This window comes from Pseudomonas sp. Fl4BN1 (assembly GCF_009908285.1).
Lineage (GTDB): Bacteria > Pseudomonadota > Gammaproteobacteria > Pseudomonadales > Pseudomonadaceae > Aquipseudomonas.
Window position 1 is genome coordinate 112,630 of sequence record NZ_JAAARM010000002.1, and the last position, 56,086, is coordinate 168,715.

Annotated in this window: 52 protein-coding genes (2 of these 52 running past the window's edge); 17 read left to right on the top strand and 35 right to left on the bottom strand. The window is 62.4% G+C overall.

Features of this window, described 5'->3' with window-relative positions; all coding sequences use genetic code 11:
• Positions 1 to 344 carry the 5' portion of a TetR/AcrR family transcriptional regulator gene (locus tag GV818_RS02745; RefSeq protein WP_161758648.1) on the bottom strand. The gene continues 328 nt to the left of window position 1, outside the view, so the window shows 344 of its 672 coding nt (coding positions 1-344); its start codon is at positions 342 to 344; the stop codon falls past the left edge of the window.
• 144 nt (positions 345 to 488) lie between these two features.
• Between GV818_RS02745 and GV818_RS02750 the strand changes: the two genes are divergently transcribed.
• From GV818_RS02750 to GV818_RS02770, 5 genes are all read left to right on the top strand, one after another.
• On the top strand, positions 489 to 1,919 hold the full coding sequence (locus tag GV818_RS02750; protein ID WP_161758649.1) for a coniferyl aldehyde dehydrogenase: 1,431 nt from the start codon (positions 489 to 491) through the stop codon (positions 1,917 to 1,919).
• A 27-nt stretch (positions 1,920 to 1,946) separates the two neighbouring features.
• The gene (locus GV818_RS02755; RefSeq protein WP_161758650.1) at positions 1,947 to 2,492 is read left to right on the top strand and encodes a twin-arginine translocation pathway signal protein; all 546 of its coding nucleotides are present in this window, start codon (positions 1,947 to 1,949) and stop codon (positions 2,490 to 2,492) included.
• 123 nt (positions 2,493 to 2,615) lie between these two features.
• A complete protein-coding gene (locus GV818_RS02760; RefSeq protein WP_161775768.1) occupies positions 2,616 to 4,211 on the top strand; it encodes a GMC family oxidoreductase in 1,596 nt (531 codons plus the stop codon).
• A 115-nt stretch (positions 4,212 to 4,326) separates the two neighbouring features.
• A complete protein-coding gene (gene coaD, locus GV818_RS02765) occupies positions 4,327 to 4,806 on the top strand; it encodes a pantetheine-phosphate adenylyltransferase (protein ID WP_003176711.1) in 480 nt (159 codons plus the stop codon).
• Between the two features lie 134 nt (positions 4,807 to 4,940).
• On the top strand, positions 4,941 to 5,192 hold the full coding sequence (locus GV818_RS02770) for a YfhL family 4Fe-4S dicluster ferredoxin (RefSeq protein WP_011064042.1): 252 nt from the start codon (positions 4,941 to 4,943) through the stop codon (positions 5,190 to 5,192).
• 106 nt (positions 5,193 to 5,298) lie between these two features.
• On the opposite strand, the gene mutM is transcribed toward GV818_RS02770, so the two are convergent.
• Positions 5,299 to 6,111: a bifunctional DNA-formamidopyrimidine glycosylase/DNA-(apurinic or apyrimidinic site) lyase gene (gene mutM, locus GV818_RS02775; RefSeq protein ID WP_161758652.1), complete on the bottom strand. Its 813-nt coding sequence runs from the start codon at positions 6,109 to 6,111 to the stop codon at positions 5,299 to 5,301.
• 33 nt (positions 6,112 to 6,144) lie between these two features.
• Positions 6,145 to 6,957, bottom strand: coding sequence for an HDOD domain-containing protein (locus tag GV818_RS02780; RefSeq protein ID WP_368668935.1), 813 nt, complete (start codon positions 6,955 to 6,957; stop codon positions 6,145 to 6,147).
• A 214-nt stretch (positions 6,958 to 7,171) separates the two neighbouring features.
• On the opposite strand from GV818_RS02780, the gene GV818_RS02785 reads away from it, so the two are divergent.
• Entirely contained in the window at positions 7,172 to 8,368 is a 1,197-nt protein-coding gene (locus tag GV818_RS02785) for a class I SAM-dependent rRNA methyltransferase (RefSeq protein WP_161758654.1), read from the top strand.
• A 53-nt stretch (positions 8,369 to 8,421) separates the two neighbouring features.
• On the opposite strand, the gene GV818_RS02790 is transcribed toward GV818_RS02785, so the two are convergent.
• Both GV818_RS02790 and GV818_RS02795 read right to left on the bottom strand, forming a co-directional pair.
• Positions 8,422 to 10,104 (bottom strand): DUF4153 domain-containing protein, encoded by a 1,683-nt coding sequence (locus GV818_RS02790; protein WP_161775769.1) that lies wholly within the window; start codon positions 10,102 to 10,104, stop codon positions 8,422 to 8,424.
• A gap of 58 nt (positions 10,105 to 10,162) precedes the next feature.
• Positions 10,163 to 10,738 (bottom strand): hypothetical protein, encoded by a 576-nt coding sequence (locus tag GV818_RS02795; protein ID WP_161775770.1) that lies wholly within the window; start codon positions 10,736 to 10,738, stop codon positions 10,163 to 10,165.
• A 311-nt stretch (positions 10,739 to 11,049) separates the two neighbouring features.
• Here GV818_RS02795 and ilvD point away from each other — a divergent pair, with 311 nt between their 5' ends.
• The gene (ilvD, locus tag GV818_RS02800) at positions 11,050 to 12,891 is read left to right on the top strand and encodes a dihydroxy-acid dehydratase (protein WP_161758657.1); all 1,842 of its coding nucleotides are present in this window, start codon (positions 11,050 to 11,052) and stop codon (positions 12,889 to 12,891) included.
• Between the two features lie 541 nt (positions 12,892 to 13,432).
• Here ilvD and GV818_RS02805 read toward each other — a convergent pair.
• The 4 genes from GV818_RS02805 to GV818_RS02820 all read right to left on the bottom strand — a co-directional run bounded on the left by GV818_RS02805 (position 13,433) and on the right by GV818_RS02820 (position 18,871).
• On the bottom strand, positions 13,433 to 14,656 hold the full coding sequence (locus GV818_RS02805; RefSeq protein ID WP_161775771.1) for an SGNH/GDSL hydrolase family protein: 1,224 nt from the start codon (positions 14,654 to 14,656) through the stop codon (positions 13,433 to 13,435).
• A gap of 1 nt (position 14,657) precedes the next feature.
• Positions 14,658 to 15,809, bottom strand: coding sequence for an SGNH/GDSL hydrolase family protein (locus GV818_RS02810; protein ID WP_161758659.1), 1,152 nt, complete (start codon positions 15,807 to 15,809; stop codon positions 14,658 to 14,660).
• Positions 15,796 to 17,196 (bottom strand): MBOAT family O-acyltransferase, encoded by a 1,401-nt coding sequence (locus GV818_RS02815; protein WP_368668932.1) that lies wholly within the window; start codon positions 17,194 to 17,196, stop codon positions 15,796 to 15,798. The genes GV818_RS02810 and GV818_RS02815 overlap by 14 nt, the downstream gene beginning before the upstream one ends.
• Positions 17,197 to 17,815: 619 nt before the next feature.
• The gene (locus GV818_RS02820) at positions 17,816 to 18,871 is read right to left on the bottom strand and encodes a haloacid dehalogenase-like hydrolase (protein WP_161775772.1); all 1,056 of its coding nucleotides are present in this window, start codon (positions 18,869 to 18,871) and stop codon (positions 17,816 to 17,818) included.
• Positions 18,872 to 19,112: 241 nt separating this feature from the next.
• Here GV818_RS02820 and GV818_RS02825 point away from each other — a divergent pair, with 241 nt between their 5' ends.
• Positions 19,113 to 20,504: an L-cystine transporter gene (locus tag GV818_RS02825; RefSeq protein WP_161758662.1), complete on the top strand. Its 1,392-nt coding sequence runs from the start codon at positions 19,113 to 19,115 to the stop codon at positions 20,502 to 20,504.
• A gap of 66 nt (positions 20,505 to 20,570) precedes the next feature.
• Here the strand turns inward: GV818_RS02825 and GV818_RS02830 are convergent, their stop codons facing one another.
• Positions 20,571 to 21,083 carry a dihydrofolate reductase gene (locus GV818_RS02830; RefSeq protein ID WP_161758663.1) on the bottom strand — a complete coding sequence of 171 codons (513 nt, stop codon included), beginning with the start codon at positions 21,081 to 21,083 and terminating at the stop codon, positions 20,571 to 20,573.
• A gap of 96 nt (positions 21,084 to 21,179) precedes the next feature.
• On the opposite strand from GV818_RS02830, the gene GV818_RS02835 reads away from it, so the two are divergent.
• Positions 21,180 to 22,559 (top strand): DUF2868 domain-containing protein, encoded by a 1,380-nt coding sequence (locus GV818_RS02835; RefSeq protein ID WP_161758664.1) that lies wholly within the window; start codon positions 21,180 to 21,182, stop codon positions 22,557 to 22,559.
• On the top strand, positions 22,552 to 23,937 hold the full coding sequence (locus tag GV818_RS02840) for a GTPase/DUF3482 domain-containing protein (RefSeq protein ID WP_161775773.1): 1,386 nt from the start codon (positions 22,552 to 22,554) through the stop codon (positions 23,935 to 23,937). The genes GV818_RS02835 and GV818_RS02840 overlap by 8 nt, the downstream gene beginning before the upstream one ends.
• Before the next feature lie 67 nt (positions 23,938 to 24,004).
• On the opposite strand, the gene GV818_RS02845 is transcribed toward GV818_RS02840, so the two are convergent.
• The 7 genes from GV818_RS02845 to GV818_RS02875 form a co-directional block, all read right to left on the bottom strand.
• Positions 24,005 to 24,559, bottom strand: a complete 555-nt coding sequence (locus tag GV818_RS02845; RefSeq protein WP_161775774.1) for a phosphonate degradation HD-domain oxygenase — start codon at positions 24,557 to 24,559, stop codon at positions 24,005 to 24,007.
• Positions 24,559 to 25,692: a TIGR03364 family FAD-dependent oxidoreductase gene (locus GV818_RS02850; protein ID WP_161775775.1), complete on the bottom strand. Its 1,134-nt coding sequence runs from the start codon at positions 25,690 to 25,692 to the stop codon at positions 24,559 to 24,561. Before GV818_RS02850 ends, GV818_RS02845 begins: the two co-directional genes overlap by 1 nt.
• A 92-nt stretch (positions 25,693 to 25,784) precedes the next feature.
• On the bottom strand, positions 25,785 to 26,810 hold the full coding sequence (locus GV818_RS02855) for a putative 2-aminoethylphosphonate ABC transporter substrate-binding protein (RefSeq protein ID WP_161758668.1): 1,026 nt from the start codon (positions 26,808 to 26,810) through the stop codon (positions 25,785 to 25,787).
• Positions 26,811 to 26,858: 48 nt separating this feature from the next.
• Entirely contained in the window at positions 26,859 to 28,583 is a 1,725-nt protein-coding gene (locus GV818_RS02860) for a putative 2-aminoethylphosphonate ABC transporter permease subunit (protein ID WP_161758669.1), read from the bottom strand.
• 1 nt (position 28,584) lies between these two features.
• Complete coding sequence (locus GV818_RS02865; protein ID WP_161758670.1) at positions 28,585 to 29,661, bottom strand: putative 2-aminoethylphosphonate ABC transporter ATP-binding protein; 1,077 nt, start codon at positions 29,659 to 29,661, stop codon at positions 28,585 to 28,587.
• 150 nt (positions 29,662 to 29,811) lie between these two features.
• Positions 29,812 to 30,675 (bottom strand): LysR family transcriptional regulator, encoded by an 864-nt coding sequence (locus tag GV818_RS02870; protein WP_161758671.1) that lies wholly within the window; start codon positions 30,673 to 30,675, stop codon positions 29,812 to 29,814.
• A gap of 16 nt (positions 30,676 to 30,691) precedes the next feature.
• Complete coding sequence (locus GV818_RS02875) at positions 30,692 to 33,010, bottom strand: heavy metal translocating P-type ATPase (RefSeq protein WP_161775776.1); 2,319 nt, start codon at positions 33,008 to 33,010, stop codon at positions 30,692 to 30,694.
• An 88-nt stretch (positions 33,011 to 33,098) separates the two neighbouring features.
• Between GV818_RS02875 and cadR the strand changes: the two genes are divergently transcribed.
• Entirely contained in the window at positions 33,099 to 33,548 is a 450-nt protein-coding gene (gene cadR, locus GV818_RS02880) for a Cd(II)/Pb(II)-responsive transcriptional regulator (RefSeq protein WP_161758673.1), read from the top strand.
• Positions 33,549 to 33,571: 23 nt separating this feature from the next.
• Here cadR and GV818_RS02885 read toward each other — a convergent pair whose 3' ends face one another.
• From GV818_RS02885 to GV818_RS02900, 4 genes are all read right to left on the bottom strand, one after another.
• On the bottom strand, positions 33,572 to 34,159 hold the full coding sequence (locus GV818_RS02885) for an undecaprenyl-diphosphatase (RefSeq protein ID WP_161758674.1): 588 nt from the start codon (positions 34,157 to 34,159) through the stop codon (positions 33,572 to 33,574).
• 196 nt (positions 34,160 to 34,355) lie between these two features.
• Entirely contained in the window at positions 34,356 to 35,327 is a 972-nt protein-coding gene (locus GV818_RS02890) for a thymidylate synthase (protein ID WP_161758675.1), read from the bottom strand.
• A gap of 48 nt (positions 35,328 to 35,375) precedes the next feature.
• Complete coding sequence (lgt, locus tag GV818_RS02895) at positions 35,376 to 36,185, bottom strand: prolipoprotein diacylglyceryl transferase (RefSeq protein WP_161758676.1); 810 nt, start codon at positions 36,183 to 36,185, stop codon at positions 35,376 to 35,378.
• Between the two features lie 81 nt (positions 36,186 to 36,266).
• A complete protein-coding gene (locus GV818_RS02900) occupies positions 36,267 to 37,049 on the bottom strand; it encodes a sulfite exporter TauE/SafE family protein (RefSeq protein ID WP_161775777.1) in 783 nt (260 codons plus the stop codon).
• A 123-nt stretch (positions 37,050 to 37,172) separates the two neighbouring features.
• On the opposite strand from GV818_RS02900, the gene GV818_RS02905 reads away from it, so the two are divergent.
• On the top strand, positions 37,173 to 37,919 hold the full coding sequence (locus tag GV818_RS02905) for an NRDE family protein (protein WP_161758678.1): 747 nt from the start codon (positions 37,173 to 37,175) through the stop codon (positions 37,917 to 37,919).
• 73 nt (positions 37,920 to 37,992) lie between these two features.
• Here GV818_RS02905 and ptsP read toward each other — a convergent pair whose 3' ends face one another.
• Together ptsP and GV818_RS02915 are read right to left on the bottom strand one after the other, a co-directional pair.
• Positions 37,993 to 40,272 carry a phosphoenolpyruvate--protein phosphotransferase gene (ptsP, locus tag GV818_RS02910; RefSeq protein WP_161758679.1) on the bottom strand — a complete coding sequence of 760 codons (2,280 nt, stop codon included), beginning with the start codon at positions 40,270 to 40,272 and terminating at the stop codon, positions 37,993 to 37,995.
• Positions 40,273 to 40,294: 22 nt separating this feature from the next.
• Entirely contained in the window at positions 40,295 to 40,774 is a 480-nt protein-coding gene (locus GV818_RS02915) for an RNA pyrophosphohydrolase (protein ID WP_011064073.1), read from the bottom strand.
• 144 nt (positions 40,775 to 40,918) lie between these two features.
• Here GV818_RS02915 and GV818_RS02920 point away from each other — a divergent pair, with 144 nt between their 5' ends.
• Positions 40,919 to 41,575 carry an HAD family hydrolase gene (locus GV818_RS02920; protein ID WP_161758680.1) on the top strand — a complete coding sequence of 219 codons (657 nt, stop codon included), beginning with the start codon at positions 40,919 to 40,921 and terminating at the stop codon, positions 41,573 to 41,575.
• 73 nt (positions 41,576 to 41,648) lie between these two features.
• Here the strand turns inward: GV818_RS02920 and GV818_RS02925 are convergent, their stop codons facing one another.
• From GV818_RS02925 to ilvA, 4 genes are read right to left on the bottom strand one after another with little or no spacing between them, the layout of a single operon-like run.
• Positions 41,649 to 42,116 (bottom strand): DUF2269 family protein, encoded by a 468-nt coding sequence (locus GV818_RS02925; RefSeq protein WP_161758681.1) that lies wholly within the window; start codon positions 42,114 to 42,116, stop codon positions 41,649 to 41,651.
• Complete coding sequence (locus GV818_RS02930) at positions 42,113 to 43,369, bottom strand: SDR family oxidoreductase (protein ID WP_161758682.1); 1,257 nt, start codon at positions 43,367 to 43,369, stop codon at positions 42,113 to 42,115. The genes GV818_RS02925 and GV818_RS02930 overlap by 4 nt, the downstream gene beginning before the upstream one ends.
• Before the next feature lie 25 nt (positions 43,370 to 43,394).
• Positions 43,395 to 43,823, bottom strand: a complete 429-nt coding sequence (locus tag GV818_RS02935; protein WP_161758683.1) for a DUF2269 family protein — start codon at positions 43,821 to 43,823, stop codon at positions 43,395 to 43,397.
• Positions 43,824 to 43,863: 40 nt separating this feature from the next.
• Positions 43,864 to 45,378, bottom strand: a complete 1,515-nt coding sequence (gene ilvA, locus GV818_RS02940) for a threonine ammonia-lyase, biosynthetic (RefSeq protein WP_161758684.1) — start codon at positions 45,376 to 45,378, stop codon at positions 43,864 to 43,866.
• 368 nt (positions 45,379 to 45,746) lie between these two features.
• On the opposite strand from ilvA, the gene rpiA reads away from it, so the two are divergent.
• A complete protein-coding gene (rpiA, locus tag GV818_RS02945) occupies positions 45,747 to 46,418 on the top strand; it encodes a ribose-5-phosphate isomerase RpiA (protein ID WP_161775778.1) in 672 nt (223 codons plus the stop codon).
• 31 nt (positions 46,419 to 46,449) lie between these two features.
• Here rpiA and GV818_RS02950 read toward each other — a convergent pair whose 3' ends face one another.
• From GV818_RS02950 to GV818_RS02965, 4 genes are all read right to left on the bottom strand, one after another.
• A complete protein-coding gene (locus GV818_RS02950) occupies positions 46,450 to 47,358 on the bottom strand; it encodes an SdiA-regulated domain-containing protein (RefSeq protein ID WP_161775779.1) in 909 nt (302 codons plus the stop codon).
• A gap of 97 nt (positions 47,359 to 47,455) precedes the next feature.
• Positions 47,456 to 48,382 (bottom strand): SdiA-regulated domain-containing protein, encoded by a 927-nt coding sequence (locus GV818_RS02955; protein ID WP_161775780.1) that lies wholly within the window; start codon positions 48,380 to 48,382, stop codon positions 47,456 to 47,458.
• A 164-nt stretch (positions 48,383 to 48,546) separates the two neighbouring features.
• Positions 48,547 to 49,212, bottom strand: a complete 666-nt coding sequence (locus GV818_RS02960) for a fumarylacetoacetate hydrolase family protein (protein WP_161753104.1) — start codon at positions 49,210 to 49,212, stop codon at positions 48,547 to 48,549.
• A gap of 43 nt (positions 49,213 to 49,255) precedes the next feature.
• The gene (locus GV818_RS02965; protein ID WP_161775781.1) at positions 49,256 to 50,650 is read right to left on the bottom strand and encodes an FAD-binding oxidoreductase; all 1,395 of its coding nucleotides are present in this window, start codon (positions 50,648 to 50,650) and stop codon (positions 49,256 to 49,258) included.
• A gap of 204 nt (positions 50,651 to 50,854) precedes the next feature.
• On the opposite strand from GV818_RS02965, the gene serA reads away from it, so the two are divergent.
• Positions 50,855 to 52,084: a phosphoglycerate dehydrogenase gene (gene serA / locus GV818_RS02970; RefSeq protein ID WP_161753100.1), complete on the top strand. Its 1,230-nt coding sequence runs from the start codon at positions 50,855 to 50,857 to the stop codon at positions 52,082 to 52,084.
• Between the two features lie 96 nt (positions 52,085 to 52,180).
• On the opposite strand, the gene GV818_RS02975 is transcribed toward serA, so the two are convergent.
• Positions 52,181 to 52,618, bottom strand: coding sequence for a DUF4399 domain-containing protein (locus tag GV818_RS02975; protein ID WP_161753098.1), 438 nt, complete (start codon positions 52,616 to 52,618; stop codon positions 52,181 to 52,183).
• Positions 52,619 to 52,750: 132 nt separating this feature from the next.
• On the opposite strand from GV818_RS02975, the gene GV818_RS02980 reads away from it, so the two are divergent.
• Positions 52,751 to 53,536: a transporter substrate-binding domain-containing protein gene (locus GV818_RS02980; protein ID WP_161753096.1), complete on the top strand. Its 786-nt coding sequence runs from the start codon at positions 52,751 to 52,753 to the stop codon at positions 53,534 to 53,536.
• 16 nt (positions 53,537 to 53,552) lie between these two features.
• Here the strand turns inward: GV818_RS02980 and GV818_RS02985 are convergent, their stop codons facing one another.
• Together GV818_RS02985 and GV818_RS02990 are read right to left on the bottom strand one after the other, a co-directional pair.
• On the bottom strand, positions 53,553 to 54,044 hold the full coding sequence (locus tag GV818_RS02985; protein ID WP_161775824.1) for a DUF523 domain-containing protein: 492 nt from the start codon (positions 54,042 to 54,044) through the stop codon (positions 53,553 to 53,555).
• 2 nt (positions 54,045 to 54,046) lie between these two features.
• Positions 54,047 to 54,682 carry a 2OG-Fe(II) oxygenase gene (locus GV818_RS02990; protein ID WP_161775825.1) on the bottom strand — a complete coding sequence of 212 codons (636 nt, stop codon included), beginning with the start codon at positions 54,680 to 54,682 and terminating at the stop codon, positions 54,047 to 54,049.
• 161 nt (positions 54,683 to 54,843) lie between these two features.
• Here GV818_RS02990 and GV818_RS02995 point away from each other — a divergent pair, with 161 nt between their 5' ends.
• Positions 54,844 to 55,596 (top strand): DUF2059 domain-containing protein, encoded by a 753-nt coding sequence (locus GV818_RS02995; RefSeq protein ID WP_161753094.1) that lies wholly within the window; start codon positions 54,844 to 54,846, stop codon positions 55,594 to 55,596.
• A 50-nt stretch (positions 55,597 to 55,646) separates the two neighbouring features.
• Here GV818_RS02995 and GV818_RS03000 read toward each other — a convergent pair whose 3' ends face one another.
• Positions 55,647 to 56,086, bottom strand: partial view of an alpha/beta hydrolase gene (locus tag GV818_RS03000; protein WP_161775782.1) — the end only. The gene runs 499 nt beyond the window's last position; the window shows 440 of its 939 coding nt (coding positions 500-939); its start codon lies off the right edge, out of view — the gene reads right to left on this strand; its stop codon occupies positions 55,647 to 55,649.

A 56,086-nucleotide genomic window follows, 5' to 3' on the forward strand; every position in this document is an offset into this window, starting at 1 on the left:
GCCGCCAGTTCGGCGTCACTGTCCAGCAGGTGTTCCAGGTCGCGGTGCAGGAAACGGTAGCGCCACATGGCCGCCAGCAGCGCCTGCAGGTAGTAGCGCTTGTCTTCGACGGTGACCGCGCGCCCGGGTGGCGGACGCAGGAAGCTGTCCACCAGGCTTTCATATTCGGCAAACAGCACGGCGATAATCGCCTGCTTGTTGGGGAAGTGGTAATACAGGTTGCCCGGAGAAATCTCCATGTGCGCCGCAATATGGTTGGTGCTGACGTTGCGTTCACCCTGCTGGTTGAAGAGCTCGAGGCTGAACTGAACGATGCGTTCGCGGGTTTTTATGCGTGGGGCCATGGGCTTGGGCTTTAATCAGAAGGCTGGCGTGCATCTTACGGTCTATCCCCCTGGGGATAAATCACGAGCGGCACAGGATGGCAATTGACAATTTAGAGCATAAGCTCTAAAAACTAGCCAGCCAATAAAAACCGGAGCCCGTCCATGTCTGCCGACATCGCTTACCTGCAGGATTCCCTTCAGCAACAGGACGCGCTACTGGAGCTGTTCGAAGCTCAACGCCGGGCCTTTGCCGCCCATCCGATGCCGCCTGCCGCGCAACGCCTGCAATGGCTCAAGTCATTGCAGGACTTGCTGAACAGCGAACGCCAGGCGCTGATCGACGCCATCAGCCAGGACTTCAGCAACCGCAGCGCCGACGAAACCCTGCTGGCAGAACTGATGCCGAGCCTGCATGGCATCCACTACGCGCGCAAACACCTGAAGGGCTGGATGAAGCCGTCGCGCCGCGCCGTGGGCCTGGCCTTCCAGCCGGCCTCGGCCAAGGTGGTCTATCAACCGCTGGGGGTGGTGGGCGTCATCGTGCCGTGGAACTACCCGCTGTACCTGTGCATGGGCCCGCTGGTGGGTGCGCTTGCCGCTGGTAATCGGGTGATGCTCAAGCTCAGCGAATCGACCCCGGCCACCGGCCAACTGCTGAAGCAGCTGCTGGCCCGGGTGTTCCCCGAGGACCTGGTGTGCGTGGTGCTCGGCGAGGCCGAAGTCGGCATGGCCTTCTCCAAGCTGCGCTTCGATCACCTGCTGTTCACCGGCGCCACCAGCATCGGCAAGCACGTGATGCGCGCCGCGGCAGAGAACCTGACCCCGGTGACCCTGGAGTTGGGCGGCAAGTCCCCGGCCATTGTCTCCAACACCGTGCCCCTGAAGGACGCCGCCGAACGCATCGCCTTCGGCAAGACCATGAATGCCGGGCAAACCTGCGTTGCTCCGGACTACGTACTGGTGCCGGAAGAGCGCGTCGGTTCATTTGTCGAAGCCTATCGCCAGGCCGTGCGCAGCTTCTTCCCGACCCTGGCCGACAACCCCGACTACACCGCGATCATCAACCAGCGCCAGTTGGTACGACTCAACAGCTACCTGAGCGACGCCACCAGCAAGGGTGCGCTGCTGGTACCGCTGTTCGAGCAGAGCCAGGAACGGCGCCTGGGCCATAGCCTGCTGCTGAATGTCAGCGACGATATGACCGTGATGCAGGACGAGATCTTCGGCCCGATCCTGCCCATCGTGCCCTACAAGACCCTGGACCAGGCCTTTGCCTACATCACCCAGCGACCGCGGCCGCTGGCGCTGTACTACTTCGGTTATGACAAGGCCGAGCAACAAAGGGTGCTCGACGAAACCCACTCCGGCGGCGTGTGCCTCAACGACACCCTGCTGCACGTAGCCCAGGACGACCTGCCGTTTGGCGGGATCGGCCCTTCCGGCATGGGTCACTACCATGGTCACGAAGGTTTCCTGACCTTCAGCAAGGCCAAAGGGGTATTCATCAAGCAGCGCTTCAACGCCGCCCGCCTGATCTACCCGCCTTATGGAAAATCGATCCAGAAACTCATCCAGAAGCTGTTCATTCGTTAACCAGTACATCGCCGGGTAATAACAATAATGACCCCTAGCCTGTCTGAAACACCTGCGCTGTCACGGCGCGGCCTGCTGAAAATCGGCCTCTGCGCCAGCGCTTTCCTGGCTACCGCCGGGCTCGGCGCGAGCCTCAGCGGTTGCTCCGCCAGTACTCCTGCCAGCGGTTTTGCCCTGCTGCGCAGCAATGACCTGCCGTTCCTGAGGGCGCTGATCCCGGTGATGCTCGAAGGGTCGGTGGCCGCGGGCAAGATGCCCGCTGCCGTCGCCGGTACCCTGGCCAACCTCGACAACGCGCTCAATCACCTGTCGCCGGAAATGTTCAAGCTCACTCAGCAGTTGTTCGATGTGCTCGGCATGGCGGTGACTCGCGGCCCGCTGACGGGGATCTGGGGCAGTTGGGAAAACGCCAGCGCGGACGACATCCGCAACTTCCTCAGCCGCTGGGAAAACAGCTACCTGTCCCTGCTGCGCATGGGCCATGCCTCATTGCTGCAACTGGTGATGATGGCCTGGTACACCCGCGCCGAATCCTGGGCCCATTGCGGCTATCCCGGGCCACCCAAGGTCTGATCCGTATAGCCACTGGCGCAGGTTCCAAGGACTGCAAGAGCCCTGCTCCTTCGCAGGCCATCGCAGCCTGCGGCGGCTACAGTGCATTTGCGCCATGCCATCAATAACAAGAGAGCACCGAATATGCCCGTACCTGATCTGTTCCGCGAAGGCCTGAACCGTGGCTGGAAAACCTACAACGGCTCGCAGCTGGAGCAGGACCTGACCCTGGAAGCCGATGTCGCCATCATCGGCAGCGGTGCCGGGGGTGGCACTACCGCCGAGATCCTCAGCGCCGCGGGCTACAAGGTGCTGCTGATCGAGGAAGGCCCGCTGAAGACCAGCGACGACTTCAAGATGCTCGAGGACCAGGCCTACACCAGCCTCTATCAGGAAGGCATCGGGCGCATGAGCAAGGACGGCGCCATCACCATCCTCCAAGGCCGCGCCGTGGGCGGCACCACCTTGATCAACTGGACCTCGAGCTTTCGTACCCCCGACCCGACGCTGCAACACTGGGCCCGGGAACACGGAGTGGTGGGTCACAGCTCGACCGAGATGGCACCCTGGTTCGAGAAAATGGAGCAACGCCTGGGGGTCGCACCTTGGGCCATGCCACCCAACGCCAACAACGATGTGATCCGCAAGGGCTGTGAAACCCTGGGCTACAGCTGGCACGTGATTCCACGCAATGTGCGCGGCTGCTGGAACCTGGGCTACTGCGGCCTGGGCTGCCCGACCAACGCCAAGCAGTCGATGCTGGTGACCACCATCCCGGCGACCCTGGAGAAAGGCGGCGAGCTGCTGTACCTGGCCCGGGCCGATCGCCTGCAGTTCAAGGACGACAAGATCACCAGCCTGCAATGCGTGGCCATGGACGCCCGTTGCGTAGCCCCTACCGGACGCACGATCACGGTCAAGGCCAAGCATTACGTGCTGGCAGGTGGCGGTATCAACAGCCCCGCCCTGCTATTGCGCTCCGATGCCCCGGACCCGCACTCGCGCCTGGGCAAGCGCACCTTCCTGCACTTGGTGAACTTCTCTGCCGGGCAGTTCGATGAGGTGATCAACCCCTTCTACGGCGCGCCGCAGTCGATCTACTCCGACCATTTCCAATGGCAGGACGGCACCACCGGCAAGATGTCCTACAAACTCGAAGTACCGCCGTTGCAACCGGCCCTGGCCAGCACCCTGCTGGGTGGTTTCGGGCCGCAGAGCGGGTTGTCCATGGAACAACTGCCCCATACCCACGCCATGATCGCCCTGCTGCGGGACGGTTTTCATCCCGACAGCATCGGCGGCAGCGTCGAGCTGCGCGGCGACGGTACGCCGGTACTCGACTATCAGGTCTCGCCCTACGCCTGGGATGGCCTGCGCCGGGCGTTCCACAGCATGGCGGAGATCCAGTTCGCCGGCGGTGCCAAGGCAGTCAAGCCGCTGCACAGCGACTCCCGTTTCGCCAAGACCCTCAGCGAGGCCCGCGCGCAGATCGACGGCCTGGACCTGGCGCTGTACCGCACCCGCCTGGGCAGCGCCCACGTGATGGGCGGCTGTGCCATGGGCGAAGATCCGAAAAACGCGGTGACCGACAGCCTCGGGCGCCATCATCAACTGCACAATCTGTCGATTCACGACGGCTCGCTGTTCCCCACCAGCATCGGCGCCAACCCGCAGCTGTCGGTGTACGGCTTGACGGCACAGCTGGCCACAGCCCTGGCAGAGCGCTTGAAAACGGTGTGAAAAAGCGGGGTATTTTCGTCGTCTATCGTGCTTTCTTCCCTAAAAGTCGACTTGGCCGACCGGGATGGCTGCGATACCATCCGACTCCCCAACGGATTCCCGCCAGGACGACGCGATGAACCGAGTGTTGTACCCAGGTACCTTCGACCCTATTACCAAGGGCCACGGCGATCTGGTCGAGCGCGCCTCGCGGCTGTTCGACCACGTGATCATCGCCGTTGCCGCCAGCCCCAAGAAAAACCCGCTGTTCCCCCTGGAGCAGCGCGTGGAACTGGCGCGCGAGGTGACCAAGCACCTGCCCAACGTTGAAGTCGTCGGCTTCTCCACGCTGCTGGCGCATTTTGCCAAGGAGCAGAACGCCAACGTCTTCCTGCGGGGTCTGCGAGCCGTTTCTGACTTCGAATACGAATTCCAGCTGGCCAACATGAACCGCCAACTGGCGCCGGACGTGGAAAGCCTGTTCCTCACCCCGTCGGAGCGCTACTCGTTCATTTCCTCGACGCTGGTCCGTGAAATTGCTGCCCTGGGCGGTGATATCACCAAGTTCGTGCACCCGGCGGTCGCCGACGCACTGACCCTGCGCTTCAAGAAATAAGCCCGCTGGCCCCGTTCAGGGGCCATTGCCCGGCGTCAGCCATCGCGCCCGCGTGCACTGCGGGCGTCAATACGGCACAATTGCGCGCATTCGTTTTTACATGCCCGGGCCTGCCGCCCAGGCCGGAGTACCCCATGTCCCTGATCATCACCGACGATTGCATCAACTGCGACGTCTGCGAACCCGAGTGCCCCAACGCGGCCATTTCCCAAGGCGAAGAGATCTACGTCATCGATCCGAACCTGTGCACCCAGTGCGTCGGCCACTACGACGAACCGCAGTGCCAGCAGGTGTGTCCGGTGGATTGCATCCCTCTGGACGAAGCGCGTCCAGAGACGGAAGAAGAATTGATGGCCAAGTACCGGAAGATTACCGGTAAGGCTTGAGTAGAGAGGGAGCGCCTATTCCGGCGCTTTCGCCCGCAAGCCGGCTCCTATGGGGCAATCCGTTATAGGAGCGACCGGGCGGCGTGCTGCTTGCCGGCGAAGCTTTTCAGCTCTGGCAACGTGGGCAGAAGACACTGGCACGCTGACCCAGCTTGACCTCGCGCAGTTCCGTGCCGCAGACCTTGCAATGCTCATAGCCGCGGCCGTAGACGAACAGTTCCTGCTGGAAATAGCCTGGCTGACCATCACCCCCGATAAAATCGCGCAAAGTGGTGCCGCCGCGCTCGATGGCGGCGGCCAGAATCCGTTTGATCTCGATCGCCAGCTTCAGATAACGCGCCCGGGAAATGCCCTTGGCTTCGCGGCGCGGGTCGATGCCCGCAGCGAACAGCGCTTCGGTCGCATAGATGTTGCCCACCCCCACCACCACCGCGTTGTCCATGATGAACGGCTTGACCGCCATGGAGCGCCCCCGGGACAGCTGGAACAGGCGCTCGCCATCGAATAGGTCGGTCAGCGGTTCCGGCCCCAGGCGTATCAACAGCTCATGATTCAGTGGGTCGTGGCTCCAGAGCATGGCGCCAAAGCGGCGCGGGTCCGTGTAGCGCAGGGCCAGCCCCGACTCCAGTTCGATGTCCACATGTTCGTGCTTGGCCGCCGGCAGGCCGGCCTCCACCAGGCGCAGATTGCCCGACATGCCCAAGTGGCTGATCAAGGTGCCAACTTCAGCGTTGATCAACAGGTACTTGGCCCGCCGGTCTACCTTCACGATGCGCTGCCCGGACAGGCGCACATCCAGGTCCTCGGGGATCGGCCAGCGCAGGCGCCGCTCGCGGACGATGACCCGACTGACCTTCTGGCCTTCCAGGTGCGGCGCGATCCCGCGCCGGGTGGTTTCGACTTCCGGTAACTCAGGCATCTTCGCCCCTGGCACTCATCGCGACATGAACAATCAGTGTGCGCCCAATTCGCGCACGGTTTCCTTGAGGCTCTCGAAGTCGTAATCCGACAGGCCGACATAGTCGAGAATCAGATGGCCAATGCTGTTCCATTCATGGTCTTCGACCTGGTTGCCCAGCACCCGGTAGGAAGCACAGATGTGCTCGGCCATCTTCAGGATCGCCAGCAGGTTCTTCAACTGGCTGTTGCGCGACGACTCGTCGCTGAAGATCGCCAAGGCATTGTGGTGATTGGCAATGGCGTTGGTCACGTGCTCCGGCAAACGCCAGGACTTGGCCGTGTAGTAACCGACCACCGCATGGTTGGTATTGAACGCATGGTTTTCCGTGTCCACCACCCGCCGCTCCGGCCCCGCGTCGCCGTAGGCCTCCTCCAGTACTGCCATGTAGTTGGGGAAGCGCTTGAGCATCAGCGGCACCCCACAATCGTGGAACAGCCCCAGCGCATAGGCTTCATCGACCGCCTGGGAGCCGGTGCGCTTGGCCAGAGTCAGACAGGTCATGGCCACGTCCTGGGCGGTGTCCCAGAAGCGGTTGAGGGTGACGATGGTTTCGTCGCTCATCTCGCCCTTGATCGACTGCGCGTTGATCAGGTTGATGATCGAACGGCTGCCCAGCAGGTTCACCGCACGCTGGATCGAGGCGATCTTGTTGCTCAGGCCGTAATACGGCGAGTTGACGATCTTCAGCAGTGCGCCGGACAGGCCCGGGTCCTGGGATATCAGCTTGGCAATCACTTCCAGGTCGGGGTCGGGCATGTACTGCTCCATCTGCAAATCCACCATGATTTGCGGTTGGGGCGGCACGCTGATGCCTTGCAAGGCCTGTTGAATCTGTTCGGCTGATAGCTCTTGGGACATAAGTACACACTCTGGGTCAGGCGGCGATTCTAACCTTTAATGCGCCGATGTTGGCCAAACGGACAGGAACTTTACCCTGCACTGCTGGCCGCAGGTCCATTGGCCATCGCTGAAGTCTCGCGACGGGGTATAATCGCGCCCTTTTTTCCGGAGCGACGTCATGTCCCTGCCAAGCCTGCGCCTCAAAGCCAACGCCGATCGCCGCCTGCGCGCCGGCCACCTGTGGGTCTACAGCAACGAAATCGATGTAGCCGCCACCCCTCTGCACGGCTTCAAGGCAGGCGACCAGGCGGTACTGGAAGCCGCCGGCGGCAAGCCCCTGGGCATCGTCGCGATGAGCCCGAACAACCTGATCTGCGCGCGCCTGCTGTCTCGCGACATCAAGCTGCCCCTGGACAAGTCACTGCTGGTGCACCGCCTGAACGTCGCCCTGTCCCTGCGCGAGCGCCTGTTCGACAAGCCGTTCTACCGCTTGGTGTACGGCGACTCCGACCTGCTGCCAGGCCTGGTTGTCGACCGTTTCGGTGACATCCTGGTGGTGCAGATCGCCTCGGCGACCATGGAAGCTCATAAAGAAGACGTGATCGCGGCCCTGACCCAGGTGCTCAAGCCCAGCGGCATCCTGTTCAAGAACGACTCCGCGGCGCGCGATGCCGAAGGCCTCAACCGCTACGTGGAAACCGTGTTCGGCCTGGTGCCGGAGTGGGTTGCCCTGGAAGAAAACGGCGTGAAGTTCGAAGCCCCGGTGATCCAAGGCCAGAAAACCGGCTGGTTCTACGACCACCGCATGAACCGCGCCCGCCTGGCCCCTTATGCCAAGGGCAAGCGCGTACTCGACCTGTACAGCTACATCGGCGGCTGGGGCGTACAAGCCGCGGCCTTCGGCGCCAGTGAAGTGTTCTGCGTCGATGCCTCGGCCTTCGCCCTCGATGGCGTAGAGCGTAACGCCGCGCTGAACGGCTTCGCGGAAAAAATGACCTGCATCGAAGGCGACGTCTTCGAAGCGCTGAAAGAGCTGAAGGCCAGCGAAGAGCGCTTCGACGTGATCGTTGCCGATCCACCGGCCTTCATCAAACGCAAAAAAGACATGAAGAACGGCGAAGGCGCCTACCGCCGCCTGAACGAGCAAGCCATGCGCCTGCTGAGCAAGGACGGGATCCTGGTCAGTGCTTCGTGCTCCATGCACCTGCCGGAAGACGACCTGCAGAACATCCTGCTGACCAGCGCCCGCCATCTGGACCGCAATATCCAGATGCTCGAGCGTGGCGGCCAGGGCCCGGACCACCCGGTGCACCCGGCCATCGCGGAAACCCGCTACATCAAGAGCATCACCTGCCGCCTGCTGCCGAACAGCTGAGTGCAGTGAACAGAAAAATCCCGGCCATGTGCCGGGATTTTTGTTTCAGCCAATCATGGGTGCCGGTAGGCCCGCTGGAAGTCCAGCTCCACACCGTCGACCTTGAACGTCTTGTAGTGCTGGCGCACTGGCTTGATCTTGCCCTCGCGGATCTGCGCGATCAGCCCCGCAGCATCGTTGATACCGTTGAACTTGCCCGTGTAACGCCAGAGGATCTCGCCTTGCCCATCACGGGCAAAGAGCATCGCCGAAGACTCCCAGGCGTGCTTGCCGATCAGCAGCACTTCGTTGACACCGTCGTCATTCAGGTCCACCGCCCAGGCGAAACAACCGGGCGGCGTGCAGTCACTTCTGGACGTCAGCACCTCGACCAATTGCGCGCTGTCATCCACCTCCGGGCCTAGCCATTGCACCTTGGCGGTCAGGTAATCGACGGACTGGCCATCCCGGGAAACCGATTCCAGCAGCTCGCGCAAGGTGGTCCGGTCCGGCTCCTGCAGAACCTGCCCCTGGCGCACCTGTTCGAGCAACGCATTGAACTGCGCCCGACCGGGCTCGCCCAAATGCCGGCGCAGGGTCCTGGCATCGAAGTCGGCCACTGGCGTACGCCCGCTCAGCAGGCGCTGTACCTGGTTGCTGGCACTCAGGGCCTGCGGGTCCAGCACCGGGGTGAAGAGCAACAACAGCGCGACGAAACTCAACAGGGCCAGCCACGGGTTGCTGCGGCTCAGGCTGGCGAGCCACACCGAGCGCCTGGCCAACACCGCCCAAAGCGCCGCCAGGCTATAGACCAGGGCCAGGACCATCAGGAACAGCGCCAGGAAGCGTGACGGCGTCAGGCCGTATTGATCAATCCGCAGCCAGCTCGAATAACCCGCCATCAGCACCAGCAACGGTAGGCAGCAGAGGCTGGCGTTGACCAGCAGCTTGAGCAACCTGGCATAACCGACATCGTGCTGGCCGTCCTGGAATACGCCGTTGAGCAGGAACAGATTGCTCGCCGTCAGGCACAACAGGATCTGCGACGAGTAACCGGTACTCCAGATCGGCTGCAACCCGGTGAACATCAACGCCAAGGTGAAGATCAGGGTAATCAGCGCGCAGAGCGGAAGCAGGTAGCGGCACACCGTCAACAGGACACCGCGCAGCAGGCCGATGACCTTTTCGTTTTCCCGGCCCATGCGCATGCCCAGGGAGAAGAACAGCGGCTGGCTGAAGCAGAGGAAGTAGGAAGACGTGAACAGATCGCCCAGCAGGGGCATGCCGAGCATGCTGAACAACTTGCCGCACAGCCACAGCAACAGGCTGAAGGCCAGGGTCACCAACAGCGCCAGGAGTACGATGAAGGCGTTGTTCCAGGCATGCCGGAACAGGTCCTGGTAGCGCGGGCGGTTACCCTCGCGAGTTGGCCAGCTCATGACAAATGCGGTACCGATATACGCCAGCACTACCGCCACGAACGGCCAGAACTTCCACAACCAGTCGTAGGTATCACGCATGAACACCCAGATGGAAAACCCCGCCAGCAGCACACTCAGGCCCAGGACCAGGGCCCAGGTGCCACGCTCGCGCACCGCACTGCCGAGCAATTGCAGGTTGATGCCCGCCACCAGGGCCAGAGTGCAGGAACCGGCGGCCAGCGCCGGCTGGGGATAGATCAGGCCACTGACCAGCAACACCCCTTGTACCAAGGCGATGACGATATAGAACAACAGCGAGCGACTCAGCGCAGGCATGGCAAATCCTTTTATGAAAGTGCGGGGGCAAGATGACGCGGGCAAGCCGGCATGAGGATCAACCCGACACCGGGCTTCTGCGCCGCTGTAGCGCAACCAGGCACAGGCTGATCAGGAACAGGCCGATGGACAATGCCAGGGTCGGCCCGGCAAAAAACACCAGGGACAGCCAGCCATCCTTGAACGGATCGAGATGCTGGCTGGACGTCCAATGCTTGAACGCCGCCTGAGCGATCCACGGCATAGGCAGCGCCAGCAGCACCCACAGCACGTAGGCGCAGAAACGCCGTCCAAGGTCGGCGCACCCGTGCAGCGCGGCAGCGCAAAGGACCGTCAGCAGGATCAAGCCTGTCGCCACCCCACCCAGCACCTGGGAGGTCAACGGCAGCCCTCGACAGGCCATGACCAGCCCAGCGGTGACCAGGGCCAGGATCATCAGCGCCCACCAGGTGCGCCATTCACTCCGCCGCTCGGGCACCAACTGCAGCATGCCGCCGCCCATCAGCACCGCCGCACAGGCAGCGCCGACGGCAAGGTCCGACAACGCGCCGGAAAGCACCACACCCAGCAGCAGCGCGCCCTGCACCAGGCCCACGCAGAGGTAAAACCTCAAGGTTCGAAGTGTCGTGGCCATTCCAGTTCCATTGGCGAGCGTTCGAAGGGCGCGCAGTCTACCTCAGCCCCCCGAGTCCGGGCAGCGGGTACCGGGTAAAGACACTCTTCACGCCGTAGAGCGGCCCCGGCATTCCTTCCTGACGCCAGCGGTGTAGAATCGGCAGATTCATCGCCAGTCATCCCCCGGCGGGTTTATGAGCTCAGGCTGAGTCTCGCGGCGATCCCGCGGGGTCATCGGCAGCTTCGGACACACGGCCATTTCTGAGTGTTCCCGAGGTCAGTAGAAGCTCACTCCCCATTTGTCACCTGATTAGCCGCCCGGAGTGCTTCATGCCTGATTACCGTTCGAAAACGTCCACCCATGGCCGCAACATGGCCGGCGCCCGTGCCCTGTGGCGCGCCACGGGGATGAAAGATGACGACTTCAAGAAGCCGATCATCGCCATTGCCAACTCCTTCACCCAGTTCGTCCCGGGCCACGTGCACCTGAAGGACCTGGGCCAACTGGTCGCCCGCGAGATCGAACGCGCCGGTGGCGTAGCCAAAGAGTTCAATACCATCGCCGTGGATGACGGCATCGCCATGGGCCATGACGGCATGCTGTATTCCCTGCCGAGCCGCGAGATCATCGCCGACTCCGTGGAGTACATGGTCAACGCCCACTGCGCCGACGCCATCGTCTGCATCTCCAACTGCGACAAGATCACCCCCGGCATGCTGATGGCCGCCCTGCGCCTGAACATCCCGGTGATCTTCGTCTCCGGCGGCCCGATGGAAGCCGGCAAGACCAAGCTCGCCGCTCACGGCCTGGACCTGGTAGACGCCATGGTCATCGCCGCCGACTCCAGCGCTTCTGACGAGAAGGTTGCCGAGTACGAGCGCAGCGCCTGCCCGACCTGCGGCTCGTGCTCCGGCATGTTCACCGCCAACTCGATGAACTGCCTGGTCGAAGCCCTGGGCCTGGCCCTGCCGGGCAACGGTTCGACCCTGGCCACCCACAGCGACCGCGAACAGCTGTTCCTGCAGGCCGGCCGCACCATCGTCGATCTGTGCAAGCGCTACTACGGCGACAACGACGAGTCGGTACTGCCGCGCAACATCGCCAACTTCAAGGCGTTCGAGAACGCCATGATGCTCGACATCGCCATGGGCGGTTCGACCAACACCATCCTGCACCTGCTGGCGGCCGCCCAGGAAGCCGAGATCGATTTCGACCTGCGCGATATCGATCGGCTGTCCCGCAGCGTTCCACAGCTGTGCAAAGTGGCGCCGAACATCCAGAAGTACCACATGGAAGACGTGCACCGCGCCGGCGGCATCTTCAGCATCCTCGGCTCGCTGGCTCGCGGTGGCCTGTTGCACACCGACCTGCCGACCGTGCACAGCCGTTCCATGAGCGATGCCATCGCCAAGTGGGACATCACCCAGACCAGCGACGAAGCAGTGCACCACTTCTTCAAGGCTGGCCCGGCGGGCATCCCGACCCAGACCGCCTTCAGCCAGTCGACCCGCTGGGACACCCTGGACGACGACCGTGAAAATGGCTGCATCCGCAGCTTCGAACACGCCTACTCGAAAGAAGGCGGCCTGGCCGTGCTGTACGGCAACATCGCCCAGGACGGCTGCGTGGTGAAGACCGCCGGCGTCGACGAGTCGATCCATGTCTTCGAAGGCAATGCAAAAATCTTTGAAAGCCAGGACAGCGCCGTGCGCGGCATCCTTGCCGACGAAGTGAAGGCCGGTGACATCGTGATCATTCGCTACGAAGGTCCGAAAGGCGGCCCGGGCATGCAGGAAATGCTCTACCCAACTTCGTACCTGAAGTCCAAGGGCTTGGGCAAAGCCTGTGCCCTGCTGACCGACGGCCGCTTCTCCGGCGGCACCTCGGGCCTGTCCATCGGCCACGCTTCGCCGGAAGCGGCGGCGGGTGGTGCGATTGGCCTGGTGCAGGATGGCGACAAGGTCTTGATCGACATTCCGAACCGCTCGATCAACCTGCTGGTCAGCGATGAAGAGCTGGCGGCCCGCCGCGTCGCACAGGACCAGAAAGGCTGGAAGCCCGTAGAGAAACGCCCACGCAAAGTGACTACTGCGCTGAAGGCTTATGCCCTACTGGCGACCAGTGCCGACAAGGGTGCCGTGCGCAACAAGGCGATGCTCGACGGCCTGTGATTGCCCTGACCCTGAAATGAAAATGCCCCGCCAAGTGCGGGGCATTTTTTTGACCTTGGGTTGCCCTTGAGGGCCTCTTCGCTGGCAAGCCAGTTCCAACAGCTTGTAGGAGCCGGCTTGCCGGCGAATGGACCTTCAGACCCTGCATCGCCCTTAAGGACGCCTTCGCTGGCAAGCCAGCTCCAACAGCTTGTAGGAGCCGGCTTGCCGGCGAATCGGCCTTCAGACCCTGCATCGCCCTTAAGGACGCCTTCGCTGGCAAGCCAGCTCCAACAGCTTGTAGGAGCCGGCTTGCCGGCGAATCGGCCTTCAGACCCTGCATCGCCCTTAAGGACGCCTTCGCTGGCAAGCCAGCTCCAACAGCTTGTAGGAGCCGGCTTGCCGGCGAATCGGCCTTCAGACCCTGCATCGCCCTTAAGGACGCCTTCGCTGGCAAGCCAGCTCCAACAGCTTGTAGGGGCCGGCTTGCCGGCGAATGGGCCTTCAGACCCTGCATCGCCCTTAAGGACGCCTTCGCTGGCAAGCCAGCTCCTACGGAGGCTCAAGGCATGCGTTCGCCCAGCTGCCCGCGCAAGAAGCGATACAGCCCATCGGCGCTCTTGCGATAGCCATCGGCGGTCAGGTGGACCAGATCATTGCGCGCCAGGTCATTGCCCTGCCACTGCCTGATCGAGCAATCGCCCCCCATGAAAGCCTGCCAGTCCCAGAACAGCGTGCGGCTGTTCTTCGCCACGTCCTTCTGGATCTGGATGATCTGCCGCAACGGCTGTGGCTGAGAGGCCGCACAACTCCCGGCATTGCGCCGTTTGATCGAATCAGGAGCCCCCACCAGCAGGATCACGGTCTTGGGCAGGTTCTTGCGCAGCAGCGCGACCTTCTCCTGCAACTGGCTGCGGTACAGCTGCAGGTCCAGATCGTCATCGAAGGCTTCGTTGGTGCCATAGGCCAGCACCACCATGTCCGGGCGCAGGGCCTTGAGGGTTTCCAGCCAGCCGGGCTGCCACTTGTCCAGCACATCCAGGCGCGCGCCATTGATGCCCAGGGAGGAGTAGATCACCCCGGCGCTCTTCTGCCCGAGGATGTTCCAACCGCCCAGGGCCAGCCCCTGGTTGTTGGCGAAGCTCAAGTCCAGAGGCATGGTCAGGTTGTTGAACGGCGGGCTGAAGCGCCATTGCCCACCCGTGGCCGCGAGCATGCGGCTGCTCTTGTTGAGGTTGTCCCGGGCCGTCACGGTGTTGTTAGTGGCTGCCTGGTACAACGCCGAAATGCGGTACTGCTGATTGCTCGGCTGGCGCTCGGCGATATGCACCCTGGCACCCGGGGTCATCGGCAGCGACAGGTAACCGCCCAAGGGAAACTGGTTACTCTGTTGGTTACGTGCCGATACCAGCGACCACTGACGCTTGGCGACACTGAGGATCACGCGCTCGTAACGGGTACCGGGCACCGGCGTCGCAGCCACGAAACCAATGCCGCCGTCACCATATTGCGCCTGCAACAGGCGGCGCACTTCACCGCTGAACAGGTCGGCGGCGGTGTGCGAATCCCCCAGTTGCACAATGCTGATGGGCGTACGGTTGGAGGTACTGAACTTGCGCGCCAACAACGCCAGGTTCGGGTCGGTGCCGGTAGTCACGACCTTTTTCGTGCCGTTCCCGGCCTTGGCCAGGGCCGAGGCAGGAGTGGCCTGAACCTCGGTGGTCGGGCTGCAACTGCTCAGCAAGGAGATGCCCAGCAATAGCGCAATGCCTTGCAGTCGCCCCATATCAGTGCTGCTCCGTCAATTGTTCACTGGGAAAGCTGATCAGCGAGATCACACGCTCAGCGATCAGTCTCTGTCCAGTGGGGGTGAAATGAATACCGTCGTCGACCCGGGTCTTGACCTTCTTGCCATCCCCGGTGGTGCGGTAATAGGAAAACTCGTCGTTCTGGTAACCGAGAATCTCGTTGGCCGAGACAAAATGCTGGTGGTACAGCTCGATCTGGCTCTTGTACAGCTCGCTCAGGTAGGCCATTGCCGTAGACAGCTTGGCCTTCTCCATGTTCGGCGGACCGACCCAGATCACTTGCACATTATGCGCCTGGGCGGTTTCGAGAATCGAATCGATGCGCCGGCGGTAGGCTTCCTCCCAGTCCGGCTTCTTGAAGCGCAGGAACGGCTTGCCCTTGACCTCAGGCATGTCCCACGGGTCGTTGGGGCCGAGGAAGATCACCATCAGGCGAATATTCGGATTGCCGGCCAGGGTGCTTTCAACGGTCTTGGGCCAGTTGAAGAAGCTTGGATAGGCCAGCCCGGTGCTCTGTTTGCTGAGGTTGAGGCTCTTGACGTTGTAGCGTTTGCGCAAGGTGTTGGCCATGTGCGGCGCCACGCCCTGCATCAAGGAGTCACCGACGAAGAACACCTCATCTCCGGCCGCCAGGCTGGCCATCAACGGCGTGCCAGTCCCCTGCTCGACCATCGGCGGGTGGTTGATCACAGGAGCCACCACCACAGGTTGCGGGTGGACCACAGCGGGATCCGGCGCGACTACCACTGCCGGATGAGACGCCGGTACAGCCGGTGGCTGCTCGGCCTGGACGGTGGGAGCCGAAACAACCTTCGGCAACGGCTCCGGCTCTTCATCTGCGGCCGCGTCAGACTGGGCCACCAAGTTCACGTCGGCCTGGTCGGTAAAATTGCCGACAAAAGCCACCCGGGCACTCTCAAGGTTCTGATTGAGTTGCGCGCCAAAGCGCCACTGCGGGTTCTGCGACAACCCTGGAATCTCGCAGCCTTCGTGGTATTTCTGCTGGCAGTAGAGGCTGATCGATTGCTGGTTGAACCACACCAGCAACAGGCTCGTCACCACCAGGGCATAGAGCACCTTGGCCGCACTACCGAGACTGGCCGACAACGGCGAACGGTTAGAAACTGGCATAGATGAACCCCGGCACGCCCGACGGTGAGGCGAAGATGACCAGACAGATAAACAGCCCCAGCGGCACTGGATACAGCAGCCACGGCAAGCCGGTGGCGGCGTCGAACACCCGGCGCAGCAGTGCCACGATCCGCGGGTAAAGAGCGACGAACAACAGGCAGCCCAGCAACGACGCGGCACTGCTGGCCAGCCCGGCGAAGGACAAGCCACCCAGGCCCGCGAGCATGTCCAGGGCATCGGGCAGGGTCGCGCAACGGAAGAAGATCCAGGCGAACGCCACATAGTGGAAGGTCAGCAAGCGGGCCGTAAGGTCCGCGCCGATCCAGCTGGGCCCCCGGGCCAGCAACGGACTGCACAGTTTGTACAGTGCCAGGCCGACGCCATGCAGCGCGCCCCAGATGATGAAGTTGGCGCTAGCACCGTGCCACAGCCCGGAAATCAGCATGGCCAGCAGCATGTTCAGATTGCCGCGCCAGACCGGACCCCGGTTGCCCCCCAGGGGGATGTACACGTAGTCGCGAATGAAGGTCGACAGACTGATATGCCAGCGCCCCCAGAACTCCTTGAGGTTGCGCGCCGCATAGGGGTAGTTGAAGTTCAAGGGCAGGCGAAAGCCCAGCAGCAAGGCGATGCCGGTCACCAGATCGGTATAGCCGCTGAAGTTGAAGTAGATCAGGAACGAATAGCCGTAGACCGCCCGCAGGATCTGCTCGGCGGAAAACGCCACCGGGCTATCGAACACCGGATCGACCCACTCGTTGGCCAGCCACGAGCTGAGGAAGAACAGCTTGACCACCGCCACTGCGATCAAACCCAGCGCCCGTTGCGGCTCCAGCACCTGGCGCAACTGCGGCGGGTTGATCTGCGCCAGCATCGGTATCGCCCGGTTTACCGGACCAGCAATCAGGCTGGGGAAAAACGCCAGGTACAGCGCCAGGTCGAACGGCGAGCCGGGCGTCAGTTCACGGCGATTGATCGACACCAGGTAGCTGACCGAGTGGAAGGCGTAGAACGACAGCCCCACCGGCAGTAGCACTTCCAGCAGCGGCAGCGACACTTCCACTCCAAACTGAGCGAAGGCGTTCTGCACCGTGCTGGTGAAGAAGTCCTGGTACTTGAACAGGTAGAAGGCCCCCAGCACCAACAGCAACATCAGGCCGTTGACCCAGCCTCGCCCGGGGTAACGCTGGCTCAACAGGCCGAGCAGGTACACCAGGGCCGTGTAGCCCAGCAGGATGTAGAGGAAGTTCAGGCTGAAACTGGCGAGGATCGCGTAGCTGGCGGCCAGCAACAGGCCATTCTGCAACCGCAGGCTGAAGCCCAGGCCCCAGTACAGAACGAAGAACAAGATGAAGCAGAGGCCGAATTCAATCGAGAGATAGCTCACAACGTAGTCCATTACGTGCAATCGGGGATGAACCCGGCACAGGGAGAGCAGGCGAGGGAAGAGAAACGGGCGCGATTATGGCAGAGGGGGTTTGCGAGTCACAAGTTGAAACATTCTCGGCATATTGCCGGTGCCTACACAGGGTGACAGACGTCCTGTAGGAGCTGGCTTGCCAGCGAAGACGTCCGTGAATGCGCCTCAAGGAACAAGGGCCTCTTCGCCGGCAAGCCGGCTCCTACAAAGGGGGGCAGGCACTCTGTAGGAGCTGGCTTGCCAGCGAAGGCGTCCGTAAGTGCACCTCAAGGACCAAGGGCCTCTTCGCCGACAAGCCGGCTCCTACAAAGGGGGCAGACATCCTGTAGGAGCTGGCTTGCCAGCGAAGGCGTCCGTAAGTGCACCTCCAGGACCAAGGGCCTCTTCGCCGGCAAGCCGGCTCCTACAAAGGGGGCAGGCGTTCTGTAGGAGCTGGCTTGCCAGCGAAGGCGTCCGTAAGTGCACCTCCAGGACCAAGGGCCTCTTCGCCGGCAAGCCGGCTCCTACAAAGGGGGGCAGGCGTCCTGTAGGAGCTGGCTTGCCAGCGAAGGCGTCCGTAAGTGCACCTCCAGGCCCAAGGGGTGGGCTACTGAATGTCCTCCGGCTTGACGATCACCCAGTTCTTGTCCGCAGTCACCGGCAGCCCTTCCTTGGCCTGGGCGGCGGCGTGCTTGGCAATCATGCCGTTGAGCTGGGTCATGTACTTGTCCTTGCGGTTGACCCACAGGTGTATGCCGCCCTTGGCCACGTCGACGCTGTGGAACAGCATGTAGCCGTCGCTGGTCGGAGTATCGCCGCCCACCAGTACCGGTTTCTTCCATTCATCGATGTAGGTCAGGATCGCCGCGTGCTTGCCCGCCATCCAGGTGGCCGGGGTCCACAGGTAGGGGGTCAGCTCCAGGCCGAGGTTGGCTTTCTCGTCATACTTGCCATCAGTGATCTGTTTGCGCGCGGTGGTCAGGGCGCCGGTCTTGCGGTCCTTGAGCAGCGTGCTCACGCCGATCACGTTCTGCGGCTTGACGTTGTAGCCGTACTTGGGATCGGCAGCGACCATGCGCACCAGCTCTTCGGAGGCGGCGGTCATCACATAGACCTCGATGCCGTTCTCCATCAGCTTGTTGTACAGCTCGGCCTGGCCGGTGAAGACCTTGGGCGGGTTGACCTCGATGGTCTTGACCACGTCACCGTCGTAATAGGTGCTCGGCACCGGCTTGCCGGACGCCATCAGTTCATCAACGTAGCCCTTGAGCTCCTTGAGGGTGAAACCCGAGAACACCTGGGCCACCCAGGGGTAGCAGACCATGTCGTCGACTTCGCAGAGGCGGTAGTAGTAGCTGAACAGGCTTTCCTTGTGGTCCGCGGTGTCCTTGAACGGAATCAGCTTCAACGACGGATCGAGGGTCTCGCGGGTGATCAGGCCCTTGTTCTCCATGTAGGGCAGCAGGGATTCTTCCAGGTCGTAGCGGTAACTGGTGTTGTCCATGTCGAACACCGCGTAGTTACCCTTGTTGGCGTTGGCCGCGATCATTGCGTCCAACTGCTTGGCCTGGTCTTGCGGCCAGTGCTTCAACTCGGTGGCAAAGGCCTGGCCGGCGAGGCCCAGGCAGAGTGCAACAGCTAGGAATTTCGGCGCGAACTTCATCTGCGGTTTCTCCCTGAGTGAAAGCCATCGACGCTAACAAATCCCTGTGACAGTTCTCGTCTCTACACGACCGCCTGCGTCCCGTCAGCGCCAGTCACATACGCCAGAGCGTCAGCTGCTTATTCCAAAAACGACAGTTGCCATGCGATATCGTTATTAATTCAATAGATTTCAAGCTGTTAGGCTTGCCGGTTCGCAATCGCCCTGAGCCGCGATTGGCACTCGTCTTATCGGAGCCTCAATGAATCTGCCGCTGACCCTCAATCTGCTGGTGTTCCTGGCCTTGCTGTTCGGCCTGGCACAAACCCGCCACACCACCTGGAGCCTGGCCAAAAAAGTCCTCCTGGCCCTGGTGCTGGGCGTGGTCTTCGGCATCGCCCTGCACAGCATCTACGGCGCCGGCAACCCGGTGCTCAAGGCTTCCATCAGCTGGTTCGACCTGGTCGGCAACGGTTACGTGCAGTTGCTGCAGATGATCGTGATCCCGCTGGTGTTCGCCTCGATCCTCAGCGCCGTGGCACGCCTGCACAACGCCTCGTCCCTGGGCAAGATCAGCTTCCTGACCATCGGCACCCTGCTGTTCACCACCGCCATTGCGGCGCTGCTGGGCATCGGCCTGACCAACCTATTCGGCCTGACTGCCGAAGGGCTGGTGGCCGGCACCCAGGAATTGGCCCGCCTGCAAGTGATCCAGAGCGATTACGCAGGCAAGGTCGCCGACCTCAACGTGCCGCAACTGCTGCTGTCGTTCATCCCGCAGAACCCCTTCGCCGACCTGGCCCGGGCCAAGCCGACCTCGATCATCAGCGTGGTGATCTTCGCCGCCTTCCTCGGCGTCGCGGCGCTGCAATTGCTCAAGGATGATGCCGACAAGGGCCAGAAAGTGCTCAACGCCATCGACACCCTGCAAGCCTGGGTGATGCGCCTGGTGCGCCTGGTGATGAAGCTGACCCCGTACGGCGTGCTGGCCCTGATGACCAAGGTGGTGGCCGGCTCCAACCTGCAGGACATCATCAAGCTCGGCAGTTTCGTGGTGGTGTCGTACATCGGCCTGGGGCTGATGTTCGTGGTCCACGGCCTGCTGGTTGCCCTGGCCGGGATCAACCCGCTGCGCTTCTTCCGCAAGGTCTGGCCGGTGCTGACCTTCGCCTTCACCAGCCGCTCCAGCGCCGCCAGCATTCCCCTGAGCATCGAGGCCCAGACCCGGCGCCTGGGCATTCCCCAGTCCATCGCCAGCTTCGCGGCCTCGTTCGGCGCCACCATCGGCCAGAACGGCTGCGCCGGCCTGTACCCGGCCATGCTGGCGGTGATGGTGGCCCCGACCGTGGGCATCAACCCGCTGGACCCGCTGTGGATCGCCACCCTGGTGGCCATCGTGACCTTGAGTTCGGCCGGTGTCGCCGGCGTTGGCGGCGGCGCGACCTTCGCCGCGCTGATCGTGCTGCCGGCCATGGGCTTGCCGGTGTCGCTGGTGGCGCTGCTGATTTCCGTGGAGCCGCTGATCGACATGGGCCGCACGGCGCTGAACGTCAGCGGTTCGATGACTGCCGGCGCAATCACCAGCCAGGTGATGCAGCAGACCGACAAGGCGTTGCTCGATGCCGATGAGCATTCAGAGTTGGAACACGCGTAAAACAACAGCTGCACGCTGCAAGCAAGAGCCAGTCGGCTTTTACTTGCAGCTTGTGGCTTGAAGCGTTCAGCTTCTCTCCCACACCTCGAAGCTGTACGCCGGCTTGTCCCCTTCCGGCGGGTTCGGCACCTCTGACACCAGCGTCCACTGCTGCTCATCGAATTCCGGAAACCAGGCATCGCCTTGCGGATTCAACGCCACCCGCGTCAGGTACAGACGATCCGCCTGCTCCAAGCCTTGGCTATAGAGCTGTGCGCCGCCAATCAGCATCAGCTCGCTGGCGCCCTGCTCCAGGGCCCATTCCTCGGCCCGGGCCACCGCAGCTTCCAGCGACGGATAGACCTCGGCACCTTCCAGCACCAGATCGGTCTGACGACTGACCACGATATTCAACCGCCCCGGCAAGGGCCGGCCGAGAGAATCCCAGGTCTTGCGCCCCATGATGATCGGCTTGCCCAGGGTGGTGGCCTTGAAAAATTTGAAATCCCCCGGCAAATGCCAGGGCATGCTGTTGTCGACGCCGATCACGCGGTTTTGTGCGAGGGCCGCGATCAGGCTGAGAGGGAGAGATTTTTTCATGCCGGCGAGGATACCAGAGGACCAGGACCTGGCAACGTACCCCGACCCGCGCTGCAGCAGTTATGCTCAGCGCACTTTTGAGCGATGGAATGACGCGTGACTGCACTGACTCCCCTGCAACGCCTATGGCTGACCGAAACCGTGCGCCTGCGCGAGGAACACGCCGGCCCGCTGGAGGATCAGGAAGCCAATCGCCTGGCCCGCAACCAGGGCGGCGACCTGGCGACCCGGATCCAGAACCGTGCCCTGTGGCTGGCCCAGCGTGATGGCCTGCACAGCGCCCTGCTGCACTGGCACCAGGGCGCACGCCTGGCACTGCTGGCGCTCTCGGTACTGGCGGTGATCAGCGGCGCCGGCTTGGCCTTCAGCGCCCTGGGCAGCACCCAGCAACCGGTGAACGTGTTCTGGGCCCTGGGCAGCCTGCTGGGCATCAACCTGATCCTGCTGCTGAGCTGGCTGGCCGGCCTGCTGTTCGCCGGCGAACACGGCGCCAGCCTGGGCCGCCTGTGGCTGTGGCTCAGCGAGAAATTCTCCCGGGATGCCAAGGCCGCGCAATTGCCGCCGGCCCTGCTGCTGTTGCTGCAACGGCGCAAACTCAACCGCTGGGCCCTGGGCAGCCTGATCAACGGTCTGTGGTGCCTGGCCCTGTTCAGCGCCGTGGTCATGCTGCTGTTGTTACTGACCACCCACCGCTACAGCTTTGTCTGGGAAAGCACCCTGCTGGGCAGCGATGCCTTCGTGGCCATTACCAACGTCCTCAGTGCCCTGCCGCGAGGCCTGGGCCTCGGCGCCCCCAGCGTGGCGACCATCCAGGCCAGCACCCGGGATGTCTACAACACCGAACTGATCCGTCAGTCCTGGGCCATCTGGCTGGTGGTCCTGGTGGTGATCTACGGCGTGCTGCCGCGCCTGCTGCTGATGCTGTTCTGTCGCTGGCGCTGGAAACACGGGCAGGCCCGCCTGCAACTGGACCTCAACCTGCCGGGCTACGCCCAACTGCGGGAGCGCCTGATGCCCAGCAGCGAGCGCCTAGGGGTCAACGATGCGGCGCCGGAGCAATTGCACCGCGTCGAAGGCGGCGTCAGTGCCCAGGACAGCAGCGGCGCCGTGCTGGTGGCCATCGAACTGGACAACCAGCGCCCCTGGCCGCCGCAGCTGCCGGACAGCATCAAGGACGCCGGCATCCTCGACAGCCGCGAATCGCGCAACCGCCTGCTGGAACAGATGAGCCGCTTCCCCCCGGCGCGCCTGGTGATCGCCTGCGACCCCCGGCGCTCACCGGATCGCGGCAGCCTGGGGCTGATCGCCGAACTGGCGCGCAATGCCACCGCGACCCGGGTCTGGCTGCTCCAGGCACCGCCCGGCCAGGCCCTGGATGCTGACCGCCTGGGAGACTGGCACGCTGCCCTGCAACAGTTGGAACTGCCGTTCGCCGATTGCATCCCCCTCAACTGGTTGGAGACCGGTCATGACTGATGCCCGCCAGAAACCACTGAAACTGGCGGTGGTCGGCCACACCAACGTCGGCAAGACCTCCCTACTGCGCACCCTGACCCGGGACGTAGGCTTTGGCGAAGTCTCCCATCGCCCCAGCACCACCCGGCATGTGGAAGGTGCCCGCCTTTCGGTGGATGGCCAGCCGTTGCTGGAGCTGTACGACACCCCCGGTCTGGAGGACGCGATTGCCCTGTTGGACTATCTGGAACGCCTGGAGCGCCCCGGTGAACGCCTGGACGGCCCGGCACGACTGGTACGCTTTCTCGACAGCAGCGAGGCCCGGCAACGTTTCGAACAGGAAGCCAAGGTCCTGCGCCAGCTCCTGGCCTCGGACGCCGGACTCTATGTGATCGATGCCCGGGAACCGGTGCTGGCCAAATATCGCGATGAACTGCAAGTGCTGACCGGCTGCGGCAAGCCGCTACTGCCGGTACTGAATTTCGTCAGCAGCGCCGAGCAGCGCACAGACGACTGGCGCGAGGCCCTGGCCCGCCTGGGCCTGCACGCCCTGGTGCGCTTCGACAGCGTGGCCCCGCCGGAAGACGGCGAGCGTCGCCTGTATGAAAGCCTGGCCCTGCTGCTGGAGCACGCCCGCCCGGCCCTGCAACGGCTGATCGACGACCAGCAGGCCCAGCGCCTGGTGCGCCAGCAAGGCGCCGCGCGACTGATTGCCGAGTTGCTGGTGGACTGCGCCGCCTGCCGCCGCAGCGTGGCCAGCGACAAACAACAGGAACAACAGGCCATCGGCGAGTTGCGCCAGGCCATTCGCCAACGTGAACAACGCTGTGTCGAAGCCCTGCTCAAGCTTTACGCCTTCCGCCCCGAAGATGCCTCGGCCAGCGACCTGCCGTTGCTGGATGGGCGCTGGGGCGATGACCTGTTCAACCCGGAAACCCTCAAGCAGCTGGGGGTGCGGGTGGGCAGCGGCATTGCCGCCGGAGCCGCGGCCGGCGCGGGGGTGGACTTGCTGGTGGGCGGTTTGACCCTGGGGGCCGCTGCCCTGGCCGGGGCCATCGCCGGCGGCGCACTGCAGACCGCCCGCAGCTACGGCAGCCGCTTGCTGGGCAAGCTCAAGGGCCAGCGTGAGCTGACGGTGGACGACAGCGTGCTGCGTCTGCTGGCCCTGCGTCAGCGCCAACTGGTGCAGGCCCTGAACCTGCGCGGGCATGCAGCCATGGACAGCATCCGGTTGGCCACGCCGGAGGACAAAAGCTGGCGCGAAGGCAAGTTGCCGGAGGCCCTGAACAAGGCCCGGGCGCACCCGCAGTGGTCGTCGCTCAACCCCCATGCGCGCCTGAACCAGGCCGAGCGCCAGGAGCAGATCGAGGCGCTGGCTGAGACGTTGCTGGTGTCTTAGATCGCCTTCGCCGGCAAGCCGGCTCCTACACGGCCCTGTAGGAGCGGGCTTGCCCGCGAAAGGGCCCTCAAGCCAACACAGCCAAGGCCTTGTCCTTGAGCACCTGCAGATCCATCACCGGCACCCACATGTCCTTGGCCTGCTCGTCCCAGTGGCGCATGCGCAGGCTTACTGCGCATAAGGGATCGAGCTCGAAGGCCGCCGCTTCCGCCGCGCTCATCACCCCGCCCTGGTACTCCAGGGTGCGCCGGCTGGCTTCACTCAGGCGCTGGTAATACCCCGGCTCCTTGAAGGTCAGGTAACGCTTGGCCTGAACGTGGTATTCCACCAGCCGCGCCAGGCGTTCGCTGAATCCGGCCCGGCGCAGATAGTCGGCCCCCAGGCGCTCATGGCTGACCACGCCAAAACCGCCCATGTTCTCGGCATCCTGCGCGCAGATATGCCCGATATCGTGAAAGAACGCCGCCAACACCACTTCGTCGTCATAACCCTCATCCAGAGCCAGCTGCGCCGCCTGAGACATGTGCTCGATCTGCGAAATCGGCTCGCCGATGTAGTCGCTGTCGCCGAAACGTTCGTACAAGCCGAAAACTTCGTCGATCACCTGCTGCTTTGGACTCATCACACCTCCTCCAGCAACCGGGCGATGTTGTTCTCGGCCATGGCCGGACCGACGCTCATGCCCACCCCGGTGTGCATCAGGGCCACGTTGACCCCAGGGGCCGCTTCCAGGAAGGAGAACGGCGCGGGGCCACGAGCACCATAGACGCCCTGCCAGCGCTCCAGTACCTGGACCTTGCAGCCCAGGGTCTGCTGCGCCAGCTCGATCAACCAGTTATCCACCTGCTCAGCGTTGAACGGTGAGGGATCGCTGCCGTAATCGTGGGAATCGCCGATGATCAGCTCGCCCGAGGGTGTCGGGCTGATCAGCAGGTGAATCCCGTGCTCATGCAGGTGTGGTGCCTCACGAAGGATCTGCGCCTGCACGGCGGCGGCCTCGGGCAGGTCGGCAAAGGCCCCGTAATGCACACAGCTCAGACCGGTGAGCACGGCGTGTTGTAGATCCAGATTGGCCTCGGGCCGGGCACGGAGCATCTGCAGACGGCAGATCTGTGGCTGCAACAGCGCAATCTGCTCGGCCAGCAGAGTCTGGTAGTCGTGTCCGGAGCACAGCAGGATGCGCGCGCCACGAAAGGTCCCGGCGGTGCTCTGCAGTTGGCCCGGTTCGATGTCCCGCACCAGGGTCGAAAAGTGAAACTCGACCCCCAGGTCCCGGCGCAGGTAGTCGATCAGCATCGGGATCGCCTCGCGGGAATACAGTTGCTGGTCGTCCAGGCCGTGCAGCGCGGCTCGGTGATGGCGGAATTGGCCGCCATACAGATCATTCAGGGCCGCGCCCTGAAGCAGTTCGACCCGGTAGCCATGCTCCCGCGCACGCCCGCTGCAGAAGGCTTCCAACAGGTGTTCTTCGGCCTCGCTGCGGGCGAACAGGTAGGAACCGTTGCGCTTGAGTTGCAGGCCGGCCAGTTGTTGCCAGTCGACCCAGATATCCCGGCTGGCCCTGGCCAGTTCAAGCATGGTGCCCGGCGGCTGGCCGGTGACCAGGGCCTGGCCGAAATTGCGCACCGAAGCCCCCAGGGGCGTGGCACTGCGCTCGAATACCTGTACCCGCAAACCGCGCTTGGCGGCTGCATAGGCATGGGACAGGCCCAGGATGCCGGCGCCGACGATCAGCAGATCGCTGTGATTGGTCATGAATAGTGTCCTGGAGGGAAAGCGCCTTCGCCGGCAAGCCGGCTCCTCCACACTCGGCAGGAGCCGGCTTGCCGGCGAAAACGATGGTTCGTTTACTGTGCCGCGACTTTTTCCGACTTGCCGTCATAGCGCTTGCGCCATTCGGCGAGGATGCTGTCGCGGTTCTTCGAGGCCCAGGCAAAGTCGTTCTTGATCAGGCGCTGCTCGTAGTCCGCCGGCAGTTCGGTCTGCGGCTTGGCGATGCCTGGCTGGGCCAGTACGGCGAAGTTCTCCTTGTACAGCTCCATGGCCGCCGGGCTGGCGGAGAAGTCGGCGAGTTTCTTCGCTGCCTCTTCATGTGGCGTGCCCTTGATCACCGCAGTGGCTTCGATTTCCCAGCCCAGGCCCTCTTTCGGCAGGACGATGTCCAGAGGCGCGCCCTGGCGCTTGAGCTGCACCGCCGGGTATTCGAAGGAAATGCCGATGCTGAATTCGCCCGCTGCCGCCAGCTTGCACGGCTTGGAACCGGAGTGAACGTACTGGCCGATGTTCTGGTGCAGTTCGTCCATGTACTGCCAGCCCTGCTTCTCGCCGAAGGTCTGCAGCCAGGCACTGACATCAAGGAAGCCGGTGCCCGAGGATGCCGGGTTAGGCATGACAATCTTGCCCTTGTACTCAGGCTTGGTCAGGTCCTGCCAGCTCACCGGTTTGGTCAGCCCCTGTTTCTGCGCTTCCACGGTGTTGAAGCAGATGGTTGCCGCCCACACGTCCATGCCAACCCAGGCCGGTGGATTGGCTGCGTCGCGGTAGTTGCCGCCGATCTTGCCCAGGTCTTTCGGTGCATAGCTTTGCAGCATGCCCTGCTGGTCAAGGATCGCCAGGCTGGACGCCGCCAGGCCCCAGACCGCGTCAGCCTGGGGACGGGCCTTTTCCGCCAGCAGCTTGGCGGTGATGATCCCGGTGGAATCACGCACCCACTTGATCTCGACATCCGGGTTGGCCGCTTCGAAGGCCTGCTTGTAGGACTTCAGCTGCTCGGCTTCGAGGGCGGTGTAGACCGTCAGCTCGGTTTTCGCAGCAAAGGCATTCAGGCTGACAGCAGAGAGGACGGCAGCGGCAAGAGCCAGGGGCTTGAACATGGTGCGGTTCCTTAATGAGTGCGGATCAGAGGGCGGGTGAACAAGGAATCAGTGGCCGGGCGCGTTCTGCCGCCAGGCCTGGGAGCGGCGCAGCAAGCCGCGTGAAGCCCAGGCCAGGAGCAGCGAGACGCCGGCCGAGGTGAACAGGATCAGGGTCGACATCGCCGCGGCGCCGCCGACATTGCCGGCGTCGTCCATGTTCAGCACGGCGACGGCAGCGAGGATGGTGTCGGGGCTGTAGAGGAAGATTGCCGCCGACACCGTGGTCATGGCCGAGACGAACAGGTAGCGCACGATGTCCAAAAGCGCCGGCAGGCAGATTGGCACCGTCACCCGCAGGTAGTGCCTGTACAGCGGTGCCTTGAGCGACAGGGCAGCGGCTTCGAACTCCGCGTCGAGTTGGCGCAGGGCGGTGGTGGCGGTCATCTGCGCGGTGGTCAGATAGTGAGCGATGGTGCACACCACCAGCAGGGTCATGGTTCCGTAGAACACATGCAGCGGATTGCCATTGAGGTTGAAGAAGAACACGTAGCCCAGACCGAGGACCAGCCCGGGAACCGCCATGGGCACAAAACTGAGCATGCGCAGCGCCAGGTTCAGGCCGCGTTGCCCCTGGGTTTTCTCCATCAGGTAGGCACCGGTGAAGATCAGCCCGCTACCGATCAGTGCCGTGCACAGGGCCATGGTCAGGCTGTTGCGATAGGCCAGCCAGCCACCGCCGGCGGTGTCGTTGAACTGGTAGTGGTTCAGTGACAGCGACAGGTTGTAGGGCCAGAATTTCACCAGCGACGAATACACCGCCATGCCGAACACCAGCAGCAGCGACGCGCAGATCAGCAGCACGATGGCCAGGTAGCAACCATCCCGCAGCCGCGACGGCGCCGGCTTGAACACCTGGGCACGACCGCTCATGGAGTCGCCATGCCGGCGGCGCAACCAGGCATCGACACCGAAGCTGAATAGCGCCGGAAGCAACAGCACCATGCCGATCAGCGCGCCGCGACCGAACTGCTGCTGGCCGACCACCGCCTTGTAGGCTTCCAGGGCCAGCACCTGATAGTCGCCGCCCACCACCACCGGCACCCCGAAGTCGGTGATGGTCAAGGTGAACACCAGGCAGAAAGCAGCGAACACCGCTTGCCGGGTAGCGGGCCAGGTGATGCTGCGAAAGGCCTTCGCCGGGCTGGCACCCATGCTCGATGCCGCGTCGAACAGCCGCGCATCCGCCAGGGACAGGGCCGAGAGCAGGATCATCAGGGCATGGGGAAAGGTGTAGATGACTTCACCGAGAACGATGCCCCAGAAGCCGTAGATGTTGTCGGCGAACAGGCCGCGGAGCAGGCCCTGGTTACCGAACAGGTAGACCAGGGCGATGCCCGGCAGCATCGATGGCGCCATCAACGGCAACAGTGAGAGTCCACGCCAGATGCCTTTGCCTGGAATCAACGTGCGTTGCAGGGCGTAGGCAAACAGATAAGCCAGGGGCACCACGATGGCGGCCACGCTGAGAGAGACTTTCAGGCTGTTGCCGAGCAGCCAGTGAAAATTGTCACTGCGGATCAGCTCCCGGGCCGCGACCAGGCCGCCGCCCTGCCCGTCCTCGGCACTGAAGCCGCGCCAGAAGATCGCCAGCAGCGGCAACAGCACGGCAATCCCCAGCAACAGCAGGAGCAGGAGCTTGCCGCCCACCACAAACAGACGATCGCCAAGCTCGGCACGGGAGGTCTGCCGCGCCCGCTTTGCAGGTAGCGGCAGGGACATTTGCCCGGTCATCTTAGACAAACACCTGCAGGCTGCGCGGCGGCAAGGCGACCCAGATGTCCTGGGCGCCCAGTCGCGGCATGGCTTCCGGTGCCAGTTCAGCCAGCAGCGGATGCCCTGGCAAATGGTTGAGCTCGAAGCTCATGCGGCAGCGGTTGCCGAGGAACGTGATCTCGCGGACCTTGGCCGGGAACAGGTTTTCCTCATGCACCGGCGGGTTGACGCTGATGGCTTCCGGACGACAGAACAAGCGACCCGCAGCGGCTTTGCCCGAATCGTCGGCCAGGCGCACATTCATCCCGCCGACCTGGGCGTGGCTATCGCTGTTGCGGCTGAAGGGCAGCCAGTTACCCTGGCCGACGAATTCGGCGACGAAGGGCGTAGCCGGACGGTCGTAGATTTCCTGCGGGGTGGCGTACTGCTCGACCTTGCCGTTGTTCATCACGGCGATGCGGTCGGCCATCAACATGGCCTCGTCCTGGTTATGGGTGACCATCAGGGTAGTGATCCCCAGGCGCCGTTGCAGTTGGCGCAACTCGGTGCACAGATGCTCGCGAACCCGGGCATCCAGGGCCGACATCGGCTCATCCAGAAGCAGCAACGACGGTGCCGGCGCCAGGGCACGGGCCAGTGCCACCCGCTGCTGCTGGCCCCCGGACAGTTGCCCGGGGTATTTTTTCTCGCTGCCGGTGAGGCCCACCAGTTCCAGCATCTGCGCCACGCGCTTGCGCACTTCCTCACGGCCACTGCCCGCCAGGCCGTAGGCGATGTTGGCTTCAACCGTCAGGTTGGGAAACAGCGCGTAGGACTGGAACAGAATCCCGTAGTCCCGTGCCTGGGGCGCCAACCGCGAGACGTCCCGATCCCCCAGGTACAACTCGCCCTGGTCCTGGCGCTCCAGGCCGGCGATGCAGCGCAGCAGTGTGGTCTTGCCGCAACCGGACGGCCCCAGCAGGCACACCAGCTCACCGGCGGCGACGTCCAGGGACACGTTATCCAGGGCGGTGAAGGCACCAAAACGCTTCTGGATACCGCGCACCTTCATTGGCGCGCCTGGGTTGCTCAGGGCTGTTGCAACGGAGTTGTTCATGGACGGACCTCATCAAGCAGATGCAGGCCATCCTAGGGAGCGAATGCGTAGGTCGTGTGGCAAACAGGCAAAAGCTGCCGATAGTGGTATTGGTGGATTTGGGTTGGGCGGCGATTCGCCGGCAAGCCGGCTCCTACGGGAGAAGGTGCTTCAGCAACCGGCCATTTCCTGGGCCAGGCCGAGGAACGCCGCCGGCAGGCGCGCATTCTTGCGCTCCTTGAGGCAATACAGGTACTCGGCGATCTGTGGCGCATTTTCGATGGTCAGCACCCGCAGCTGCGGGTCGTGGGGCACCTCCTGACGGGCAATGATGCTGATGCCGATGTTGCGCAGCACCGCCTCGCGGATCGATTCGCGACTGCCGATCTCCAGCAGCGGGCCGAAGCTGACGTTGGCGTTCTTCAACAACTCTTCGGTAAGACTGCGGGTAGTGGAACCAGGCTCGCGCATCAACAGGGTATGCCCGGCCAGGGCCTGGAGCGGCACATGTTCCAATGCCGCCAGGGGGTGATTGCGATGCACCGCCAGCACCAGCGGGTCGCTGCCCAGCACTCGGCGGATCAATCGCGCATCCTCCAACAGTTGCGAGGACGCGGCCACATCCACCCGGTATTCCTCCAGCGCCTCCAGCACCTGCTGGGAGTTGCCGATCTCCACCGAAACGTCCACTTGAGGCAGGCGCTGGCGGAAGGTTTTCACCAGGTCGAGGATGTAATACGGCGCAGTGGCGGCTATCCGCAGCGTGCCCTGTACCTGCCCGCTGTTGCGCAGGAAGAACTCGATATCGGCTTCTTTCTGCAACAGCTCCTTGACCATCGGCAACAGGCTCGTGCCCTCATCACTGAGACTCAGCCGACGACCGCCACGAAAGAACAGCTCAACCGAGTACTGGCTTTCCAGGTTGCGGATCTGCGTAGTCACCGTCGGCTGGCTGAGACCGAGCTTCTTCGCCGCCTGGGTGATACTGCCCAGGCGGGCGACCATGTAAAAAGCCTTCAGCTCGGCACTCAGCACAGTGTTCTCTCATCGTTTACTTGCGCAACAGGCGCAAACCGTTGAACACCACCAACAGGCTGACGCCCATGTCGGCGAACACGGCCATCCACATGGTGGCCAGTCCGGCAAAGGTTACCCCAAGAAAGATTGCCTTGATGACCAGGGCCAGGGCGATATTTTGCTTGAGGACTACCGAGGTCTGGCGAGACAGGCGAATAAACGCCGGAATCTTGCGCAGATCATCGTCCATCAGGGCAACATCCGCGGTCTCGATAGCGGTATCGGTACCCGCCGCCGCCATGGCAAAACCGATCTCGGCGCGGGCCAGGGCCGGGGCATCGTTGATGCCGTCCCCCACCATTCCCACCCGATGCCCTTGGGCGTACAGCTCCTCGATGGCTTGCAGCTTGTCGGTGGGCAGCAGGTCGCCCCGGGCCTGGTCGATCCCTACCTGGACCGCGATCGCCTGGGCCGTGTGGGGGTTGTCGCCAGTGAGCATCAGGGTCTTGATCCCCAGTTCGTGCAACTGCTGGATGGCTTCGCGGCTGGATTCCTTGACCGTGTCCGCCACGGCGAACAGCGCCAACGGGCCGTTGCGGTCCAGCAGCAGGACCACGGTCTTGCCTTGTTTCTCCAGGGCGAAGAGCTTTTCTTCCAGGGCTGGCGAGCACAGGCCCAGTTCCTCCACCAGACGGTGGTTGCCCAAGTGATACACCTGGCCGTTGATTTCACCCCGTACGCCACGCCCGGTCAGGGCCTCGAAGTTATCCACAAGGTGCAGCGCCAGCTGTTTATCCACAGCCGCCTGGGCGATAGCCAGGGACACCGGGTGGTCGGAGCGCCCCGCCAGACTGGCGGCCAGGGCCGGAGCACTGTCATTGGCCAGCGGGTCCAGGGACAGGAAGTCAGTCTGCACTGGCTTGCCGTGGGTGATGGTGCCGGTCTTGTCCAGGGCCAGGTAGTCAAGCTTGTAGCCGCCTTCCAGGTAGACCCCGCCCTTCACCAGGATCCCTTTGCGCGCCGCTGCGGCGAGGCCGCTGACGATGGTCACCGGGGTGGAGATCACCAGGGCGCAAGGACAGGCCACCACCAGCAACACCAAGGCGCGGTAGATCCAGTCGAACCAGGCGCCGGCCATGAACAGCGGTGGAATCAGCGCCACCGCCAGGGCAAAGGCGAACACCGCCGGGGTGTAGATTTTCGAAAAGGTATCGACGAAGCGCTGGGTTGGAGCCCGCGCGCCCTGGGCCTGCTCGACGGCGTGGATGATCCGCGCCAGGGTCGAGTTATTGGCCGCGGCGGTCACCCGGTACTCCAGGGAGCCGGCCTGGTTGATGGTGCCGGCGAATACCTTGTCACCCACGGTCTTTTCTATCGGCAGGCTTTCACCGGTGATCGGCGCCTGGTCGATGGTGGAACTGCCGGACACAACCTCGCCATCCAGGCCGATACGCTCGCCGGGACGCACCCGTACTCGGGCTCCGAGCTCAACGGTTTTTGCCTCCTGCTCGCTCCAACTGCCATCCGCCTGCTGCACCGTGACCTGTTCCGGGGTCATCTGCATCAGGCCGCTGATGGCATTGCGCGCACGGTCCAGGGAGCGGGCCTCAATCAGCTCGGCCACGGTGAACAGGAACATCACCATCGCCGCTTCCGGCCATTGGCCGATCAGCACCGCACCGGTGACGGCGATGCTCATCAGCGCGTTGATGTTGAGGTTGCGGTTCTTCAGGGCGATCCAGCCCTTCTTGTAAGTGCCCAGGCCGCCACTGAGGATCGATACCAGGGCCACCAGCGCCACCACCCAGGTCGGCGCGGCACTGGTGAAATGAATCACCTCCGCCGCCAACGCGCCCACCCCGGACAGGGCCAGCGGCCACCAGGCTTTCTTCACCGGCACTGCGGCCGCCGGCTCGGCACCTGGGCTCTGTTCCAGGGGCTCGGCGTGCATGCCGAGGGACTTCACCGCGGCGATGATGGGCGCCGTGTCCGGCAGATCATGGGTGACCCCCAGCACTCGGTTCATCAGGTTGAATTCCAGCGCCTGAACCCCGGCCAGCTTGCCCAGCTTGTTCTGGATCAGCGTCTGCTCGGTGGGGCAATCCATGGCCTCGATGCGGAAAGTGCTCAGGCGCGCCCCCGCGCTTGGCGTCTCGCTGAGGATAATCCGCGCCGGCGCCGCATCGCTGCTGCAGCAAGAGCCGGCATGGGCGGCATGATCATGGGCCTTGACCGGCTGCAATTTGCCCACCGGGGCATGGGAGTGGCCATGATCGTGATCGTGATCGTGATCGTGATCAGCATGACGCTGCTGAGCATCGGGCTTGCGCGGGCTGTGGAGAGAATCGCTCATAAGGGTCGCGTCCGAATAAAGGTGCTTGTTGCCAAGTGAACACCCTGTAGCCACTATAGGGTCAAGCACCCATTCGGAGATAACGGCAATGAAGATTGGCGAACTGGCGAAACTCACCGACTGTCAGGTCGAGACCATCCGTTACTACGAACGCGAAGGACTGCTGCCGGAGCCGGCTCGCAGCGAAGGCAACTACCGCCTGTACACCCAGGCCCACACCGAGCGCCTGACCTTTATCCGCAATTGCCGCAGCCTCGACATGACCCTCGAGGAAATCCGCAGCCTGCTAAATTTGCGGGACAGCCCTCAGGGACAATGCGCCAGCGTCAACGCGCTGATCGACGAGCACATCCACCACGTCAAGGCACGTATCGATGGCCTGCTGGCCCTGCAGGAGCAGCTGCTGGACCTGCGCCAGCGCTGCAGCGAGGAACCGGACCTGGATCACTGCGGGATCTTGCAGCGCCTGGAGGTCAGCGGCTCGGTGGCCCCCAGCGAGGCTGAGCCCTCCCATGTCGGTCGCAGCCACGGGCATTGAGCCCGCAGCCCGGGGTCGCGGTTTCAGGAACCGCGACGGCCCGTCGGTATCAGGCGCAGATACAACCCTTCGAGCCGATCCAGCAAACGCTGGTCCAGCTGCCGCCAGGCCATGCCCCGGCGCACCAGCCAGGCGCTGAACAGCCCCACTAGGCAACCGCCGAGGATATCGAAGGGGAAATGTACCCCCAGGTAGACGCGGGCCCAGCTCACTAGCAGCGCCAGCGCCAGCATCACCAATCCGGTCTTGCGCAGGGATGCTAGGATCAGAGCAAAGGCCATGGCGAACATGCCGCTGGCATGATCGCTGGGAAACGATGCCCCAGGCGCGTGAGCCAGGAAATTCTGCCCCAGGCCCAGCATGAAGGGCCGCGGGTGAAACCACAGGTCACGGATCAACAGGTTGCAGCCCAGGGCGACGACAATGCTCAGGGTTGCGATCAGCACGGTCATTCTCTGGCGGCGCTCCCCCAACACCCAAAGCACCAGGAGCAACAACGGCACACTCAGAACCAGCCCTTGTGCCAGGAAAACCGCCAGCCCACGCATTACCAATGAAGCTTCAGCGCTGGCATTGATGGCCAGGAACAGACTGCGATTGAACTCTTCCATTTAACGGCTCGTATTGACTAATCAGAAGGAAAACGCCCGGAGCGCTCCAGGGCCCGCTCCTGAGAGCGTAGCCGCCCGGCAGGCGCAGCAATGTCCGCAGTGACTCCCGGGCAAAGGTCGATAAAGCAACCGGGTGAATCGACAAGGGGCCACGCAGTCTCAACTGCGTGGCCCCCTGGTACCGCCAGTGAAACGCTTAAACCGCCATCGGCGCGGTCATCGGCGCGTGGTGTTGATAGCCTTCAAGGGAGAAGTCGCTCGGTTCGATCAGCTCCAGCCACTCTGGCTGGTACAGGCCGGTCTTGGCGAACTCCGGCACACGCTCGGAAATCACCAGTTTGGGCATCGGGAACGGCTCGCGCTTGAGCTGTTCGTTGAGCATGTCCAAGTGGTTTTCATAGACGTGGGCATCACCAATGAAATAGGTGAACCAGCGCGGCGTGTAGCCGGTCAGGCGGCCGATCAGGCTCAGCAACGCTGCACCCTCAGTCAGGTTGAACGGAGTTCCGAGCCCCAGATCGTTGGAACGGATGTAGAGAGTCAGGGAGATTTCCCGGGTCTCGACATTGGGGTGGAACTGATAGAGCAGGTGACATGGCGGCAGGGCCATTTCATCCAGCTGCGCGCAGTTCCAGCCGTGGAACAGGATCCGCCGGCTGCCTGGGTCGTTGATGATGGTGTCGACGCACTGACGAACCTGGTCGATGGCCTTGTACAGCACCACATAGCCCTGGCCTTCTTCCTCACCCGCAGCGATCTGCCGGTAGCCCTGGCTCAGCGCCAGGTCGATGGCCGCCTGGTTACTGGTGCTGATCTGCTTGTAGGCCGGCCATTTGCGCCACTGCACGCCATAGATTTCGCCCAGGTCGTCGTCGCCCTGACGGAAAGGGTTGGCCAACCATTGGGCGTTTTCGTTGGCGTTCTGATCCCAGACCTTACAGCCCAACGCGCGAAATTCAGCGGCGTTGTTCACGCCCCGCAGGAAGCCGACCATTTCGCCGATCGCCGACTTGAAGGCCATCTTGCGCGTGGTAATGGCTGGGAAACCTTCCTTGAGGTCGTAACGCAGCATCGCCCCGGGAAAGCTGATGGTGTTCACACCGGTGCGGTTGGCCTGCTTGGTGCCGTTGTTGATGACGTGGGCCACCAGATCAAGATATTGCTTCATGAATTACCTGCATCCTTGAACCCGGAGCTTGCGCCCCGGGGTTCGAATTTATTGCGCCGCGCTCTTGGCTGGAGCGCGATGATACGCCAGCCAGATCAGCCCCAGGCCGCCGAGAATCATCGGCACACAAAGAACCTGACCCATGGTCAACCAGTTCCACGCCAGGTAGCCGAGTTGCGCATCCGGCACCCGGACGAACTCGACGACAAAACGGAAGATCCCGTAGAACAGGGCGAACATACCGGAAACCGCCATGGTCGGCCGCGGTTTGCGCGAGAACAGCCACAGGATCAGGAACAGCGCCACGCCTTCCAGGGCAAACTGGTACAGCTGCGAAGGATGACGAGGCAACTGCGACGGATCGCTGAACGGCGGGAAAATCATTGCCCAGGGCACATCGGTGGGCTTGCCCCACAACTCGGCGTTGATGAAGTTGCCGATACGCCCGGCGCCCAGACCGATCGGCACCATCGGCGCGACGAAGTCCATCAGTTCGAAGAAGGTCTTGTTGTTGCGCTTGCCGAACCACCAGGCCGCCAGCATGACCCCGATGAAACCGCCATGGAACGACATGCCGCCCTTCCATACTTCGAAGATCAGGGTCGGATTGGCCAGGTAGGCACTCAGGTCGTAGAACAGCACGTAACCCAGGCGGCCACCGACGATCACGCCCATGGACATCCAGAACACCATGTCCGAGAGCTTTTCTTTGCTCCAGGTCGGATCGAAACGGTTCAGCCGGCGCGACGCCAGCAGCCAGGCGCCGCCGATGCCGATCAGGTACATCAGGCCGTACCAGTGGATTTTCAGCGGGCCGATGGCCAGGGCCACCGGATCAATCTGCGGGTAAGGCAGCATTGCGACTCCTCGTCAGGGTTAGATCTCTTGATTCCCGGGCGAAACTGTCACGCCAGGATTAAGCCAGGATTGCGTTACCACTCAGAACAGGAAGCTGATTCCCACACAGAACAGTAGCGCGGCAAACATGCGCTTCAACAGGCGCGGCGACAGCTTGTGCGCCAGGCGTGCGCCGATACGAGCAAACACCATGCTGGTCAGGGCAATGCCCAACAACGCCGGCAAATAAATTAAACCGAGACTATGGGCCGGGAGCAGCGGATCATGCCAGCCCAGAATCATGAAACTTAAGGCACTGACCAGGGCAATGGGCAAGCCACAGGCCGAGGATGTGGCCACCGCCTGCTGCATGGGCACGCTGCGCCACGTGAGGAACGGTACGGTCAGCGAGCCACCGCCAACGCCGAAAATCGCCGAGGCCCAGCCGATCACGCTGCCAACTGCTGCCAGGCCCAGTTTGCCGGGGACTTGGCGACTGGCCTTGGGCTTGAGCTCCAGGGTCATTTGCAGGGCTATTACCAGAGCGAAGACGCCGATGATCTTTTGCAGGTGCGGGCCGGAGATGGCCTCGGCGGTCAGTGCCCCGAAGCCGGCCCCCAGCAGAATGCCCACCGTCATCCAGACGAAGATCGGCCAGCGCACCGCACCGCGGCGATGGTGTTCACGAACCGCATTGACCGACGTGAAGATGATGCTGGCCAGGGAGGTGCCCACCGCCAGGTGAGTCAGCACCGAGGTATCGAAGCCCTGCAAGGTGAAACTGAACACCAGCACCGGAACGATGATGATCCCGCCGCCCACACCGAACAGCCCGGCCAGCACGCCCGCACAGGCGCCCAACAGCAGATAGAGCAGAAATTCCATGGGAGCATCCGAAAATAAGACCGGCATGGTAACGGATGCGCCACCCCGGACTCCACTGGATGGCGATGGATACCCATCGGTTCTGTGGGTAAAGTGGGCAAAAACACACAGGGGGCCACCTTAATGTGCTTGATCGTTTTCGCCTGGCGGCCAGGTCATTCGCAACCGTTGATCGTCGCGGCCAACCGTGACGAGTTCTATGCCCGGCCCAGCCTGCCGCTTGGGCAATGGCCAGAATCGCCACAGATCCACGCCGGGCGCGACCTGGAGGCTGGTGGCACCTGGCTCGGCGTCGGTGCCGACGGCCGCTTTGCCGCCCTGACCAATATCCGCAACCCCCATCAGCCTCCGGCGCGGCGCTCGCGAGGCGAGCTGGTAGCGCGTTTTCTTGCCGGCAACATTGACCTCGACGACTATTTGCAGGACGTGGTCGGCCGTTCGGTAGACTACGCCGGGTTCAACCTGCTGCTGGGTACCCCAGATCAGCTGTGGCACTACAATGCCCGGGAACCGCAACCGCAAAGGCTTGAAGCCGGTGTCTACGGCCTGTCCAATGCCGGGCTCGATACCCCCTGGCCCAAGCTGCTCAAGGCCAAGGCTGCACTGCAGGAAGCGCTGCACGATCCGCAGCCCCAGGCATTGCTGGCGCTTTTGAGCGACCCGCAAACCGCGCCTTTCGCGGAGCTGCCAGACACCGGAGTCGGATTGGCCACGGAAAGCCTGTTGTCCAGCGTGTTCATCGCCAGCCCCAGCTACGGCACTCGTGCCAGCACCGCATTGATCGTCAACGCCGACGGCTCGCGGCATCTGCTGGAGCGCAGCTTCGGCCCGTATGGCGGGCATCTGGGAGAGGTTGAGCTGAGGGTGTGAAGCGTTCGCCGGCAAGCCGGCTCCTACACAGGCCTGTGTAGGAGCCGGCTTGCCGGCGAAGAAAGCACCTCGATTAGAGGGTCTTGCTCGAAGCCGGGTTGATCATTCGTGCCAACCCGAGCTTCTTCAGCGCCAATTGCAGCGAGCTGTGGATAACTTGCGGGTTGTCGATGGTCATCATCTCGGCCAGGAGTTCCTTGGCCTTGCTCAGGTTGATCTGACGCAGCATCCACTTCACTTTCGGCAAGTTGGTGGCGTTCATCGACAGGCTGTCAAAACCCATGGCCATCAACAGCACCGCTGCCGCCGGATCACCGGCCATCTCGCCACAGATACTCACCGGCTTGCCCTCGGCATGGGCATCGCGCACCACGTTCTGCAGGGCTTGCAACACAGCCGGGTGCAGGTAGTCGTAGAGATCGGCGACCCGCGGGTTGTTGCGGTCCACCGCCAGCAGGTATTGGGTCAGGTCGTTGGAGCCCACTGAAAGGAAGTCCACCTGCCGTGCCAGTTCCTTGGTCTGGTACACCGCCGCCGGAATCTCGATCATCACCCCCACTGGAGGCATCGGCACGTCGGTGCCTTCATCGCGCACTTCGCCCCAGGCACGGTGGATCAGGTGCAGGGCCTCTTCCAGCTCATGGATACCGGAAATCATCGGCAGCAGGATGCGCAGGTTGTTCAGGCCTTCACTGGCCTTGAGCATGGCCCGGGCCTGCACCAGGAAGATCTCCGGGTGGTCGAGGGTTACGCGGATACCGCGCCAGCCCAGGAACGGGTTGTCTTCCTTGATCGGGAAATACGACAGCGACTTGTCGCCACCGATATCCAGGCTACGCATGGTCACTGGCTGCGGATGAAAAGCCGCCAGTTGTTCGCGATAGATCGCCAGCTGCTCTTTCTCGCTGGGGAAACGCTGGTTGATCATGAACGGCACTTCGGTGCGGTACAGCCCGACGCCCTCGGCCCCGCGCTTCTGCGCCCGAGCCACATCGGCCAGCAAGCCGGTGTTGACCCACAGCGGCATACGGTGGCCGTCCAGGGTCACGCAGGGCAGATCACGCAGCGCGTCCAGGCCCTGGGCCAGTTGCCGCTCTTCTTCCACCACATCGGCGAATTGCTTGCGCAGCACGTCGCTGGGGTTGGTGTAGACCTCGCCGTGGTAGCCATCGACGATCATCTGGATGCCGTCGACCTTGGAGTACGGCAGGTCGACCAGGCCCATGACCGTCGGGATGCCCATGGCCCGGGCCAGGATCGCCACGTGGGAGTTGCCCGAACCCAGTACCGAGACCAACCCCACCAGCTTGCCTTCCGGCACTTCGCCAAGCATGGCCGGGGTCAGCTCTTCACTGACCAGGATGGTGTTGTCGGGGTAGACCAGGGTCTGCTGGCGCTCTTCCTGCAGATAGGCCAGGAGCCGGCGCCCCAGGTCCTTGACGTCCGACGCACGCTCACGCAGGTAGGCGTCGTCCATCAGTTCAAAACGGTTGACGTGATCGGTGACCACCTGGCGCAACGCGCCCTGGGCCCATTGCCCGGTCTTGATCACGGTTTTCACTTCGCTGCCCAGGGAGGCGTCGTCGAGCATCATCAGGTAGACGTCGAACAGCGCGCGCTCTTCCGGGCGCAGTTGGGTAGCGAGTTTTTCCGACAGCGCCCGCATATCGGCGCGCACCCCTTCCAGGGCGGTCTTGAACAGCCCCAGCTCGGCGTCGATGTCGGTGATGTATTTGTCCGGCACCACGTCCAGGTCGGCCGGCGGCAACATCACCACCGCACTGCCTACCGCGGCACCGGGGGAGCCCGGCACACCAACGAACTTGGCCTCCTGGATACCCTTGCCCTGGCGCCCCAGGCCGCGGATCGAGCCGGTGGCCTCGGCATGGGCAATTACCCCGGCCAGTTGCGCGCTCATGGTCACCAGGAAGGCTTCTTCGCCCTCGTCGAACTGACGACGCTCCTTCTGCTGGATGACCAGAACGCCGACTACGCGGCGGTGGTGAATGATCGGGGCGCCGAGGAACGAGGCGTAGCGCTCTTCACCGGTTTCAGCAAAGTAGCGGTAGCGCGGGTGATCGGCAGCGTTTTCCAGGTTGAGGGGTTCTTCCCGGGTGCCCACCAGGCCTACCAGGCCTTCGTTGGGGGCCATGCTGACCTTGCCGATGGAGCGCTTGTTCAAGCCCTCGGTGGCCATCAGCACGAAGCGGTTGGTTTCCGGGTCCAGCAGATAGACCGAGCAGACCTGGCTGCCCATGGCCTCTTTGACGCGCAATACAATAATCCCCAACGCCGCCTTGAGATCCTTGGCGGAGTTAACTTCCTGGACGATCTTGCGCAGCGTATTGAGCATGGCTCGGGGTCGAACTCCGTCGTCAGTCGCGCACTAAAAGGCGCGGGGCAAGCTCTTTGAGAGCGCGGCGATACACTTCGCGCTTGAATGTCACCACCTGGCCCAACGGATACCAATAACTGACCCAGCGCCAGCCATCGAATTCCGGTTTACCGGTCAAATCCATCCGCACCCGCTGCTCGTTGGAGATCAGGCGCAGGAGAAACCATTTCTGTTTCTGGCCGATGCACAGCGGCTGGCTGTGGGTCCTGACCAGACGCTGCGGCAAACGATAGCGCAACCAGCCCCGGGTGCAGGCGAGAATTTGCACATCTTCGCGCTCCAGACCCACTTCTTCGTTCAACTCGCGGTACAAGGCGTCTTCCGGCGTCTCGTCGGGGTTGATGCCCCCTTGAGGAAACTGCCAAGCGTCTTGATTGATACGGCGAGCCCATAGCACCTGTCCGGCATCATTGGTCAGAATGATCCCGACATTGGGGCGGAAACCATCGGGGTCGATCACGGCTACAACCTCGCAAACGCATGTCGCCGCATTGTTCCACAAAGCTTGGGAATGCAGCAACGAGGCTGCTCAGCTTATGTGCACTCTTGTGAAAAGACCGTATTCTGGGCCCCTTTCTCCGTGACTTTTCAGCGAGTAACTGCAATGCGCCTGGCTTTATTCGACTTGGACAACACGCTTTTGGGCGGCGACAGCGACCACGCCTGGGGCGACTACCTGTGTGAACGGGGCTTCCTCGATCCCATCGCCTACAAGACCCGCAATGACGAGTTCTACCAGGACTACCTGGCCGGCAAGCTCGACAACGCTGCCTACCTGAACTTCTGCCTGGAAATCCTCGGCCGCACCGAAATGGCCGTGCTCGAACAATGGCACAGCGACTACATGCGCGACTGCATCGAGCCGATTGTCCTGCCCAAGGCCCTGGCACTGCTGGCCAAGCACCGTGATGCCGGCGACAAGCTGGTGATCATTACCGCTACCAACCGCTTCGTCACTGCACCGATTGCCGAGCGCCTGGGGGTCGAAACCCTGATCGCCACCGAATGCGAAATGCACGACGGCCGCTACACCGGGCGCAGCACCGACGTGCCGTGCTTTCGCGAAGGCAAGGTCACTCGTCTCAAGCGCTGGCTGGAGGAAACCGGACATAGCCTGGAGGACAGCTACTTCTACAGCGACTCGATGAACGACCTGCCGCTGCTGGAGCAAGTGACCACCGCGGTGGCCGTCGATCCTGACCCGAACCTGCAAGCTGAAGCACACAAGCGCGGCTGGCAGGTGATCACCCTGCGCAATTAAGCAGGTCTCCGGCAAGCTGGCTCCTACAGGTTGTTGCAGGAGCTGGCTTGTCAGCGAAGAGGCTGAGCCGACCCTAAGCCGGCTTGGCCACCATCAAATAGAAAATCGCCATGAAGGCCAGAAACGCCGGCCACCCCAAGGCGAACCACCAACGCATATACAGACCTGCCTGCAACGGCATCGGCGTCCCATCCCGCAACGCCTGCTCAGCCATCTTGTGCACGCGAATCTGCAACCAGACCACCGGCAACCAGCACAGCCCCGCCAGCACGTAGAGCCCCAGGCTCCACATCAGCCAGGCTTGCTGGATCGGCCAGCCCGCCAGATGCACCAGCCCCAGCCCGCTCAGCGGCTGGAACACCGCGGTGGTGGCAGTAAAAGCCCAATCGGCGAACACCAGGTGCTTGAAGGTCACGGCTATCACTTCCAGCTTGCCGCTGCGCCACGCCCGCAGCGCGTAGTAAGCCGAGCCCGCACCCAGACCGAAGAGAATGGTCGAGGACAGGATATGCAGGGTTTTCAACAGCAGATAAGCGCTCATCGGCGAGGTTCGGTCCACAACAGCCAAAGGGTCGCCACCATCAACACCAGGTTCTTGGCTACGGCGGCATAAGGGTCAAACCAGAAATGCGGCAGGATCAGGCTGATGATCAGGGTGTAGCCGAACATCAGCAGCAGTTGCGCCTGCAGGGCTCGCCGACGCCAACGCCGCAGCAGCAGGCCGATACCCAGAACGGCATCACACAGTGATCCACCGATCACCGCCAACACCGCCCAAACGCCTTGCACCCCGGCCTCGGCCATGATCCGCAGGCCCCAGTCGTAGCCAGGGCCGATGCACACCAGCGCGGTACCCAACCAGATCAGCACCATGACCGCCAGCAGCAATGGCCGCAGGGCCAATTGAACGCTTTGCGCTGCCTGCGGCCAGTCTTGCAGGCGTGTTGCCAGGGGCGCCGCGTGATATCCGCAGACTGCTGCCAGCACCTCGGGAGACGCCAGACTATCCCGCCGGGCCATGCTCAGGGTTTGGCAGTTCAGTGCTCTCCAACCCAAGCGATCACCCACCTCGCTCACCGACGTCAACAAGGCTGAGGGGAGCTGGAAATAACGCGCCGGGGCCCAGCCTTGAGCCGCGCGCAGGTGATCCAGTAACTGCGCCATGGTCATCCGCTCAGGCCCCACCAAAGGCAGCACCATGGATTCTTGCGGCCACTGCCTGAGCAGGGCCAATACGGCCGCACACAGATCATCCACATGCAAGGGCTGAATCTGCGCCTTGGAGGACAACAACGGGATCAGCGGCCAGGGCGACAGGCGTGCCAGCCAACGACTGCTGGCCCCGCCGGCGCCAAGCACCAGCGATGGACGCAACACCACCGCCGGGATATTCAGGCGCAGCAGGTAATCATCCGCAGCCGCCTTGCTCGCCAGGAATGGCACATCTGGCTGGGCCCCTGCGCCCAAGGCAGAAATCTGCAGCACTGGCACACCCCGGACCGCAGCCAGGTCGAACAGCGCACGAGTGCCCAGATCCTGAGTCAGGGTCAGCGATGGCGCGTCGCTGCTCAACAACCCGGCGGCGTTGATCAGCAGGTCGGTATCGGCAGGTAAGACAAAGGGCTGTGATTCAAGCCCCAGACGATCAAGATCCAGTGACAGCCATTCCACTCCCGGCAAGCTCCGGGACTGTGGATAACGACTGGTGGCGATCAACTGATGACCGGCGGCGTGCAACGCCGCCAGCAGATGGCGGCCGACAAACCCTGTGGCCCCCACCAGAACAACCTTCATGACAATCCTTAGAATTTACGCCGGGTCAGACCGGCTTGGCGCCCATGAGGCCGGCAATGGCCACAAAACACACGACGCTGAAGACGGCCAGCACCAGGGTGAAGGTCAAACCACTGGCGGCCTTGGCCACCCGCAGGCGATTGAGCCGCACCATGAGCCATAACCAAGCCAGGGCACCCAGGGTGTAAAGCACACTGGAAGCCAGGATCCAGGTCTGCCCCAGCGGCCAGCCCACCAGGTGCACCATCCACCAGCCAGTAAACGGCAGGCTCAGCAAGCCGAGCGCCAGCAGCAGCCAGCCGAACAGCCCCGGACGATGCAAGATCCGGCTGTATACCGTCGCATCACCCTGGCGGCGCAAGCGCCAAACCCAGATCGCCAGCCCCAACGCACTGCCTAGCAGCAGCACGGTGGCCAGCATATGAAGGGTCTTCAGCGTGGTCAGTGTTTCCATGTTTTCGCTTCCTTAAGGCTTCGATCCTCAGCGTAGTCGTTCAACCGAGGAACAACTGATACGCCGGGTTATCGCTTTCATCCCAGTATGGATAGCCGATCTGCTCCAGGGCCGCCGGCACCAGATGACGCTCATCGGCCGGCACTTGCAGGCCGGCGACCACCCGGCCATCTGCCGCGCCGTGGTTACGGTAATGGAACATCGAGATGTTCCAGCGCCCACCCAGCTTGTTGAGGAAGTTGAACAGGGCCCCCGGACGCTCCGGGAACTCGAAACGCAGCACCACTTCGTCGCTGACCTTCTCCGCGTGGCCGCCGACCATATAGCGGATGTGCAGCTTGGCCAACTCGTTGTCGGTCAGGTCGATCACCGGGAAACCCTGCTCGGTCAGACTGGCGATCAAGGCACTGCGCGGATCGTTTTCCGGGTGGGTCTGCACGCCAACGAAAATATGGGCCTCGCTACCGGTGTTGTAGCGGTAGTTGAACTCGGTAATCTGGCGCTTGCCCACGGCCTCGCAGAACGCCTTGAAGCTGCCGGGCTTCTCGGGAATGGTTACGGCGATGATGGCTTCACGGCCCTCACCCAACTCGGCGCGCTCGGCCACATGGCGCAGGCGATCGAAGTTGACGTTGGCGCCGGAGTCGATGGCCACCAGGGTCTGCCCGGTGATGCCGCGCTGCTCGACATACTTCTTGATCCCGGCCACACCCAAGGCGCCGGCAGGCTCGGTGATCGAGCGGGTATCGTCGTAGATATCCTTGATCGCCGCGCAGATCTCGTCGGTGCTGACGGTGATCACTTCATCGACGTAATCCTTGCAGATATCGAAGGTGTGCTGGCCGATCTGCGCCACCGCCACCCCGTCGGCGAAGATACCCACGGTCGGCAGCACCACTCGCTCGCCTGCGGCCATGGCCGCTTGCAGGCAGTTGGAGTCATCCGGCTCGACACCGATGATCTTGATCTCAGGACGCAGGTACTTCACGTAGGCGGCGATGCCAGCGATCAGCCCGCCGCCGCCCACCGGAACGAAAATCGCATCCAGCGGCCCCGGGTGCTGACGCAGAATCTCCATGGCCACCGTACCCTGCCCGGCAATGGTGTGAGGATCATCGTAGGGGTGGATATAGACGTAGCCTTTTTCGTCCACCAGCTTCAGCGAGTAGGCCAGCGCTTCCGGAAAAGTGTCGCCGTGCAGCAACACTTTGCCGCCACGCGAACGCACGCCTTCGACCTTGATCTCCGGAGTGGTCTTGGGCATCACGATAGTCGCCTTGACCCCCAACACCTTGGCCGCCAGGGCCAGGCCCTGGGCATGATTGCCCGCCGATGCAGTGACCACGCCACGGGCGCGCTCGGCCTCGGTGAGCTGGGTCAGTTTGTTGTAGGCGCCGCGAATCTTGAACGAGAACACCGGCTGCAAGTCTTCACGCTTGAGCCAGATCTGATTGCCCAGCCGCTCGGAGAGCTGGCGGGCAGTCTGCAATGGGGTTTCTACGGCAACGTCATAAACGCGCGAGGTGAGGATTTTCTTAACGTACTGTTCGAGCATCGGAAAGCATCACTGGGCGGGTTGGGCAGGGCCAGGGAGTCTAACCCAGCGTTTGCCCGGGCGACCACACGAATCCAGAGGTTTTAGCCGCCCCCTGGCCTGCCTCCCTTCACGCCGCACACGCCCCGCCACTCCCGGCCGATTAGCCAAACGGGCAATGACCTGACTTGCGACGGCGCCTATAATGCCGGCCTTTGCAGACTGTGTGAAAACGTCGCGAGTGAAGGCAAGACAAGGCAAAAACAGGGAGGAAGCGGAGTTTAGTGGCCTAAATGAGCATTCCGAGCCTGCTTTTAACGCCTTATTGTCGAACGCAGCAGTTTTCACACAGCCTGCTTTGTGCCCCCCTTGCCCGCTTCGGAGCCCGCATGACCCAGGATCAACTCAAACAGGCAGTCGCCCAGGCCGCCGTCGACCTTATCCTCCCGAAACTCGATGACAAGAGCATCGTCGGGGTCGGCACCGGCTCTACCGCCAACTGCTTCATCGACGCCCTGGCCCTGCACAAAGGCGCATTCGACGGCGCAGTCGCCAGCTCCGAAGCCACCGCCGCGCGCCTCAAGGGCCATGGGATTCCGGTGTATGAGCTCAACACCGTCAGCGACCTGGAGTTCTACATCGACGGCGCCGACGAGAGCGACGAGCACCTGAACCTGATCAAAGGCGGCGGCGCCGCCCTGACCCGGGAAAAGATTGTCGCCGCCGTGGCCAAGACCTTCATCTGCATCGCCGACGCCAGCAAGCTGGTACCGGTACTGGGCAACTTCCCACTGCCCGTGGAAGTGATTCCCATGGCCCGTAGCCACGTGGCCCGTGAGCTGGTGAAATTGGGCGGCGATCCGGTGTATCGCGAAGGTGTAACCACCGACAACGGCAACATCATCCTCGATGTGTACAACATGCAGATCACCAACCCGGTGGAGCTGGAAAGCCAGATCAATGCCATTGTCGGCGTGGTCACCAACGGCCTGTTCGCTGCGCGTCCTGCGGACGTGTTGCTGCTGGGCACTGCCGAAGGCGTGAAGACCCTCAAGGCCTGAGGCTGTCTGTCACCCCGGCCTGCACAAGCCGCTACAGCTCAGGCTTCTTGAAGACGTAGAACAGATTCGGCTCGCTCACCAGGTACAGGGTGCCGGCGTCATCCATGGCCATTCCTTCCGCCTGGGGTACCGCCTTGCTCAAGCCCTGCCGGCCTTTGCCCAGCGCCAACGTGCTCAACGGGCGACCTTCGACATCCAACTCCAGCACCAGGCGAGATTCGTCCGACAAGGCCAGAAGATGGCCACTGCGCTCATCGTATTGCAGGCTGGAGAGGTCGCGCACAAACAACCCGGCATCGCGCTTGGGATTGTTCACTACATGCACCCCGTAGGATTTGTCCGGGTTGTCATGGGGAAACCCCTGCACTTCATAAATCAGCATCGGGTCGCGCTCCTTGGCGACGAACAGACGCTTGCCCTGTGAATCGTAGGCCAACCCCTCAAACCCCTTGTTACCCGCGAGGTGCACGCCAAGGGTGATCTGCTCGGCCGCTGCTGCATCCACCGTCGTCGTTGCCTCCTGCAGCTGGATCTTGATCAGCCGTTGCTGGCGTTCATCGCTGATCACATAGGTATTGGCGCTGATGAATTCCACCGCCTCGGGATCACTGAAACCCACCAAGGCAATGCGCCGCAAAATCTGCCCATCCAGTGACAGCTCAATCAGCTCGGCATTCTTGTTGGTCACGGTGAACAGGCTGTTGCGCAACGGGTCGTAGGTCAGTGCCGAGACTTCATCCAGGCCCTCGATGGGTTGCGCCTCAAGCACCACCCGATAATCGCCCAGGCCCAGGGACTGCGCAGCCGTCACTTGCCAGTAGGATTGCCAATCAAACCAGGCGCGTTGCCACAATCGGTGGTTATGAACGAACACTGCGAGCAGCACGGCCAGCAGACCGAGGATCAGGTAAAGGGGTTGGAAGCGGGTCAGGCGATACATGGCGCACAGGCTCGAAATCAGAACAGGCGGACGGAATATCACAGCCGACTGAATTCAAGCTTAATCCGCGGTCCGGCAAGGCTGCCGGACCAGGGATTCATTGCTTCTCGAAGCGATAGAACAGATTGGGCTCACTGACCATATACAGATTGCCCGCTTCGTCCATGGCCACACCTTCGGCCCGGGGAATGGTACTTTTCAAGCCGTTGAAGCCGCCGAGCAAGGCCATGAAACTGACCTGTTCACCCTGCTCGTCCAACTCCAGCAGCAGATGGGAATCTGCGGACAACACCAAGGTATGACCGGTGCGCGGATCGATGGCCAAGGCCGAGAGGTTACGCAGGTCAAGCTCATCGCTAGGCAGTTTCTGCTTGTCGCCCTTGAGCACCTGGCTACCGTCGCTGCTCCAGGTGAACAGCGCCGGCGGACGCTCCTCGCCCAGCAGCAACTGCTGCTTGCGTGGGTTCCAGGCCACCGCTTCAAAGGCCTTGTTCTGGTTCTTCGAGGGGCCCAGGTCATAGCTTGGGAAGTCTTTGATATTCAGCTCTTTGGTATCGCCATCGACCTTGACGATCACCAACGAGTGCTCACGCTCATCGACAATCGCCAGCAGGCCATTCTCCATGACCGCCACCCCTTCAGGGTTGCTCCAGCCCACCAGGGGGATCTTGCGCAGGACGTCGCCGTTCAGGGTCAGCTCCACCAGGAACGGATACTTGCCCATCACCGAGAACAAGGTTTTGGTCTGCGGGCTGTAAGAAAGGTCGGAAGCTTCATCACGCTCCATACCCGGCAACAGCTTGGCATCGATGACGGCGCGATAAGCGGGCAACCAGACGCTGGCACTGCGCTCGGCAGGACTGACAAAACCTTCCTGTACCCAGAGCGCACCTCGGTCATCCCAATGCAGGATATTGGCAATGCCATAGCAGATCACCCCAGCCAGCAGCAGCCAGGAGTACCAACGCATGCGTATGTGCAGACGACGGGCGGGAAGGGGTTTGGGCAGGGGAGGGGCGTCCATCACACAGATTCCAGAAGCTCGGCCATAGGTAATAGCACACGAATTTCAGATCCGCGAACCATAGGCCTCGGAATTATCCGGAGAAAATGTGAAAAAACAGTTAACGGAAAAACCCTTTCTGCGAGGTGTCCGGTATTCCCGGGCCACTCGCAGAAAGATTCGGTTCAGCGGACGCTGCTGGTGAAACGACTGGCGCCCGGCAACTCAAGTACCAGCTCATCACCGACATTCAGCGGACCAACGCCGACCGGAGTGCCGGTCAGGATCACATCGCCGGCCTGCAGCGAAAAACAGCCGGCCATGTACTGGATCATCGGCACAATGGGGTTGAGCATGATGCTGCTGTTACCGTCCTGGCGAACTTCACCATTGATAGTCAGGCGAATGCCGATGTCGGTGAGGTCGGCAAAGGTACTGCCCACCACAAAAGGCGCGATCACTGCTGCGCCGTCGAACGACTTGGCGATTTCCCAAGGCAAGCCCTTGGCTTTCAACTCGGCCTGCTTGTCCCGCAGGGTCAGGTCCAGTGCCGGGGCGAAGCCGGAAATGGCATCCAGTACTTCTTCGCGGCTGGGCTTGGTGGACAGCGGTTTACCGATCAGCACGGCAATTTCCGCTTCGTAGTGCACCGAACCACGCTCCGTGGGAATGGCAAAACCACCTTCCAGTGGCACTACGCAACTGCCTGGCTTGATAAACAGCAGGGGCTCGGTAGGCACCGGATTGTCCAGTTCCTTGGCGTGCTCGGCGTAGTTACGCCCGATGCACACCACCTTGCCCACCGGGAAATGAATCCGGGTACCGTCGACATACTGGTGCTGATAGCTCATTACCGACTCCTGCTCGTGTGCTTCATCAGGACGCTGCTTGGGCTCAAACAGCGAAGATCTTGCCCGGGTTCATGATGCCGTTCGGATCGAACACCGCCTTGACCGCCTTCATGTACTCGATCTCCACCGGCGAACGGCTGTAGGTCAGGTAGTCACGCTTGGTCATGCCCACACCGTGCTCGGCAGAGATCGAACCGTTGTACTTCTCGACGGTCTCGAACACCCACTTGTTCACCGTGGCGCACTTGGCGAAGAACTCGTCCTTGCTCAGGTTGTCCGGCTTGAGGATGTTCAGGTGCAGGTTGCCGTCGCCGATGTGGCCGAACCAGACGATTTCGAAATCCGGATAGTGTTTGCCGACGATGGCGTCGATTTCCTTAAGAAATGCCGGCACTTTCGACACGGTGACCGAAATATCGTTCTTGTACGGAGTCCAGTGGGAGATGGTCTCGGAAATGTACTCGCGCAGCTTCCACAGGTTCTGCAGCTGGGTTTCACTCTGGCTCATCACGCCGTCCAGAACCCAGCCTTGCTCGACGCAGTGCTCGAAGGTTTCCAGGGCGTGGTTGGCCACTTCCTCGGTGGTGGCTTCGAATTCCAGCAGTGCGTAGAACGGGCAGTCGGACTCGAACGGTGCCGGCACGTCACCACGTGCCAGGACCTTGGCCAGGGCCTTGTCGGAGAAGAACTCGAAAGCGGTGAGATCAAGCTTGTTCTGGAATGCGTGCAGCACCGGCATGATCGAGTCGAAGTCGGCGGTGCCAAGCACCATTGCGGTGAGATTCTTTGGCGCCCGGTCCAGGCGCATGGTGGCCTCGACCACAAACCCCAGGGTGCCTTCCGCGCCGATGAACAGCTGGCGCAGATCGTAGCCGGTAGCGTTCTTGATCAAGTCCCTGTTCAGCTCCAGCAGGTCACCCTTGCCGGTGACCACTTTCATGCCCGCCACCCAGTTGCGGGTCATGCCGTAGCGAATCACCTTGATCCCGCCGGCATTGGTGCCGATATTGCCGCCAATCTGGCTGGACCCTGCAGAGGCGAAGTCCACCGGGTAATACAGGCCATTCTCTTCGGCCAGATTCTGCAACTGCTCGGTGACCACGCCCGGCTGGCACACCGCTGTACGGTCAGTCAGGTTCAGATCGAGAATCTGGTTCATGTAGTCGAAGGACACCACTACTTCGCCATTGGCGGCCACTGCAGCGGCCGAGAGCCCGGTACGACCGCCGGACGGCACCAACGCCACCTTGTGCTGATTGGCCCAACGCACGATGGCCTGGACCTGCTCGGTGGTTTTCGGAAACACGATGGCCGTCGGGGCCGGAGCGAAATGCTTGGTCCAATCCTTGCCGTAAGCATTCAGGGAGTCAGCGTCGGTCAGCACCTTGCCAGGCTCAACCAGGGTCTTCAGCTCATCAATCAGGGCAGGATTGGTCATCGACAGAACTCTCGAACAATTCATGGTCATCCTGAGAACGCTTCACGTCGCAGGAATGAGTGTTTAGCGGGGCGCGTATGCTAGCATACCGCCCCCGCAGGATAGAGCCCAAGGGCGTTCTGCGGTGGCGGCTTACGTGCCGCCCAGGTCAGCTCAAGCTGTCCACTTCCCTGCCATTTTTCTCCGGGACACAGGTTTACGCAGATGAGCAAGACTTCTCTCGATAAGAGCAAGATCAAGTTCCTTCTCCTCGAAGGCGTCCACCAATCCGCTGTCGACGTCCTCAAGGCCGCCGGCTACACCAGCATCGAGTACCTCACCGGTTCTCTGCCGGAAGCCCAGCTCAAGGAAAAGATCGCCGATGCGCACTTCATCGGTATTCGCTCCCGTACTCAACTGACCGAAGAGATCTTCGACCACGCGAAGAAACTGGTCGCCGTGGGCTGTTTCTGCATCGGCACCAACCAGGTTGACCTGTCTGCTGCTCGCGAGCGCGGCATTGCGGTGTTCAACGCGCCTTACTCCAACACCCGTTCGGTAGCCGAACTGGTGCTGGCCGAGGCCATCTTGCTGCTGCGCGGCATCCCCGAGAAAAACGCTTCCTGCCACCGTGGCGGCTGGATCAAGAGCGCAGCCAACTCCTTCGAAATCCGCGGCAAGAAGCTGGGTATCGTCGGTTACGGCTCCATTGGTACTCAGCTGTCGGTCCTGGCCGAAGGCTTGGGCATGCAGGTGTTCTTCTATGACACCGTAACCAAGCTGCCGCTGGGCAACGCCACTCAGGTCGGCAAACTGCACGACTTGCTGGGCATGTCCGACATCGTCACCTTGCACGTTCCAGAGACCGCTGCCACCCAGTGGATGATCGGTGAGAAGGAAATCCGCGCCATCAAGAAAGGCGGGATCCTGATCAACGCTGCTCGCGGCACCGTGGTCGAACTGGACGCCCTGGCGGACGCGATCAAGGACAAGCACCTAATCGGCGCAGCCATCGACGTGTTCCCGGTGGAGCCTCGCTCCAACGACGAAGAGTTCGAAAGCCCGCTGCGCGGCCTGGACAACGTGATCCTGACCCCGCACATCGGCGGTTCCACCGCTGAAGCCCAGGCCAACATCGGCCTGGAAGTGGCAGAGAAACTGGTCAAGTACAGCGACAACGGTACCTCGGTATCCTCGGTCAACTTCCCGGAAGTGGCGCTGCCGGCCCACCCTGGCAAGCACCGCTTGCTGCACATCCACGAGAACATTCCGGGCGTGATGAGCGAGATCAACAAGGTCTTCGCCGAAAACGGCATCAACATCTCCGGTCAGTTCCTGCAGACCAACGAGAAGGTCGGCTACGTGGTGATCGACGTCGACGCCGAGTACTCGGACCTGGCGCAAGAGAAGCTGCAGCACATCAACGGCACCATCCGTTGCCGCGTGCTGTTCTAAACAGCAGCAAGCCCAGAGCCCGCTCTGACTTGCAGCTTGTAGCGCGATAAAAAAGGGAGCCCCCAAGGGCTCCCTTTTTTTATCGCGCATTTACGATTATTTCACTGTCACTGTGATTTTCTTGGAGACAATCACCGGGTTGAACGGCACATGGTTCTTGTCACCCAGCTCCAACTGCAGGGTGTGCGTACCCGGGGTCAGGGTCACTTCGGTTTCGGTCTGGGCCTTGCCGAAGTGAATGTGCTTGGCATCGGCTGGGATCGGCAGGTTTTCCGCAGGCAGGGTATCGACGTCGATCAGCAGGTGATGGTGACCGGTATGGGCGGTCTGGTCGCCCGCCGGGGCCAGGGCGATGCCCTCAACGCCGAACGTGACCTTGAAGGTCTTGTCCACGGTAGCCCCGTCAGCCGGGGAAACAATAAACACCTTGGCACCCTCAGGTGCTTCAGTACGAGGAATATCCGCAGCGCCGGCCAACATCGAGGTTCCCAGCAACAGACCGGCCAGGGCCGCACAAGACATAAAATTTTTCATTATCTTCTCCAGTTTTTCCGCAAATCTTTTACGGTTATGACAACTTCGTGGCAATTCGTTGTCGAAGGCACTCAACACCTTAGCAAAGCGAGCCTGAACGGCGCATCGCTCATATAAATTCAAGGAGTGACCATGCGTTTCCTGCCTGGCCTGATACTTTTGCTGCCCCTTGTGAGCACTTACGCTCAAGCCGAACTGATGGATGACATCAATGACCGCGGGGAACTGCGCATCGCCCTGGAGGCCAACGCACCGCCCTTCAACTTCAAGGATGACGGCAAGCTCAGCGGTTTCGAGGTCGAGCTGGGGCAGTTGCTGGCCAGCGAGCTGGACGTACGCGCCGACTTCGTGGTGACCCAGTCGGCCGAGTTGCTGCCGGGAGTCGAGAGCGGCAAGTTCGACGTGGCCATCAATCACATAGCAGTGACTCCAGAACTCAAGGATCGTTTCGACTTCAGCGAACCTTACAGTTACTCCAGCGCCCAACTGATCGTGCGCAAAGAAGAACAGCGCCCGCTGTTTTCCCTGCAGGCCCTGCGCGGCCAGGCCTTGGGCGTGGCACAGGGCAGCCAGTTCGTCGATCAGGCGCGTACTGTGGAAGGGATCAACCTGCGGAGCTACGCCGATGCCCAACAGCCGATCAAGGATGTGGCAGACAAACAGATCGACGCAGCCATCAGCGACCGCCTGCTGATTCCCTACGCCATTCGTGACAGCCGCCTGCCGGTAAAGGAAGGCGCGAAGGTCGGGCCGACCCTGAGCCTGGCGATTCCCTTCCAGAAGGGTAACCCGGCATTCCGGGCGAGCCTCGATAGCGCCCTGCAGCGGATCAAGGCAGATGGGCGACTGATGGCCCTTTCGGAGAAATGGTTCGGCATGGATGCAAGCAAACCGCCCAAGGCCGAAGCCGGGCAGTAATCCTCAGCCCTGAAACCTACAAAGAGGCCAGGGCAGCCAGGGCGGCTGCGGCCTCAGGCAATTGCAGCTCACTGAAGACTTGCACACCGTGGTGCTGTAGCAGCGCAGCGGTAACGCCCTGGCCCTGAACCCGGGTCCCGCTGAATGTGCCGTCATAGGTCAGCAGGTTGCCGCAAGACGGACTGTTGGCCTTGAGCACGGCAATGCGAATCCCGTGCTTCTCCACCAGCGCTAAAGCCTGCCGGGCACCGGACAGGAACTCGGCGCTGACATCGTCGCCTTCAGTGGTCAGCACCCGGGCCTTGCCCTCCAGCACTTCCACGCCCTGCCCGCCGGGGATTTCCGCCGCCGCCCGTGGCGTTGGCAAACCGCCAGCCACTTCCGGGCACAAGGCAACTACACGCCCCTCTTGCAGCCAACTGCTCAGTTGGTCGAACGGACCACTGGCACCGCCGTCATAACGTACGCGATGGCCCAACAGGCAACGGCTGACCAGAATCTTGTGCATCATCAAAACGGCTCGTTACCGCGACGTCGAAACCACCCGGTCAAGGACAGGCGTTCCCGGCTTGCGGGCAGGACTTCATGGGGCACTTCGCTGGAGAGAAACACCACCAGGCGCCCCCCGACGGGCACCACATCGTATGGTTCCTGGCCCTCCAGGTACATGCGCAATTGCCCGCCATGCTCCGGCAGCCACTCAGAAGAGTTGAGGTAGATAACCGCCGACACCATGCGTCGGTCGTCGTCGTGAAAGCGGTCCACATGGCGTTTGTAGAAAGCACCCGGCGGGTAGAGGGCAAAGTGGCATTCAAAATCCTCGAGGCCGAGGAACAGGCCCCGATTGAGTGCCTCGCGCAGGCTGTCCATCAGCCCCAGGTAGCTATCACTGGACTTGGCCTCGCCAGGTTCGAGCCACTGGATATGATCACCGCGAATACCCTCGCGAATTTCCTGGGCCGCGCCGCGCCCGACCGCCGCAGGGGCCAATTCACCTTCTTCAGCACGTTTACGGCACTCAGCCGCCAGTTCGAGGGTCAGAGCCTCGGGCAGGAACATATTCTGCTGCGACCAGCCACAGGTGGCCAAGTCGTCGACGATACGCAACAACAGCGGGTGATCAGAGGGTATTTGCATGGCGCGCATAGTATCCAGCATCAGATGAATCTGACAGAGCCGCAGAGCGGAGGAGCAAGCATTTTTTCCAATGCACTTTCCCATCATCACTTTAGCGGGCGATCCTGATACGAATTCTCGACAACCATCGCCCTGCCCCGGAGAATAGTCGCCTGCTGACAGGAGTCCTTATGCGTCGTTTGCTTTTCTCACTGTTGATGTTCTGCGCCTTGCCTGCCTGGGCAGACAGCCACGACCAGTTGTACAAGGTCGCCGGTTGGCCGGAACAACGCGCGCATTTCAACGATGCCCTCAGCGCTGCCCAGCAACGCTACCAGAACAGCTTGCCGCCAGCGGTCTACCAGGCCCTGGTGGACAACAGCAATCAACGCTTCGCGCCTCAGGCCGTGGATCGTCGCGCCGAAGCGCAACTGCGGCAGAACCTTGCCGATCCCGCGCCCGCGCTGGCCTTCTTCCAGTCGCCTCTGGGACGCAAGATCGTTGCCGCGGAACTGCTGGCCACCCGCCGCGACCAACTGGCCAAGAACGCCCAGGGCCTGCCGAAGATGCCGGCCAGTGACAACCGCCAGTTGATCATCGGTCATCTGGCCCAGGCGCTGCCGGCCCGGGAAGCCGGCGCGGAAGTGAGCCTGGCGATTGCCGGCGTCGCCGCCGACAGCCTGAGCCAGATGATTCCCGGCCTGCTGGGCGGCGGGCAAGCCCAGGGCATGCTCAATGGTCAGCGCCAGCGGCTGATGCAGCAGATCGGCAATGACCTGAACAACACCCTGCTGTACGTCTATCGGGACCTGTCCGACACCGAGCTGGAAGAGTTCGCCACCTTTGCCGAGTCCAGCGAAGGCAAGGCCTATTACCAGGCGGCCCTGGCAGCGATTCGCGCGGGGCTGGCGGTAGGACAGAGCAGCTCAAATCTCGCACCCTGAATCCTGGCTACCGGTGTTGCCCCTGTAGCCGTCCGCCCAGATACCCAGCCTCAGACATGCTGGGTGAGAAAAGCGAAGTACTGGTCGCGGTACAACGGAATTTCATTCGCCAGATGGTGCCGGGCCTCCGCCAGCATCAACACCTCGGGCGCGGCGAATTTGCCGCGAATCACCTGCAGGTTGTGCTCCCAATCCACCGTCATGTCCGCCTGCCCCTGTACGATCAACGGCTGCCTTGAGCTGCACGGCGCCGCCTCCAAACGCTTGATCCAGTGCGCCAGCGCACCCACCCAGGCAGTTGGCAGACGCTGGGGCTGCAGCGGATCGGACTGTAGGAAGGCGAGGAAATCCGGGTCGTTGGAGTTTTCGCTGAAGCGCCGGGCAATGCCGCTGACGAAGGGCCGCAGCAGGTAATAGCTGAGCATCGACCAGCCCCAGGCCCGCGGCCGCACCAGGGGCGATAACAGGATCACCTGGCCCTGGGCCGGGC

What these genes read in the sequence shown, in the direction of transcription:
- GV818_RS02750 (WP_161758649.1), top strand. Translation starts at nt 489, where the DNA reads ATGTCTGCCGACATCGCTTACCTGCAGGATTCCCTTCAGCAACAGGAC.
- GV818_RS02755 (WP_161758650.1), top strand. Translation starts at nt 1,947, where the DNA reads ATGACCCCTAGCCTGTCTGAAACACCTGCGCTGTCACGGCGCGGCCTG.
- GV818_RS02760 (WP_161775768.1), top strand. Translation starts at nt 2,616, where the DNA reads ATGCCCGTACCTGATCTGTTCCGCGAAGGCCTGAACCGTGGCTGGAAA.
- coaD (WP_003176711.1), top strand. Translation starts at nt 4,327, where the DNA reads ATGAACCGAGTGTTGTACCCAGGTACCTTCGACCCTATTACCAAGGGC.
- GV818_RS02770 (WP_011064042.1), top strand. Translation starts at nt 4,941, where the DNA reads ATGTCCCTGATCATCACCGACGATTGCATCAACTGCGACGTCTGCGAA.
- mutM (WP_161758652.1), bottom strand. Translation starts at nt 6,111, where the DNA reads ATGCCTGAGTTACCGGAAGTCGAAACCACCCGGCGCGGGATCGCGCCG.
- GV818_RS02785 (WP_161758654.1), top strand. Translation starts at nt 7,172, where the DNA reads ATGTCCCTGCCAAGCCTGCGCCTCAAAGCCAACGCCGATCGCCGCCTG.
- GV818_RS02790 (WP_161775769.1), bottom strand. Translation starts at nt 10,104, where the DNA reads ATGCCTGCGCTGAGTCGCTCGCTGTTGTTCTATATCGTCATCGCCTTG.
- GV818_RS02795 (WP_161775770.1), bottom strand. Translation starts at nt 10,738, where the DNA reads ATGGCCACGACACTTCGAACCTTGAGGTTTTACCTCTGCGTGGGCCTG.
- ilvD (WP_161758657.1), top strand. Translation starts at nt 11,050, where the DNA reads ATGCCTGATTACCGTTCGAAAACGTCCACCCATGGCCGCAACATGGCC.
- GV818_RS02805 (WP_161775771.1), bottom strand. Translation starts at nt 14,656, where the DNA reads ATGGGGCGACTGCAAGGCATTGCGCTATTGCTGGGCATCTCCTTGCTG.
- GV818_RS02810 (WP_161758659.1), bottom strand. Translation starts at nt 15,809, where the DNA reads ATGCCAGTTTCTAACCGTTCGCCGTTGTCGGCCAGTCTCGGTAGTGCG.
- GV818_RS02820 (WP_161775772.1), bottom strand. Translation starts at nt 18,871, where the DNA reads ATGAAGTTCGCGCCGAAATTCCTAGCTGTTGCACTCTGCCTGGGCCTC.
- GV818_RS02825 (WP_161758662.1), top strand. Translation starts at nt 19,113, where the DNA reads ATGAATCTGCCGCTGACCCTCAATCTGCTGGTGTTCCTGGCCTTGCTG.
- GV818_RS02830 (WP_161758663.1), bottom strand. Translation starts at nt 21,083, where the DNA reads ATGAAAAAATCTCTCCCTCTCAGCCTGATCGCGGCCCTCGCACAAAAC.
- GV818_RS02840 (WP_161775773.1), top strand. Translation starts at nt 22,552, where the DNA reads ATGACTGATGCCCGCCAGAAACCACTGAAACTGGCGGTGGTCGGCCAC.
- GV818_RS02845 (WP_161775774.1), bottom strand. Translation starts at nt 24,559, where the DNA reads ATGAGTCCAAAGCAGCAGGTGATCGACGAAGTTTTCGGCTTGTACGAA.
- GV818_RS02850 (WP_161775775.1), bottom strand. Translation starts at nt 25,692, where the DNA reads ATGACCAATCACAGCGATCTGCTGATCGTCGGCGCCGGCATCCTGGGC.
- GV818_RS02855 (WP_161758668.1), bottom strand. Translation starts at nt 26,810, where the DNA reads ATGTTCAAGCCCCTGGCTCTTGCCGCTGCCGTCCTCTCTGCTGTCAGC.
- GV818_RS02860 (WP_161758669.1), bottom strand. Translation starts at nt 28,583, where the DNA reads ATGACCGGGCAAATGTCCCTGCCGCTACCTGCAAAGCGGGCGCGGCAG.
- GV818_RS02865 (WP_161758670.1), bottom strand. Translation starts at nt 29,661, where the DNA reads ATGAACAACTCCGTTGCAACAGCCCTGAGCAACCCAGGCGCGCCAATG.
- GV818_RS02875 (WP_161775776.1), bottom strand. Translation starts at nt 33,010, where the DNA reads ATGAGCGATTCTCTCCACAGCCCGCGCAAGCCCGATGCTCAGCAGCGT.
- cadR (WP_161758673.1), top strand. Translation starts at nt 33,099, where the DNA reads ATGAAGATTGGCGAACTGGCGAAACTCACCGACTGTCAGGTCGAGACC.
- GV818_RS02885 (WP_161758674.1), bottom strand. Translation starts at nt 34,159, where the DNA reads ATGGAAGAGTTCAATCGCAGTCTGTTCCTGGCCATCAATGCCAGCGCT.
- GV818_RS02890 (WP_161758675.1), bottom strand. Translation starts at nt 35,327, where the DNA reads ATGAAGCAATATCTTGATCTGGTGGCCCACGTCATCAACAACGGCACC.
- lgt (WP_161758676.1), bottom strand. Translation starts at nt 36,185, where the DNA reads ATGCTGCCTTACCCGCAGATTGATCCGGTGGCCCTGGCCATCGGCCCG.
- GV818_RS02900 (WP_161775777.1), bottom strand. Translation starts at nt 37,049, where the DNA reads ATGGAATTTCTGCTCTATCTGCTGTTGGGCGCCTGTGCGGGCGTGCTG.
- GV818_RS02905 (WP_161758678.1), top strand. Translation starts at nt 37,173, where the DNA reads ATGTGCTTGATCGTTTTCGCCTGGCGGCCAGGTCATTCGCAACCGTTG.
- ptsP (WP_161758679.1), bottom strand. Translation starts at nt 40,272, where the DNA reads ATGCTCAATACGCTGCGCAAGATCGTCCAGGAAGTTAACTCCGCCAAG.
- GV818_RS02920 (WP_161758680.1), top strand. Translation starts at nt 40,919, where the DNA reads ATGCGCCTGGCTTTATTCGACTTGGACAACACGCTTTTGGGCGGCGAC.
- GV818_RS02925 (WP_161758681.1), bottom strand. Translation starts at nt 42,116, where the DNA reads ATGAGCGCTTATCTGCTGTTGAAAACCCTGCATATCCTGTCCTCGACC.
- GV818_RS02930 (WP_161758682.1), bottom strand. Translation starts at nt 43,369, where the DNA reads ATGAAGGTTGTTCTGGTGGGGGCCACAGGGTTTGTCGGCCGCCATCTG.
- GV818_RS02935 (WP_161758683.1), bottom strand. Translation starts at nt 43,823, where the DNA reads ATGGAAACACTGACCACGCTGAAGACCCTTCATATGCTGGCCACCGTG.
- ilvA (WP_161758684.1), bottom strand. Translation starts at nt 45,378, where the DNA reads ATGCTCGAACAGTACGTTAAGAAAATCCTCACCTCGCGCGTTTATGAC.
- rpiA (WP_161775778.1), top strand. Translation starts at nt 45,747, where the DNA reads ATGACCCAGGATCAACTCAAACAGGCAGTCGCCCAGGCCGCCGTCGAC.
- GV818_RS02950 (WP_161775779.1), bottom strand. Translation starts at nt 47,358, where the DNA reads ATGTATCGCCTGACCCGCTTCCAACCCCTTTACCTGATCCTCGGTCTG.
- GV818_RS02955 (WP_161775780.1), bottom strand. Translation starts at nt 48,382, where the DNA reads ATGGACGCCCCTCCCCTGCCCAAACCCCTTCCCGCCCGTCGTCTGCAC.
- GV818_RS02960 (WP_161753104.1), bottom strand. Translation starts at nt 49,212, where the DNA reads ATGAGCTATCAGCACCAGTATGTCGACGGTACCCGGATTCATTTCCCG.
- GV818_RS02965 (WP_161775781.1), bottom strand. Translation starts at nt 50,650, where the DNA reads ATGACCAATCCTGCCCTGATTGATGAGCTGAAGACCCTGGTTGAGCCT.
- serA (WP_161753100.1), top strand. Translation starts at nt 50,855, where the DNA reads ATGAGCAAGACTTCTCTCGATAAGAGCAAGATCAAGTTCCTTCTCCTC.
- GV818_RS02975 (WP_161753098.1), bottom strand. Translation starts at nt 52,618, where the DNA reads ATGAAAAATTTTATGTCTTGTGCGGCCCTGGCCGGTCTGTTGCTGGGA.
- GV818_RS02980 (WP_161753096.1), top strand. Translation starts at nt 52,751, where the DNA reads ATGCGTTTCCTGCCTGGCCTGATACTTTTGCTGCCCCTTGTGAGCACT.
- GV818_RS02985 (WP_161775824.1), bottom strand. Translation starts at nt 54,044, where the DNA reads ATGCACAAGATTCTGGTCAGCCGTTGCCTGTTGGGCCATCGCGTACGT.
- GV818_RS02990 (WP_161775825.1), bottom strand. Translation starts at nt 54,682, where the DNA reads ATGCGCGCCATGCAAATACCCTCTGATCACCCGCTGTTGTTGCGTATC.
- GV818_RS02995 (WP_161753094.1), top strand. Translation starts at nt 54,844, where the DNA reads ATGCGTCGTTTGCTTTTCTCACTGTTGATGTTCTGCGCCTTGCCTGCC.